This is a genomic window from Bradyrhizobium sp. BWC-3-1 (genome assembly GCF_032917965.1).
GTDB classification, from domain to species: Bacteria; Pseudomonadota; Alphaproteobacteria; order Rhizobiales; family Xanthobacteraceae; genus Bradyrhizobium; species Bradyrhizobium canariense_D.
Window position 1 is genome coordinate 6,479,176 of the sequence record NZ_CP136625.1, and the last position, 57,193, is coordinate 6,536,368.

A 57,193-nucleotide genomic window follows, 5' to 3' on the forward strand; every position below is an offset into this window, starting at 1 on the left:
CAGGAAGATCGTGCGCACGATGTGCAGCAGGTCCTTTTGCAGCACGAGGCTGCCCTGCCGGTAGATGTCCGGATTGGTGAGATCGACGGTCAGGGCTGAGTTGTCGTCGCGCAGGTTCGAGCCCAGCAGTAACGGCTGGAGATCGTCGAGCACGAGCTCGAGCCTCGCAAGGTAGCGCGTGTCGTGATGAAACAGGCCATCGGGCCCGCCGGCCGAAGCGCCGATGTCACCATGGCTGTCGAGCACGATAAAGGTGTCGTCGTGCTTGAGCGAACGCCGCGGCCGCGCTGACGGTCCCGTCATCGGAATATAGAAAGGCTGCTCCGCGACCTGGTCCACGGTCCGCGTCACGGAGACGAATTGGGTAACGGCTTCAGCCGACATCAGCAGCTCCCCTGCGCTTGTTTCGACACGCAACCGACTCGAACGCGACTATTGGTTTACGCGGCGGCTTGGGCGAGCCGGCTCATTTCCTGCGTGACCAGCTCACGATAGGGCCCGTGGCCCTGCATCAGACGCTCGGGCGACCCGTCCTCGATGATCTTACCACCCCTCAACACGACCACGCGATCGAAATTGCGCAGGGTCGCGAGGCGATGCGCGATCGCGATGACCGTCCGGCCGCGCATCAGCCGCGACAACGCCTCGCGGATCGCCTCCTCGGATTCGCTGTCGAGCGCGGCGGTCGCCTCGTCCAGCAGCAGGATCGGCGCGTCCTTCAGGAAGGCGCGCGCGATTGCGATGCGCTGGCGCTGGCCGCCGGACATCTTGACGCCGCGGTCGCCGACCATGGTGTCGAGACCACCAGGCAGACTCTCGACGAAATCGCAGCGCGCCGCAATGGCCGCACGCAGCACCTCGTCGTCGGTCGCGTTCGGGCGACCATAGCGGATATTCTCGCGAATCGAGCGGTGGAACAAGGAAATGTCCTGCGGCACGACCGAGATGGCCTCGCGCAGGCTCAGCTGCGTCACCTTGGAAATGTCCTGGCCGTCGATGGTGATACTTCCCTCGTCGGTATCGTAGAAGCGCTGGAGCAGCGTGAACAGCGTCGACTTGCCGCCGCCGGACTGGCCGACCAGGCCGACGCGCTGGCCGGGTTGCAGCCGCAGGCTGAAGCGCTCGAAGATCTTTTCGCCGCCGGGATAGCCGAAGGTGACATTGTTGAACGCGATCGCGGCGCCGCTCTTCACCAGCGGCTCGGCCTCGGGGTGGTCGCGCAATTCATGCGGCACCAGCAGTGTGGCGATCGCCTCGGTCAGCCGCGCAACGTGCTGGGTGACGTCGACCAGCGCCACCGCGAGATCGCGCGTCGCGTTCAGTATGGAGAGACCGAGGGTGCAGACCAGCACGACGTCGCCGGTCGTTGCCCTGCCGTCCTGCCAGAGCATGATCGCCCAGGCCATCAGGGCGATCGTGAGCACGACTGTGACGCCGGCATGGATAAGCCGCAGCTTCTCCAGATAGCGCAGGCTGCGGCCGCGCGCGGTGAGCTCCCGGTTCACGGTCGCGTCGAACCGCTCATGCTCGTGCCCGATGCCGCAGAAGGCGCGCACCAGCGGCATGTTGCTGATGACGTCGATCATCTCGCCGTCGACGACGGCGGCTTTGTCGGCGAAGTCGTCATGCAGAGGTTTCCCTGCGGCCGCAAGGCGGAACATCGCAAGCACCATGCCGCCGGCAATCACCATCAGGCCGAGTGCCATGTAAGGGCTGACGGTTCCAATCAGCGCGATGGCCGCAACTGTTGCGATGCACGGCGGCAACACATTCCAGACGAACATGTTTTCGACCGTGAACACCGCATTGGACGTCGCCGTGATGCGGCTCGTCAGCATGCCGGGCATCCGGTCGGAGAAGTAGCTCGGCGCGTGGCCGGTCAGATGACGAAATATGTCACGGCGTAAATCACCCGTGACACGGACGAAGGTGAAGCTGGCGGTCCAGCTCGCGATCCGCCAAAGGAAATTATCGGCGGCGATCAACGTCATGAGGAAAATGAATGCCAGCCATACGCTCCCACCATGCGAAGCGCCGGCCGACAAGCTGTCGACCAGGGATTTGACGCCATACTGAGTGCCTACTGAGCAGGCAACGGCCGCCACCACAGCGGTCAGGATCACGAGATGCGACGCGAGCCGACGCCGAAGATAGCGCAAAACAAAGGCAAACGGCCGGTGCGCATACCCAGAAAGATGATCCATGTGACTATTGACCCCGTCGTGATGATTCAAACTTTTGTTGTTAGCCGACTGAACATCGACCACTTCGCCTCGGTTCCCGGGCAACGCCATCACGACATGCGGATGCGGGCGTTCTGCGAAGATGTGATGGCAGCATCGCGACAGGCGTCCGACGTGTCGAAACAGGCGTCCGACGTGTCGAATAAGTAACGTTCGGAAGGAGGAACTTCGCAAGTGCGGGAACGTTCCCTTGTCTGGCGTGCCGGTGCTGAACAGGCGGGGGCTTTCTACAATCATGATCGCACAGAGGAGATGGTGAGATGCGCATCGCGCAGGTAGCTCCGTTGACGGAGGCTGTTCCACCCAAGCTGTATGGCGGCACCGAGCGGGTGGTGCATTGGTTGACGGAAGAGCTGGTGGCCCTTGGGCACGACGTAACGCTGTTCGCCAGCGGCGACTCGCAGACCTCGGCGAAGCTGGACGCGTTATGGCCCCGGGCGCTCCGCCTCGACGGTTCCGTGCGCGATCCCAATGCGCTGCACATGGTGATGCTGGAGCGGGTGCGGCAGAAATGTGACGACGAGGAGTTCGACTTCCTCCACTTCCATCTCGATTATTATCCGTGGTCGCTGTTCTACCGGCAGCCGACACCGTTCCTGACCACGCTGCACGGCCGGCTCGACCTGCCGGAGCATCAACCGGTCTTCAACACCTTCTCGAAGGTCCCCGTCATCTCGATCTCGAACGCGCAGCGCCGGCCGGTGCCGCAGGCGAACTGGGTGAGGACGATCCACCACGGCCTGCCGGAGAACCTGCTGACGCCGAAGCCGGCGAAACAAGAATACCTCGCCGTGCTTGGCCGCATCGCACCGGAAAAGGGCGTCGACCGCGCCATCAAGATCGCGACGCATTGTGGCATTCCGCTCAAGATCGCCGCCAAGGTTGATCGTGCCGACCAGGATTACTATGACGAGCTGATCCGGCCGATGATCGAGAACAATCCGCTGGTGGAATTCATCGGCGAGATCAGCGATCACGAGAAGTCGGACTTTTTGAGCGGCGCGCTGGGCTTATTGCTCCCGATCGACTGGCCGGAGCCGTTTGGCCTGGTGATGATCGAGGCCATGGCTTGCGGAACGCCGGTCATCGCCTTCAACCGCGGCTCAGTGCCGGAGATCATCGACGAGGGCCTCACCGGCTTCGTCGTCGAGGACGTCCTCAGCGCGGCCGGCGTCGTCGGCCGCCTGCAGCAACTCGACCGCTCCGTCATTCGCAAGCAGTTCGAGACGCGTTTCACGGCGCGTCGCATGGCGCTGGATTATCTCGCGGCCTATCGCAGCCTCGGCGAGGAACAGGCGCCGCGGATCAAGCTGGTGAGCAGCGCGGAGTAGCCACTGTCATGCCCCGCATAGGCGGGGCATCCAGTACCCCGCGGCAGCAGTTTGCTCACGCAACTCCCGCCGCGGAGTACTGGATCGTCCGGTCAAGCCGGACGATGACAGTAGGAACGCGGTGACGGCTGCCCTACCTCACCACGGCCCGCTTCGGCTCGACGATCTCGAACATGCGCGGGAATTCGTCCATCAGGCCCATCAGCTCGGCGAGGCGCATCGGGTTGCCGGCGAATTTGACCTTGCCGGCGGCCACGGCCTCCGGGAAGCTGGTCAGTTTTGCGATCACCTCGTCGAGCGTCGACCGCGCCAGCGTGAAGCTGGCATCGGCATTGTGCGCCTGCATGCCCTCTGTGTAAGTCAGCGCGCAGTTCTCCAGATTGAGCACGAAGGTCTCGCCGGTGTCGGAGAAGCTCCAGTTCAGCACGATGTGCTTTCCTTCCGCCTTTGGTCCGTTCAGGCGGATGCCGAGCACGTCCCAGAGCTGTGAGGTGCGCAGCGCCGCCAGCGTCTCGCGCGGCATCGGCGGGCGCGCCGGCACCTTCGGCATGCCCTGGCGCAATTCCTGCGCGCCGAACAGATAGGCATTGCGCCAGGTCGCGCTTTCAGCAGCGTAGCCGAGCTGCTCCAGCGTATCCGCCAGCAATGCACGCGCCGCCGCGTTGTCCGGCTGGGCAAAGACGAGATGGCCGAGCGCCTGCGCCACGAAGCGGAATTCGCCCTTGTCGAAATCGGCACGCGCCCGCGCGAGGATGGCGTCGGCGCCGCCCATGTACTCGACGTATTTCTTGCCCGACTCAACCGGGGGCAAGGGATCGAGATTGACCGGATTGGCGTCGTACCAGCCCAGATATTTTTGATAGATCGCCTTCACATTGTGCCGGATGTGGCCGTAATAGCCGCGGCCGTGCCAGGCGCCCTCCAGGCTCTTGGGCAGCTGGATCGTTTCAGCGATCTCGGCCGCGGTGAGGCCGTGGTTCATCAGGCGGATGGTCTGGTCATGCGCGAATTTGTAGAGGTCGCGCTGCTGCCGGATCATCGTGCCGATGCGTTCGTGTCCCCACACCGGCCAGTGATGCTGGCCGCACATCGCCTCCGCCTTGCCATCCCAGAGCTGCAAGGCCTCGCCCAGATATTTCGACCAGGCCAGCGCGTCGCGCACATCGGCGCCGCGGAACGGCAGCAGATTGTGGAAATTGTGGGTGCAGTTCTCGGCGAGGTTCAACAGCTTGTAGCGCGGGATGAAGAAATGCATCTCCGCCGGCGCTTCGCTGTTCGGCGCCATCTGGAATTCGAATTCAACGCCGTCGATTACGCGCCGGTCGCCGGTCGCCATGATCAGGTCAGTCGGTCGCAGCAGCGCCACCGAACCTGCCGCCATCGACTTGCCGAGGCCGCAATCGACCTGCCCGCGCGCGCCCTTGGCGAGGAGCGGCCCGAACTGGTACTGCGCCCGGCGCAGCATCGCAGGTCCCGCGATGATGTTCTCGGAGACGGCATGCTCCATGAACAAGTTCGGCGCGATGATCGGCACGCGGCCGCTCGCGAGTGCATCCTCCTCCAGCACGCCGCGCGCACCACCCCAATGGTCGGTGTGGGTATGGGTGAAGATCACGGCCGCGACCGGCCGCTGGCCACGATGCCTGTAGTAGAGATCGAGCGCGGCGCGCGCGCCCTCGATCGAGGTCAGGGTGTCGACGACGATGACGCCGCTGTGGCCTTCGATCAGCGTCATGTTGGCAATGTCGAGCCCCCGCACCTGGTACACGCCGGGCACGACCTCGAAAAGGCCGTGCTGCATGTTGAGCCGCGACTGCCGCCACAGGCTCGGATTGACCGTGGTCGGCGCCTGCTCGGCGGCAAGAAAGGCGTACGGCTCGAGGCTCCAGACCGTCCGCCCTTGCGGATTGGTGATCTCCGCGTTCTCGATCGTGCCGAGGAAGCCGCGCGCGGCGTCGTCGAAATCGCGCGTGTCGGAAAACGGCAGTGCATTCAGCATCGCCGTTTGCTGCGCGATGACGGACGGCGTTGCGCCCTTCGGCTCGTTGCTGGACGTGTCCGTCATCTCGATCTCCTCCCCGCCTGTTGCGCGGCATCTAACCGCATCCCGCGGCCGATTGCCATGACGGGAGGGCGCAGCAATGCGTAGCCCCGCGCCCACAGGTGGAGAGAAGCAGCGTGTTCGCGGGCTACATGCCCAACAGCCTCGGCAGCCACAGCGACAGGCCGGGCCAATAGGTCACGACCACCAGGAATCCCAACATCGTCAGCAGCCATGGCCACACCGCGACCGTGAGCTCGGTGATACCCATCTTGGCGATGCCTGAGGCCACGTAGAGATTGAGGCCGACCGGCGGATGGCACAGCCCGACCTCCATGTTGACCGTCATCAGGATGCCGAAATGGATCGGATCGATGCCGAGCTTGATCGCAACCGGAAACAGGATCGGCGCCATGATCAGGATGATCGAGGATGGCTCCATCACGTTGCCGGCTAATAGCAGCAGGAGATTGACGACGAGGAGGAAGCCGATCCAGCCGAGGCCCTGGTCGATCATCCATTGCGCGAGCGCTTGCGGCACGTTCTCGTAAGTCATCAGGAACGAGAACAAGACGGCGTTGGTGATGATGTAGAGCAGCATCGCTGAAAGATTTGCCGACGACAGCAGCACCCGCGGCACGTCTCGCAGCTTCAGATCCTTGTAGATGAACACTGCGACGATGAAGGCGTACACCGCGCTGACGGCGGCAGCTTCGGTCGGTGTGAACAGGCCGCTGTAGATGCCACCGATCACGATCACGATCAGCAGGATACCCCAGATCGACTTGCGGAACGCATCGAAGCGTTCGTAGAGGGTTGCTTTCGGCATCCTCGGATAGTCGTTACGCCAGGCCCGGTAGAACGTCGTGGCGCCAAGCAGCATGGCGAGCACCATTCCCGGCACGATGCCGGCGATGAACAGCTTGCCGACGGAGGTGTTGGTGGAGACGGCAAACAGCACCATTGGAATCGACGGTGGAATGAGAATTCCCAGCGAGCCGGAGGTCGTGATCACGCCCGCCCCGAACTTCTTGGGAAATCCCTGCGCGACCATCGCGGGCAGGATCACCGATCCGATCGCCACCACGGTGGCCGGCGACGAGCCGGAAATCGCGGCGAACAGCGCGCAGGCGACCACGCCCGAGAGCGCAAGGCCTCCGTACCAATGGCCGACCAGCGAAGTCGCGAACGTGATCATCCGGCGCGCCACGCCGCCATGGGTCAGGAAGTTGCCGGCAAGGATGAAGAACGGGATCGCCATGATCTCGAAGCTCTCGATGCCGGTAAACAGCTTCAGCGCCACCGATTCCGTCCGTACGTCGGTCAACGTGAACATGAAGCTGAGCACGGTCAGGCCGAGCGCGATGGAGATCGGCATGCCCGTGAGCATCAACGACAGCAGAAGGCCGAAAACCACGGCGACACGCAGGCCCTGCGGCATCGTGATCACGTGCGCCGAATGGGCGAAGCACACGGCGACGATCAGGACCGGCAACAACATCAGGACCCAGCCGAGCGGGCTGCGTTCGTCGCGGACGACCTGACTGCGCGTGACCGGGGCCGGATGGACCGGGTCTATTTCGACGCCCTCGACGCCTGCCATGTCGTGATGCGGCAGTTCGCCGGTGCGATAGAACGACCAGGCGACCTGCAGGAAGCGGAAGCACATCAGCCCGGAGCCGAGCGGGATGGTGAGATACACCAGCCACATCGGTGCTTCCAAGTCGTTGGATTGCTGGCCGGTCTGCCACATCTGGCCGACGAACGCGGCCCCGAAATAGCACACGATGGCAGTGAAAAGGGCGCCGCACATCAGGCCGAACGTGATGACGCGGCGGCGCGATCCGCCGGGAAGGACATTGACCAGGACGTCGACGCCTACATGGATGCCGGTGCGCACCCCGTAGGCCGCACCGAACTTCGCCATCCAGATGAACATGTAGATGCAGAGTTCCTGCGCCCAGGACAAGTCGAGAGCGGCAAGCCAGACGAACGCCGCTCGCGCGGGCGCGGCCAGCAAGGACAGGTTGCGCGCCTCCGCCCATTTGGCGATGTCGATCGACAGCCCGGCGCCATATCGGTGCAGCACGGCAACGAAGATGAGCAATGTCGCGGCCGCGATCATCGTCGCGATCAGCCATTCCTCGAGATGATCGAGCACACGATTCAATGCACGCAGCAACTTGGTCCCCTCAGCTTGGCTCATCATTCAAGAGCAACGGCCGGGAGTGCGATCACCCCCGACCGTTCATGGTTGTTCTTCCAGCGCGCCGGCGTCAGTTCATCTTGACGTCGAGTTCCTTGGCGAGGAGATCGAGCACCTCCTGCCCGACCCGCCCCTTTGCCCATTTGTAGGTCGGCTGCATCGCCTCCTGCCACGCCTTGCGATCGGCGTCAGTCAGATAATGCAGCGTGGTCTTGCCCGTCTTCTTGATCTCGGCCAGCGCATCCTCGTTTTCCTGACGCGCGATCGAATTGGTGTAGTCGGTCGCCTCGTTCATCGCCTTCTCGAGCTGGGCGCGGATATCGGGCGGCAGGCCGGACCAGAATTTCGAATTGACGATGACGGCATATTGCAGGTGCGCGTGATAGGACACCGTGATGTCCTTCTGCACCTCGTAGAACTTCTGAGTCAGGTAATTGGACGCGGTATTCTCGCAGCCGTCGACCACGCCCGTCTGCAAAGCCTGGTAGACTTCGGAAAACGCCATGATCTGAGGGATCGAACCCATGATACGGAGATATTGGTCGGCGACCTTCGATCCGGAGATGCGGAATTTGAGACCCTGGAAATCGGTCGGCTTTATCAGGGCACGGTTGGCGGAGAGCATGTGGAAGCCGTTGTCCCAATAAGCGAGCCCGGTGATGCCCTTGGTCTCGAGCTTATCGAACAGCCACTTGCCGATCGTGCCCTTCATCGCGTTGGAATAGGTTTGATCGTCCTTGAACAACCAAGGCAGGTCGAGCGCCTCGAACTCCTTGATACCGAGCGGTGCGAACTTCGCGGTCGAGGGGGCGAGCATGTGCACCGAGCCGAGCTGCAGCGCCTCGATCTCCTCCTTGTCCTTGTACAGCGTGGAGTTCGGGTAGATTTCGACCTTGACCTTGCCGTCGGTGTACTTCTCCGCAAGTTCCTTGAACTTCAGGGCGCCCTTGCCCTTGGGAGTATCGTTGGCGACGACGTGGCTGAATTTGATGACGATCGGGCTCTGGGCCTCGGCAACGGCGGGCCCCACGAGAACAGCTGCGGCGGCGACCGCAAGAAGCAGCTTGCGCATGAACGAACCTCCCAACAACCTCTAAAACCGGGTCTTTTTTGTTTTCCGATTTCAGTACTGACAGCAATCCGCCACCCGAACAACTAGACCTAAGCCCAATTTGCCGCAGCCAAGCAACCTTCAAGCTATCTTGGCCGCTGCTGAATGCGCAACCCGGCACCTGCTGCCGCTCCCGGAAACGAGCGCTTATGTCGCATTGCGGCAGTGCGATCAGCCGTTGCGCTGGGCGACCATGAACAGACGCCGGAACGGAAACAGCGTCTGTCCCGCGGCGTTCTTCGGATAGGCTTTCGCGACCCGCATCCCATAGGCGGCTTCGAACGCGGCCTTCTCGTCGCCCTGCAAGATGTCGAGATAGCGCGTCAGCCAGGTCCCCTTGGTCCACTCCTTCACGGGATTCTCGCCTTCCAGCACCTGCAGATATTCGGTCTCCCAGATGTCGATATTGGCCGACATCGGAGCAAGAAGACCGTGATAATAGGCCGGCGCTTCGACCGGCGGCGGCGTGACGAGATGCTCGACCTTGGACCGCCAGGGACCGTTCAGCGCGGTCTCGCCGATCAGCACATGCGAGGGCGCCAGAAAGTTGCGCGGCATCTGCACAGCGACCATTCCGCCGGGCGTCACCTTCTCCATGATCGACGGAAACAGGGCCGCATGATTGGGCAGCCAGTGCAGCGCGGCATTGGAGTAGACGACGTCATATTGCTTCGTCGGACGCCAGTGGCCGAGATCCTCGTGTGACCATTCCACGTCCGGCGCCGCCTTGCGGCCGGCGGCGACCATCTCGGCCGAACCCTCGACACCGGTCACCGTCGCGTCCGGCCAACGCTCCTTGATCAGCTTGGTGACGTTGCCGGCGCCGGCGCCGAGATCGGCAATCGCACGCGGACCAGAATCCGGGATCCGCATCAAGAGGTCGACGGCGGGCCGGAGCCGGTGGCCGGAGAATTTCAGATATTGCTGCGGATCCCAGACCATCGCTCGGCGCCTTTTCTTTTTCGTGTTCCCTTCAACGCGGCTCTTGGTTACCACTGCTCCTCCCGGTCGGGCAAATCAGGCTGACGGGGACAGGGCAGGAAAACGAACAGAAGAACGAACAGCCCAGCGACAAGCAGAAAAGCGAACAAGAGGGCGTGTCACCATGGATCTCGGGCTCAAATCGAAAACCGCCGTCGTCACCGGAGCGAGCGTCGGCATCGGCCGTGCCATCGCCAAGGGCTTGGCTGCCGAAGGCGTGCGCGTCGTCGGCGTGGCACGGCGCACCGACCTGCTCGCCGAGCTGGTAACGGAAGTCGGCTCCGGTCTGATCACGCCATTCGAGCAGGACGTGATGGCCAAGGACGCGGCCGAGAAGATTTCGGCGTTCGCGCTCAAAGAGCTCGGCCATGTCGACATCCTGATCAACAATGCCGGCGGAAGCCGCCCCCTCCCCGTCGATGCGCCTGACAGCCAATGGGACGAGGCGATCGCGCTGAATTTCACCAGCTACCGCCGCATCGCGCATGCGCTGCTGCCGCAGATGATCGAGCGCAAATGGGGCCGCATCGTCAACATCACCGGCAAGTCCGAGCCGGAAGGCCTCAACGCCGCGTTTGCCGCCAAAGCCGCCGTGCACGCCTGGGCCAAAGGCCTGTCGCGCGAGATCGGCGAGCACGGCATCACCATCAACTGCATCCCGCCCGGCCGCATCATGAGCGAACAGATCCGCCGCAACTACGCGCCTGATTATCGCGAGCGCTTCGCGGAAGAAGAGATCCCGGTCGGCTATTGGGGCGAGCCGGAAGACCTCGCCGCGCTCGCGGTGTTCCTGGCATCACCCGTGGCGCGCTACATCACGGGCACGGTGATCCCGGTGGATGGGGGGTTGCGGAGGTATCAGTTCTAGAACCGATTGGACTTCGTAGGATGGTTAGAGCGCAGCGAAACCCATCGACAGCATACGACGTGAACCTGATGGGTTTCGCAAGTGCTCTACCCATCCTACGGCCTACCGCCTTACTCATGCAGCAGCGTTTGCCAGTCCGGAGGCACCGCGCCGTCCGGTCCGGGCACCGGCTGATCCAACGGATGCGCGTGAGGACCTTGAAGCTTCGGGCCGGCGAAAGCCTCTCCCGTGCGATAGTCGTAAAACCATCGTTCGCCCGGCTCGAAGCTCGTGATGATCGGATGACCTGTCGCCGCGCTGTGTTTCGTTGCGTGCTGATTTGGTGACGCATCACAGCAGCCGATGTGACCGCATTCGACACATCTGCGAAGGTGAAACCACCACCCGCCCGCAGCCGAGCATTCCACGCACCCCGTTCCGCTTGGTTTGGCCGCGAGATTGATGCCACCCCTCTCAGACTTCATAGGTCAGCTCACTGAAATTGCCCGCAGCCACCACTGATGCATTCACGCCGCGATCTCCGCCACGATCGCATTTTGCCAGTGTTTTGCCCGACGGGTCAACGTCATGGCAGCGGCGAATGCCGCCGCTGCGCGGTTCGGAAATCCCTTATTAATCAAGGGGCCTTCTACTGTGCATGGGGTTGTTTTCGCGCTTTTTTGTTTTGAGCCCTTAAAAAAAACAAGGCCCCGCATAACCACTCACCCGGCCTGCAGGATTTCCGCAATCGCCGCCCCCGCGGCGATCGTGCCGAGCTTTCCGCCGACATCGCGCGTTGCCCTGCCCTCGCCGATCGCTTTTGCCACCGCCGCCTCGATCGCACGTGCGGCTTCCTCGTAGCGCACCGCGCCGCTATTCTCGCCGTGCCATCCGAGCAGCAGGGCCGTGGACAGGATCAGCGAGACTGGATTGGCAACATCCTGTCCGGCTATGTCAGGCGCCGAGCCATGCGCGGCCTGCGCCATGGCGAAGCTGTCGCCGACATTGAGCGAGCCGCCGAGACCGAGGCTGCCGGAGAGTTCGGCGGTGAGATCGGACAGGATGTCGCCAAACATGTTGGTGGCGACGATGACGTCGAAGCGGTCGGGGTTGCGCACCACATGCGCCATCATGGCGTCGACGAGGATGTCGTCGACCTCAAGGCCGGGATAGGCCTTCGCCGCCTCGCGGCAGATCTCGAGGAACATGCCGTCACCGAGCTTGAGCACATTGGCCTTGTGCACGATGGTGAGATGCTTGCGCCGCTTCATCGCCAGCCGGCACGCCGCATGCGCGATGCGCTCGCAGCACAGGCGCGTGATCCGGCGCAGCGAGATCACGACGTCCGATGTGACCAGCATCTCGCCGTTGCCCTGCTCCATGTTGCGGTCGGCGTAAAACCCTTCCGTATTTTCGCGCACCACGACGAGGTCGAAATCGCCGACCCGGCCGGACAGCCCCGCATAGGTGCGTGCCGGCCTGACATTGGCGTAGAGGTCGAGGTTCTTGCGAAAATATCGCGACGGGTTGATCTCGCCATGGGCCTCGTCCTTGAAGTCGAAGGTCGCGGTCGGCCCGAGGATCAGGCCGTCGGCGGCGCGGACGATGTCGAGCAGCTCGGGGCGCACCGTCGTGCCAAATTGTTTGAGGCTCGCATGCCCGACCGCGTGCTCCTCCAGCTGCAGATTGAGCTGGAAGCGTTCGGAGGCCGCGCGCAACACGCCTGATGTTGCGGCCGTGATCTCGGGCCCGATGCCGTCACCGGGCAAAACGACGATGTGCATGGCGGTCCCCTGACATTGCAGCAGTTCGCGCGATCATACGCCGGCGCGCAGGTTCATCGCCCAGCCTTCGCGCATACACAGCATGCAAGCATATGCCTGTGGAAGGCGGCCGCGCCGTAGTACATGCCGAGTCCCCTGGAGCCGGCCGCCGGAGCAACGCGCTAACGCAATGACAATCACGTTACCCGCCGGCGCGCGCGAGCCCGACCACACCATTTCCGACGGCCTTCCAGCCGCACAGCGGCGCTGGGCCATTGCCGCGATCTTCACCGCGCTGGCGATGGCGTCGCTCGACACCGCGATCGCCAACATCGCGCTGCCCGCCATTGCCGGCGACCTGCATGTGAGCCCGGAGCAATCGGTCTGGGTGGTCAACGTCTACCAGATCGCGCTGGTGGCGACGTTGCTGCCGTTGGGAGCACTCGGCGAGATCGTCGGGCACCAGCGCATCTATCTCGGCGGCCTGATCCTGTTCACCATCGCCTCGCTGTTCTGCGCGGTGGCCTGGTCGCTGGAGAGCCTGCTGGTTGCGCGCACGCTGCAAGGGTTAGGTGCGAGCGGCATCATGAGCGTCAACACGGCGCTGGTGCGCTTCGTCTATCCCGGCCGGATGCTCGGCCGCGGCTTCGGCCACAACGCGCTGGTGGTCGCGACCGCCTTCACCTTTGGTCCCTCGATCGCTTCCGCTATCCTCGCGCTCGGCCCGTGGCCATGGCTGTTCGCCGTCAACATCCCGTTCGGCCTGGTCGCGATCGGCATCGGCTTTGCGATGCTGCCGAAGACGCCGCGCGCCGATCACGGCTTCGATTTTCTCGGCGCGGCCCTGGCGTCGGCCTGTCTCGGGCTGTTCATCACGGGCATCGGCAGTGCCGCGCACAATCTCTCACCGATGGTCGTGGGCATCGAGCTGGTCACTGCCCTCGCGCTCGGCTTCATCCTGACGCGCCGCCACGCCGACCATCCGGCGCCGATGCTGCCGATCGACCTGTTCAGCCGGCCGATGTTCGCGCTGTCGGCGGCGACCGCGGTGTGCTCGTTCGCAGTGCAGGGCCTCGCCTTCGTCTCGCTGCCGTTCTATTTCGAGGACGTGCTGGGGCGTTCGCAGGTCGAGACCGGCTTCTTCATGACCCCATGGCCGCTGGTGGTCGGCATCATGGCGCCGATCGCCGGGCGCCTCTCCGACCGGCACGCGGTCGGACTGCTCGGCGGCATCGGGCTCGTGCTGCTCGGCCTCGGCACGGCGCTGCTGGCGATGCTGCCTGCCAATCCTGCGATTCCCGACATCATCTGGCGGATGGTGATCTGTGGCATGGGATTCGGCTTCTTCCAGGCGCCGAACATGAAAGCGGTGATGTCGAGCGCGCCGCCACATCGCAGCGGCAGCGCCTCCGGCATCGTCGCCACCGCGCGCCTGACAGGGCAAACGACAGGGGCGGCGCTGGCCGCGCTCTGCTTCTCGCTGGCCGGTCACGACGGCGCAGTCGTGGCATTGGCACTCGGCGCCGGCTTCGCCGTACTCGGCAGCGTGATGAGCTTTTTGCGGCTGGCGGTGGAGTAGACGGTCAAGCCAGATGTCGGGCCGCCGTCACCTCGACTGTCGCGGCCGGAATGACAGTCTCCTCGTCGAGCGCAGCGAGGCGCTCATCGATGGCAGCGATGACCTTGCGCGAGAACGGCCCGAGATGCGCATAGGCAGCGATCATCTGCACGGCGATCCGCGCCGATGTTGTGTCGCGCTTGGCGCAGTTCATGAAGGTCTGCCACAGCGGCCCGCGCGCCTCGGGAAGGGCTGTGACCACCTTGTGCACCGTTTCCATCGCGCCGATCCGGGCACGGATATCGCCTTCCGCGAGCTCCTGGCGCTGGCGAGAGCGGTCGAGCAGCGTCATCAGTCGGTCGATACGCCTTGCATAGGCGGCCGGGCTGTAGATGTGCTCCAGCACGCGCTTGTAGTCCGTCAGAATGTCGCGCAATGGACGCACCGGATCGAAGTTGATCCCGGCGGTGCACTGATCCGCGCCGATGGTCGGCGCCAGGTCGTGGCCCGGATGCAACCGGCCTTCGCGCTCCAGGCGGCGCGTCAGCTGCGTGTTCGGCAAGGCATAGAGCAGGCCGACCATGCTGACCGGGATCGCCGCCTCTTCGATGAAGTCGATCATGGCATCCGCCATCGAGAGCTTCTCATTGTCGAAGCCGACGATGAAACCCGCGGTGACGAGCATGCCCGCGGCGTAGATCTTGTGGATGCTCTCGGCGATGTTGCGCCGCGTGTTCTGCTTCTTCCGCATGGCGACCAGCGTCGCCGGATCCGGACTTTCGATACCGACGAAGATGGCGAAGAAATTCGCCTGGCCCATCAGGTTCAGGAGCTCGGGATCGTCGGCCAGATTGACCGAGGCCTCAGTCGACAATTCAAAGGGATAGCCGTGAGCACGTTGCCATTCGGCCAGCTGGGGCAGGAACAGCCGCAACGACTTCTTGTTGCCGATGAAATTGTCGTCGACGAAGTCGAGATGGCCGCGGTAGCCCATGGCATAGAGCCTGTCGAGCTCGACCAGCATTTGCTCGTTCGTCTTGGTTCGCGGCACCCGGCCATAGAGCTCGATGATATCGCAGAACTCGCAGGTGAACGGGCAGCCGCGGGAATACTGCACACCGAGATAAAGGTAGTCCTCGAACTTCAGCAGATCGAAGCGCGGAACCGGCGTCTTGGTGACGTCGGCCTGGAATTTCGGCGCAATGAAGACGCCGGAGCGTGCGCCACTGTCCCAGGCCGCGACGAATTCGTGGAGAACGCTTTCGGCCTCTCCGAGCACCTGGAAGTCGGCCCTCTCATAGATATGGGGGCTCGAGGTGGGATCGGGACCGCCCACGACCACCGGCTTGCCCGCGGCACGGCAAATTTCGATCAGGCGCAGCGTGTCGGCCTGCTGCGGCATCATTCCGCCGGTGAAGACGACGTCGGCCCAGGAAAGATCCTCGTCGCTGAAGGATTCCGTGTTGCAATCGATCAGCCGGACCGTCCAGCTCTCGGGCAGCATCGCGGCAACGGTGATCAGCCCCAAAGGGGCCGCGGGCCGCTTCACACCCAACACTTTGCAGGATTCGCCAAAGCTCCAGAAGGACTCTGCCGAGAACAGCGGATAGAGCATCAGGACTTTGCAAGGCTGCGGTACGTTCATGGAACCCCTTTTTGGCTGATTCCACTGTAGCAGAGCATTCTCGACTTGCACCCTGCCAAAAGGGACAAACTGTCGCTCACGGTTCCGGGGGCGTCGGCGCGGAAGCCAGTAGACGTCGCTCCAAGCCGTGCCGCGGGCGCCCGGGGAAGGAATCCCCGCCGGTTACCCCTCGGACTATTGATTTGAACGTTTCCAATTTGCCGGACACATTGCGCCGCTGAGTCCAGTCGGTGGATTGGGCCAATCAGGGGACTGCGATGGCAAACCTAACAATCAACGGAAAAACCTTCACGCTCGACGTCGAGCCGGATACGCCCCTGCTCTGGGCCATCCGCGAGAATGCCGGCCTCACCGGCACCAAATATGGCTGCGGCATTGCACAATGCGGCGCCTGCACCGTTCACATCGACGGCGTCGCCACCCGCTCCTGCGGGGTTTCGGTCGGCGAAGCCGCAGGCAAGAAGATCACGACCATCGAAGGGCTCGCCTCCGGCAACGCGCTGCACAAGGTGCAGGAAGCCTGGATTGCCCAGGACGTTCCGCAATGCGGCTATTGCCAGAGCGGCATGATCATGGCGGTGGCGGCGCTGCTGAGCGAGAAGCCGAAGCCGACCGACGCCGACATCGACGAGGCCATCACCAATATCTGCCGCTGCGGCACCTTCCAGCAGGTGCGCGAAGCGATCCACACGATCGCAAGCGCGTAAGGAGCCGCCACATGAACAAGCATGTCTCTCCCAGGATGAACCGCCGTGCCTTCGTCATCGGCACCGCCGCGGTCGGCGCAGGTCTCGCAATCGGCCTCGATATCCCCTTCGGCGGTCCCGCCGTGGTCCGCGCGGCCGACGGCTCCCCGGAGATCGGCGCCTGGGTCGTGGTCAGGCCCGACGACACCGTCGTCATCCGCATCGCCCGCTCCGAAATGGGCCAGGGCTCCCTCACCGGCCTTGCCCAGCTCGTCGCCGAGGAACTCGAATGCGACTGGTCGAAGGTCTCGACCGAATATCCGACACCGGGCCAGAGCGTCGCCCGCAAGCGCGTCTGGGGCGATTTCTCGACCGGCGGCAGCCGCGGCATCCGCTCTTCGCAAGACTATGTCCGCAAGGGCGGTGCCACCGCACGCGTGATGCTGATCCAGGCCGCCGCCGAGGCGTGGAAAGTGCCGGCGTCCGAATGCACGGCCGCCAACAGCGTCATTACCCACACGCCGTCCGGCAAGACCACGACCTACGGCAAGGTCGCCGAGGCCGCGGCCAAGCTGACGCCGCCGGCCGAGGTCAAGCTGAAGGACCCCAAGGACTGGAAGCTGATCGGCAAGGGCGTGAAGCGGCTGGACACCGCCGAGAAGACCACCGGCACCATGGTCTACGGCATCGATGTCAAGCTGCCGGGCATGCTGAACGCCGCGATCAAGGATTGCCCGGTGTTCGGCGGCAAGCTGAAAAGCTATGACGAAGCCAAGATCACCGGCATGAAAGGCGTCAAGAAGGTCGTCAAGGTCGGCGACACCGCGGTCGCCGTCGTTGCCGACACCTGGTGGCACGCCAAGACCGCACTGGAGGCGCTGCCGATCGTCTGGGACGAGGGCGACAACGCCAAGGTCTCGAGCGAGTCGATCGCGAAATGGCTGACCGAGGGCCTCGATAACGGGCAGCCGGCCTATGTCGGCAACAAGAACGGCGACGCGAAGGCGGCGATTGCCGGTGCCGCCAAAAAAATCGAGGCCGTCTACAGCTATCCCTACCAGAACCACGCCACCATGGAGCCAATGAACGCCACGGCGCTCTACACGGCGGACAAATGCGAGGTCTGGTGCGGCACGCAGAATGGCGAGGCAGCCTTCGCGGCCACGTTGGAAGCGTCGGGCCTGCCGGCGGAGAAGTGCGACGTGCACAAGGTGATGCCGGGCGGCGGCTTCGGCCGGCGCGGCCAGACCGACTATGTCCGCCAGGCCGTCTTGATCGCCAAGGAGATGCCGGGCACGCCGATCAAGCTGTTGTGGTCGCGCGAAGAGGACATGGCGCACGGCAGATATCACCCGATCACCCAGTGCAAGATGACCGGCGCGTTCGATGCCGACAACAATCTGGTCGCGCTGCACTACCGCCTGTCCGGGCAATCGATCCTGTTCTCGCTCCGCCCCGAAGCGCTGCAGAACGGCATGGATCCGGCCGCATTCCAGGGCGTCGCCCAGTCCGGCGAAGCCGCGTTCGGTTACTCCGTGCCGAACCTCCTGGTCGAGCATGCGATGCGCAACCCGCACGTTCCGCCGGGCTTCTGGCGCGGCGTCAACGTCAATCACAACGCGATCTACATGGAATGCTTCATGGACGAGCTGGCCCAGGCCGCAGGCCAGGACCCGCTCGAATTCCGCCGCAAGCTGATGGGCAATCACCCCAAGCATCTGGCGGTGCTCAATGCCGTGGCCGAGAAGATCGGCTGGAGCACTCCGGCGCCACAGGGCATCTATCGCGGCATCGCGCAGGTGATGGGCTATGGCAGCTATGTCGCCGGCGCTGCCGAAATCTCGGTGACCGACGGCAACAAGATCAAGGTGCATCGCATCGTCGCCTCCACCGATCCCGGCTACGTCGTCAATCCGGCCCAGGTGGAGCGGCAGATCGCGGGGTCCTTCGTCTATGGCCTCTCCGCGCTGTTCTACGGCGGCTGCACCGTCAAGGACGGCAAGATCGAGCAGACCAACTTCGACACCTACAATTCGATGCGCATCAACGAGATGCCGAAGGTGGAGTCGGTGATGGTGCCGAGCGGCGGGTTCTGGGGCGGTGTCGGCGAGCCGACCATCGGCGTCGCGGCGCCGGCGGTGCTCAATGCGTACTTCGCGGCGACGGGCAAACGCATCCGTTCGGTGCCGCTGCGCGACCAGAACATCACCTTCGCCTGAGAAACGCCGCGGCGGCCGCAATCGCCGCCGCGGCACACTTTCCGGACAAGACTCATGAATGCGCCGGTGACACGGCGGGATGCCGTCCTCGGCATCGCCGCTGCGGCCACATCATTCGCCGCCCCTACGATCCTGCGCGCGCAATCGGCGGGCCGCGTCGTCGTGGTCGGCGGCGGCTTCGGTGGTGCGGCGTGCGCCCGCGCGCTGAAGCGCGCGCAGGCAAACTTGCAAGTCATCCTGATCGAACCCAGTACCGTCTTCACTTCCTGCCCGTTCAGCAACGAGGTGATCGCGGGTCTGCGCGAGATCGACGTGCAGCAGTTTGGCTATGACAAGGTCGCCGCCGAAGGCGTCACGGTGATCAGCCAAGCCGTAACCACAATCGAGCCGCAGCTGCGCAGCGTCGTGACGGCCGATGGCGTTGCGCTGCCCTATGATCGTCTCGTCCTCTCTCCCGGCATCGACTTCCATTTCGAGGCTCTGCCCGGCTACGACGACGCCACATCAGAAAAGATGCCGCATGCCTGGAAGGCCGGTGCGCAGACGCTATTGCTGCGTGGGCAGCTGGAGGCCATGCCGGACGGCGGCACTGTCGCCATTGCCATCCCCGCCAATCCCTCGCGCTGTCCGCCGGCGCCTTACGAGCGAGCCAGCCTGATCGCGCATTACCTGAAAACGACGAAGCCGCGCTCAAAGGTCTTGATTCTCGATGCCAAGGACACTTTCTCCCAGCAGCGGCTGTTCGAGAAGGCGTGGAAGGAGCTTTACGGGGACATGATCGAACGCATCGCTCTGTCGCAAGGCGGCCGCGTGACCTCGGTCGATCCTGCGACCAGGACCATCGTCACCGAATTCGGCAATTACACCCCCGACGTCGCCAACGTCATCCCGCCGCAGCGTGCCGGACGCATCGCTGAGGTCGCGGGCGCGGCGGATGCCACCGGCTGGTGCCCGATCGATCCCGTTACCTTCGAATCGAAACTTGTCCCGAACATCCACGTCATCGGCGATGCCTGCCTCGGCGGGGGCATTCCCAAATCGGCATCCGCGGCAAGCGCACAGGGCAAGGCCTGCGCTTCCGCGATCGTGAACCTCCTTGCCGGCCGCGCACCAGAAACGCCGCGACTGACAGGCGTGTGCTACAACATTGTCGCACCCGGCTACGGCTTTTCACTCGCGGGCAATTACCAGCCCAGGGGCGACATCTTCGCCGAGGTCGAGGGCGGAGCGACCAGCCCGGCCGATGCGCCGCGCGAATTGCGCGCCCGCGAGGCGACTGAAGCCGAGCGCTGGTTTCGAGCCATCACGGCGGACACCTTTGGCTAGAACATCGGTCCATATCGCAGCGCTGATCGCCGCCAGTTGCGCCTTCGCCTGCCATGCAGGGGCCGAGGAGCTCCGGCACTACAACGTCGCCGGCGACGGCATCGCGGAATCGCTCACCGGCGCGCCCGGCGATGCCGCGCGCGGGCGCGCGCTGGTGCTCGCGCGCACGACGACCTGCATCCTGTGCCATTCCGGCCCCTTCCCGGAGACCCGGTTCCAGGGCGACCTCGCGCCTGACCTCTCGGGTGCGGGGAACCGCTGGACGGTGAGCCAGTTGCGGCTTCGACTGGTCGATGCGGCGCGCTTCAACCCGAAGACCATCATGCCGTCCTATTATCGCACCGATCACCTCGTGCGGGTCGGGCGAAACTTCGTCGGCAAACCGATCTTGTCCGCCGCCGAGATCGAGGACATCGTGGCTTTCCTTGCAACGCTTCGGGACTAGGACTGTTCATGCCGACCACGCGACGACAATTCCTGAACCTTGCTGGAAGCGTGACGGTCGCCGGGACGCTCCCGATCGTCACGCTGCGGCCGCTCGAGGCGACACCGGCGATGCTCACCGCCGCGATCCGCAACGTCGTCGGCGAAGCACCTGTACGCTCCGGCAAGGTGAAGCTCGACATTCCGCCGCTGGTCGAGAACGGCAACACGGTGCCGCTGACCGTGAGCGTCGCGAGCCCGATGACGGCGGACGACTACGTCAAGAGCATCCACGTCTTCAACGAGAAGAACCCGCAGCCGAACATCGGCAACTTCCATCTCGGCCCCTCCTCCGGCCGCGCCCAGATCTCGACCCGGATTCGGCTCGCGGATACCCAGAAGGTGGTGGCGATCGCGCGTCTTTCCGACGACACGTTCTGGCAGGTCACGACGGAAATCGTCGTGACGCTGGCCGCCTGCACCGAGGAGATGAACTGATGGCCGCGCTCATCAACGTTCCCGCGAAAGCCAGACGCGGCGAAATCGTCGAGATCCGCACGTTGACCTCGCACATCATGGAAACCGGCTTCCGCCATACGGCGGACGGCGCGCTGGTGCCGCGCGACATCATCACGAGCTTCACGTGCCGCTACAACGGTACCGAGATTTTTCGCGCCGATCTCTTCCCCGCGATCGCGGCCAATCCCTATCTGTCGTTCTTCACGGTCGCGAAGGAGAGCGGCAAGTTCGAGTTCGAATGGATCGGCGACAACGGCTATTTGTCCAGCGCATCGGCGTCGATCACGGTCGAATGAGTGTTTGGCGCGCGATATCGGCCGCGGCGTTCCTCGCCACGGCCCCTGCCCTGCTCGCCGGCGAGATTCCGCCGGACGCGCGCCGCTCCGGCTATTCGTTCATGGGGCCCGACACCCGCGCGATGCAGGATGACGACACCTCAAATCCCGGCATGCTGTTCGTGCTCGACGGCGAGGCGTTGTGGACGAAGAAGACCGGCAGCGCCGACAAGGCCTGTGCGGATTGCCATGGCGATGCACGCGGCAGCATGAAAGGCGTCGCGGCGCGCTATCCGGCCTTCGACAAGGCGCTGGCGCGGCCCGTCACGCTCGACCAGCGCATCAATCTGTGCCGCAGCAATCATCAACAAGCACCGGCGCTCCCCTACGAAAGCCGCGACCTGCTGGCCCTGTCCGCCTTCGTCGCGCATCAATCGCGCGGCATCACGATCACGGCCGGCGACGATCCGCAATTGAAGCCATTCGTCGAGCAGGGCCGCGACCTCTTCATGCAGCGCGAAGGGCAGCTCAACCTTGCCTGCACCAATTGCCACCACGACAATTTCAACAACCGGCTTGCCGGCGCGCCGATCACGCAGGGACAGCCGACCGGCTATCCGCTTTATCGGCTGGAATGGCAGACGCTGGGATCGCTGGAGCGCCGGCTACGCAGTTGCATGACGGGTGTCCGCGCCCAGGCCTATGATTTCGGCGCGCCCGAGTTGGTCGCGCTCGAACTCTATCTGATGTCGCGAGCGCATGGCTTGCCGATGGAAACGCCGGCCGTGCGGCCCTGAATTCCGCAGATTAGGACTAGGCAGAAGCAGAACGGCCGCTAGTATCCGCCCAAATTGAGTCACAGGGAGGGACCTCAAGTGGTCAACCACAAAATCTCGCGTCGTACGCTCTTGACGGGCACTGCCGCAGCTGGCGCGCTCAGCCTGACGGGATTGCCGGCGCGTGCCGAGGTGAACTGGAAGAAATACGCGGGGACCAAGCTCGAGGTGATCCTCGCCAAGGGCCCCCGCGGCGACAACCTGCAAAAATACGTGAAGGAGTTCACCGAACTCACCGGCATCCAGGTCGAAGCGGAGCAGATTCCCGAGCAGCAGCAGCGCCAAAAGGTGGTGATCGAGTTCACCTCGGGACGGCCGAGCTTCGACGTCGTCCATCTCAGCTACCATGTGCAGAAGCGGCAATTCGAGAAGGCCGGCTGGCTCGCCGACTTGACGCCCTTCATGAAGGACCCGGCGCTCACCGCGCCCGATCTCGTCGAGGGCGACTTCTCGGCAGCCGGCCTGCAATACGCCAGGAACGACAAGGGCCAGATGCTGTCGCTGCCGTGGTCGGTCGATTATTTCATCCTCTACTACAACAAGGAGCTGTTCGAGAAGAAGGGCGTCACCGTTCCCAAGACCCTCGACGAGATGGCTGCGGCGGCCGAGAAGCTCACCGATACCAAGGAAGGCATCTACGGCTTTGTTGGGCGCGGCTTGCGCAACGCCAACATGGCGATGTGGAGCAACTTCTTCCTCAACTATGGCGGAGAATTCCTCGACGCCAAGGGCAACATCCTGACCGACGGTCCGGAAGCCATTGCGGCGACCAAGCTGTATCAGACGCTCCTGACGAAATCGGCACCCCCAGGCGTCGCCGGCTTCAACTGGATGGAGTCGATGGCCTCGTTCACCCAAGGCCGATCCGCGATGTGGATCGACGGCGTCGGCTGGGCGCCGCCGCTGGAAGATCCGGCCGCCTCGCGCGTCGTCGGCAAGGTCGGCTACACCGTCGTGCCCGCCGGCCCCAAGGGACAATATTCCTCGACCTATGGCGACGGCATCGGCGTTGCCGCTGCGAGCAAGAACAAGGAAGCCGCCTATCTGCTCTGCCAATGGGTGGTCTCGAAAACCCAGGGCGCGCGGCTGCTGCAGGCCGGCGGCGGCGTGCCGTTCCGCAACTCGATCCTTGGCGATCCCGAGGTCCAGAAGGGCGTCAAGACCAAGGAGTGGCTGCAATCGGTGATCGATTCCGGCAAGATCAGCAAGCTGGGCCTGCCCGTCGTGATTCCGGTCGCCGAATTCCGCGACATCGTCGGCGCCGCGGTCACCGCGACCCTGTCCGGCGCCGATCCTGCCGCCGAGCTGAAGAAGGCCAACGATCAGTACCGGCCGATCCTGGAGCGTAGCGAGAAGGCGTGAGTGCGTTGACACAATCGACTCCGGGCGCGGCACAGTCTGATGCCGCGCCGGAGAAGGAGTTGCGGCCGCCGTCCTACTGGCCGTTCGTGGTCCCGGCGCTGGTCGTCGTGATCGCGATCATCATCTTTCCGTGGGTCTTCACGATCTGGATGAGCCTGAACGAATGGAAGGTCGGCTCGTCGACCACCTTCGTTGGCTTGTCCAATTATCTGCGGTTGACGAGCGATCCCCGCTTCATTGAGGCCATCGGACATACACTGGTCTACACCGCACTCTCCGTGCTGCTGCCGCTCGTGCTCGGCACGTTTGCGGCCGTAGTGTTTCACCAGAAATTCCCTGGCCGCGGCTTTCTGCGCGGCGTCTTCATCATGCCGATGATGGCGACGCCGGTGGCGATCGCGCTGGTCTGGACCATGATGTTCCACCCGCAGCTCGGCGTACTGAACTATCTGCTGTCACTGGTCGGAATCCCCGCGCAGCTCTGGGTATTCCATCCCGCGACCGTCATTCCCTCGCTGGTGCTGGTCGAGACCTGGCAATGGACGCCGCTGGTCATGCTGATCGTACTCGGCGGCCTGGCAGCGATCCCGACCGAGCCTTACGAAAGTGCACAGATCGACGGCGCCAGCATCTGGCAGGTGTTCCGCTTCATCACCCTGCCGCTGATCATGCCGTTCCTGTTCATCGCCGGCATGATCCGCATGATCGATGCCGTGAAGAGCTTCGACATCATTTTCGCGATCACGCAGGGCGGTCCGGGATCGGCGTCGGAGACGATCAACATCTATCTCTACAGCGTCGCCTTCTCCTATTACGACCTCGGCTACGGCTCGGCGATCGCGGTCGTGTTCTTCCTGCTGATCGTTCTGCTCGCGGCGGTGATGCTTTATGCACGCCAACGCATGCTGTGGACCGAGATCGCGAGCGGCACATGAGTCCAAGGCAAATCATCGGCAAGATCGGCCTGTGGTTCTCGGTGTTCCTCATCGTGTCGCCGGCGATCCTGTTCTTTCTCTGGATGCTGTCGCTGTCGCTCAAATTCGAGATCGACAACGCCGCCTACCCGCCGGTGTTCTTTCCCGAGCATGTCGCCTGGAAAAACTATGCCGACGTACTCGCCTCCAACCGCTTTCTGACCTATTTCATCAACAGCCTGATCGTCACCGGCAGTGCGACGCTGCTTGCCCTGCTCGTCGGCGTTCCCGCCGGCTACGGCATCGCACGCATGGCCGCGCATAAATCCGCGATCGTGATCCTGATCGCCCGCATCACGCCGGGCCTGTCCTATCTGATCCCGCTGTTTCTCATGTTCCAGTGGCTGGGACTGCTCGGCACGCTGGTGCCGCAGATCATCATCCACCTCGTGGTCACGGTGCCGATCGTGATCTGGATTATGATCGGCTATTTCGAGACGACGCCAATGGAGCTGGAAGAAGCAGCCCTCATCGACGGCGCCACGCGCTGGCAGGTCTTCCGCCATGTCGCGCTGCCGATCGCCAAGCCTGGCATCGCGGTCGCTTTCATTCTCGCCGTGATCTTCTCCTGGAACAACTTTGTCTTTGGCATCGTGCTGGCCGGACGCGAGACACGCACCTTGCCAGTCGCGGTCTACAACATGATCTCGTTCGACCAGTTGAGCTGGGGGCCGCTCGCGGCCGCCGCGCTGATCGTCACCCTTCCGGTGCTGCTGCTCACGGTGTTCGCCCAGCGACAGATCGTCGCCGGGCTCACCGCGGGTGCCGTCAAGGGCGGGTAGCTACTCCGCCGGTGCCGCGTGCATGTCCGCGTGCGGCATGTAGGACTCGCTCGCGCCGAGCCTGCTGGCCGCGAACAAACCGGCGGCCATCACGGCATAGGCGAACGCGACCGCGGGCGTGACGCCAAAGCCGCCGCCGATGCCGACGGCTTCGCCGTGCATGAAGCCGAAGTAGGTCAGGACCGCACCAACCAGCGCAAACGCCGAGGCCTTCTCGAAGTCGCGCTCGATGATGAAGACACCGATCGCACCCAGGATCAGGCCGCCGAGGATGGAGCCGCCGCCCATCACTTCGAGTCCGTGATAGAACACGCCCTGCTGAGGCAGTGCTGCGATCGCCGCAGCCTTGACCGCGTCGGCCTTGTCGGCGGCCATTCCGCCGACGGTCGCAGCCGCGTTCATGGTCGAGCCCAGCATGGTGTCGATCTGGAGCTTGGCCCAGGCGGCCAGATGCGGCGTCAGCGCCAGCACGATCGCGGGCGCGTGCTTGACCGGCGTGGTCTGGAACGCCTGCGCGCCGATCAGCATGCCGATATAGAGCAGGATGGGCGAGATCGCGACGACCGGGACCAGCGCCAGCAGCACCGAGATGATGCCGAACCAAGCCAGCACCACCACCATGATGCCGGTCGCAGCCGAGTAACCAATGCGGCCGCCCATCGCCTTCCAGCCGGGATGGCCGATATAGACGGCGTTGATGAAGGGATTGCCCATCAGGCAGCCAATCAGGCTGACGATTCCGTCGGCGGTGAGCACGCGCGTGGTCGGATATTCGTCGCCGGCGGCCTCCGCGCTCTCGACATTGTCCATGGCCTCGACGAGATCATAGATGCCGAACGGAATGGCGGTAACCAGAATGATTCCGAGGAATTCGAAACCGGAGAAGACGTAGCCTACCGCCGGGATCGGCACCGAGAAGCCGAAATTGGCAAAGGCATCACCGACGCCTTTGACGCTCAGTCCACCGAGACCGAGGCCGAACAGGTTCGAACCCCATGCGATGACCATGCCCACCGCGATCGCGACGAGACCGGCGGGAATGCCGCGCCAATATTTCACGCCACCGAACCAGCTCACCAGAATGATGGCGAAGCAGACCAGGCCGATCTGCGGCGTCATGTACATTTCGAGCGCCGGCCGCATCGAGATGAAGGTGACGGATACGCCGGCGAACGTACCGAGCAGCGCCGCGCGCGGCGTGATTTTTCGAATGAACGGCGCGATGAAGCCGCCGATCATCAGGATGAAGCTCTGGAAGAACACCCAGACCAGGCCCGCCGACCAGCCCTTGAGCGGATCGCCGGTCTTTATCGTGATCGGCAGCATGATCACGAAGGTGACGATGAACATGTGCGGTACGCTGACGCCTGACGGTAACGCACAGACGTCGTTGCGGCCGGTCTTCTGTGCCAGACGATAGGCGAGGAACGCGTAGTAGAAGGTGGAAAGGCACATCATCAACCCGAGTGCGGGAAGGATGCGGCCGAACACCAGTGAGTCGGGCATCTTCAGCACGAAGCGCAAGAGGCCTGTGAGCACCAGCATGTTGACGAGGATGTTGGTGCCGAAGCCGAAAAACGCGTTCCAGTCGCCCGGTGTCCATAGTGCTGGCTTGAACTCGGAGGTGCCGGCCGTCCCTGTCGTGCCTGTGCTCATCGTGATGCCCCTACGCTGATGTGGAAATCTTCATCGCCTCCAGAACCGCGGCTGAGCTTGCAACCCAGCCGAAGATGCCGCCCTGGGCCTTGATCATCTTCAGGCCCATCTCGTGAAATTCGGGAAAGTAGGATGCGCAGCCGTCCGAGATGACGACGCAGCGATAGCCGCGGTCGTTGGCCTCGCGCACGGTGGTGTTGACGCACACCTCGGTGGTGACGCCGCACACTAGCAGATTCTCGATGCCGTATTTCTCCAGCACGTCGGTGAGCTCGGTGGCGTAGAACGCGCCCTTGCCGGGCTTATCGATCACGATCTCGCTGTCGAGCGGATAGAGCTCCGGGATGATGTCGTGGCCCGCCTCGCCGCGAATGAGAATGCGTCCCATCGGACCAGGGTCGCCGATGCGAAGGGATGGCGCGCCGCGCTCGACCTTCGCCAGCGGCGCGTCGGAGAGATCGGGCAGATGGCCCTCGCGCGTGTGGATCACCAGCATGCCGGTCTCCCGCGCGGCCTTCAGCACCGCACCGATCGGCTTCACCGCGCGCGCGAGCTGGCTGACGTCGTTGCCGAGCGTCTCGCCGAAGCCGCCAGGCTCCATGAAGTCGCGCTGCATGTCGATGATGAGGAGCGCGGTAGCCGACCAGTCCAGCTTGACCGGCTCCGGTTCGGCGATGATGACACCCAATGTCGGCTTGGTTGAGTTCAACATGACTCAAGGCCCCCGCGAGAACTCTCGTTGCCCGGAGTTCTGCAAGCGCCGTGCCATTGTGTACAATGGCAATCGGGCGGACAGCGCGGGAAAATTTCCTGCGCCGTCAGAATGTTATGAGGAAAGCCGGGGTCTGCTTATTCGCTGTGCGGCGGCTTTTGCGACGTGCATTTGCCCAAAGGATGAGCGACAACGAAGCTCGCTTCTACCGGGCAGTATCTCCGTACAGCCGTCGATATTCTTCCTCATACGGCGCGTAAGAATCCTTCAGCGTCGCCATGTTCAGCAGCATGGTCGCCACCACCGAATTCGTCTTGTCGAACACGCGCGTCTTCACCCAGGCGCTCTCGGTGCGTCGGCTGCCGGAGAGCGCGACGACCTCGCGCTCGACTTCGTAGTCCTCGTCCACAAACAGCGGGCCCTTCACCAGCCTGATCTCCTGGTCGGCGAACAGGCCGACGGCCGGGCCCTTGGCCGGGAGAGGATCGTCCTTGGAGCGGTACTGGAACAGCACGCTCAGCATCTCCATCGGGATGATCGCCCTGCCCCACGGATTCGCAGAAGGATTGCCGGCGCCTGAATAATACGGCGAGGTCTCGGTGATGACGGCGAGCTTCTGCCGCAGCGAGAACGGATAGAGCTCGCCCATGATCTGGTCGAACGCCATCCGCACCGCCTGGCGCCGGCTCGTCTGCGCCACCTTCACGTCGCGCAGGATCACGGGATCAGTGAGCGGCTTGAGTTCGCCAAGACGCGCCTCCAGCGCGGTTGCGGCCTGCGGTTCTCCGACCGAGGCCGTGCCACGCAGCACCTCGGTGCCGTCACGTTTGACCATCTGGATCTGGCACTGGCTGGTGCCGGGCAGCGGCTTCGACAGGATCGCCTGCACCTCCTCGCCTTCGTAACAGACGCTGCGGTAATGCGCGGAGAGACAGCCGCTCTCGAACCAGACCTGTCCCCACAAACGCGCGCCGAGCGGAGCAAACTGGCTGAAATGGGTCGGGCCCTCGATGGTGCCGCCCTTGAAGCCGAGCTTCTGCGCGGTGGCGTCGTCGTGGATCGAGGCGTGCGCGTCGTAGGTTTGGGATTGCAGCATCTGACGCGGCTGACGCCACGGCCCGATCAGAGCGCCGTCGGTCTCCGTGATCTCGGTATCGAACACTTGTGCCGTCATGGTGTCCTCCGCAAGCAAGCCATGACTAGCAGGAGCGCCACGGATGCGGCCAGCGATATTGACTTCGCCTGTGCATGCCCTTGACTGTCACAATTCGCGTCGCGCAGCCGCTCCTCCCTCCCGCAGCGCAAACCCCAAGTCGAATAAGAGCCGACCAAGAGACGAGGACTTCCGAAATGACGCTGATGCAGGTCGAGCTGGACGACAAATACCGGCTCGAATCGAAGCGGATCTTCCTGTCCGGCACGCAGGCGCTGGTCCGGTTGCCCATGTTGCAGCGCGAACGCGATCGACTTCAGGGCCTCAACACCGGCGGCTTCATCTCGGGCTATCGGGGCTCCCCGCTCGGCATGTACGACCACGCGCTGTGGCGCGCGAAGTCATACCTCCAGCAGCACGACATTGCCTTCGTCCCCGGCCTTAATGAGGACCTAGCGGCGACCGCCGTCTGGGGCAGCCAGCAGGTCGGCCTGTTTCCCGGCGCCAAGGTCGATGGCGTGTTCGGCATCTGGTACGGCAAGGGGCCCGGCGTCGATCGCTCGGTTGACGCGCTCAAGCATGCGAATGCCGCCGGCACCTCGCTGAATGGCGGCGTACTCGCGCTTGCCGGCGACGACCATGGCTGCCAATCCTCGACACTGGCACACCAGAGCGAGCAGGTCTTCGCAGCGGCGCTGATCCCCGTGATCAACCCGGCGACGCTGCAGGATTATCTCGACCTCGGCCTTTACGGTTTTGCGCTGTCGCGCTTCTCCGGCTGCTGGGTCGGCTTCAAGGCGATCAGCGAAACCGTGGAGAGTTCGGCGTCGATCTACAGTGATCCCGAACGCATCCAGATTAAGCTCCCCGACGATTTCGAGATGCCGCCCGGCGGCCTCAACATCCGCTGGCCCGATCCGCCGCTGGACGCAGAGAGGCGCCTGTTCGGCCCGAAGATGGCGGCGGTGCAGGCCTTTGCGCGCGCCAACCAGCTCGACCGCATCGTGCTCGACTCCAGGCCGGCACGGCTCGGCATCGTCGCGACCGGTAAGGCTTATCTTGATCTGCGGCAGGCGCTGGCCGATCTGGGCATTTCCGACAAGGACGCGGAGGACCTTGGCCTGCGCATCTACAAGGTCGCGATGACCTGGCCGCTGGAAGAAAGCGGGGCCAAGCGCTTCGCCGAAGGGCTTCAGGACGTGCTGGTGGTCGAGGAGAAGCGCGGTTTCATCGAAGACCAGCTGATGCGCATCCTCTACAATATCGATGCGTCCAGGCGCCCAACCGTTACCGGGAAGCGCGACGAACGCGGCGCGCCGCTATTGCCGAGCGAGGGCGAGCTGACGCCGACCATCGTTGCATCCGCACTGGTGGCGCGGCTGCGCAAGCTCGGCCACCACAGCCCAGTGCTGGAGCAGCGCCTCGCCCGGCTCGAGGCCTTCGACACTCCTGTTCCGGCCTCCGGGCAAATCAAGCTCGCGCGCACGCCGTTCTTCTGCTCGGGTTGCCCGCACAACACCTCCACGCGCGTGCCCGAGGGAAGCCGAGCCATGGCCGGCATCGGTTGCCACGGCATGGCTCTGAGCATGCCGACGCGCCGCACCGATCTGATCTCGCATATGGGCGCCGAGGGCGTGAACTGGATAGGACAAGCGCCCTTCACGACCGAGCAGCACATTTTCCAGAATCTCGGCGACGGCACCTACACCCATTCCGGGCTGCTCGCCCTTCGCGCGGCATCGGCCGCCGGCATCAGCATCACCTACAAGATCCTCTACAACGACGCCGTCGCGATGACCGGCGGCCAGCCGGCCGAGGGCGGCTTCAACGTCGCCCAGATCGCGCATCAGGTCTGGGCCGAGGGCGTCAAGCGGCTCGCGATCGTCTCGGACGATCCGACCAAATACCCTGACACCAACTACTTCCCGCAAGGCGCGACCGTCCATCATCGCCGCGAGCTCGACGCCGTGCAGCGCGAGCTGCGCGACATCCAGGGTCTTACGGTCGTGATCTACGACCAGACCTGCGCCGCGGAAAAGCGCCGCCGCCGCAAGCGCGGGCTCTATCCGGATCCCGCCAAGCGCGCTTTCATCAACGAGCTCGTCTGCGAAGGTTGCGGCGATTGCTCGCAAGAGTCGAACTGCGTCTCGGTGCAGCCGCTGGAGACCGAGTTCGGCCGCAAGCGCCAGATCGACCAGTCGAACTGCAACAAGGACTTCTCCTGCGTCGAGGGTTTTTGCCCGAGCTTCGTCACCGTGCACGGCGGCACGCTCAAGCGGATCAAGACCTCGGCGGTGGATTCAGGCCAGTTGTTTGCCGACCTGCCGCTGCCACCCGCGCGTGAGCTGGACGCATCCTACAACATCCTCGTCACCGGCATCGGCGGCACCGGCGTCATCACCATCGGCGCGCTGCTCGGCATGGCCGCCCATGTCGACGGCCGCGGCTGCTCGGCGCTGGACTTCACCGGCCTGTCGCAGAAGAACGGCGCGGTGATGAGCCATGTGCGCATCGCCGCGAAGCCGGAAGACATCTCCGCGGTCCGGATCACGACGGGCGGCGCCGACGTCATCCTCGGCTGCGACATGATCGTCTCGGCCGGTCCCTCCGCGCTCAGTCGCGCCGAGCGCGGAACGACGAAAGCGTATATCAACGCCGACCTGCAGCCGACCGCGAGCTTCGTGCAAAACCCCGACCTCGATTTCGAGATGGGGACGATGCAGACCGTGCTGCGCGACGCCGTCGGCGACAAGAACCTCGACATCATCGATGCCACCGGCATTGCCTCGGCACTGATGGGCGATTCGATCGCGACAAATCCCTTCATGCTCGGCTTCGCCTTCCAGAAGGGCGCAATCCCGCTGTCGCTGGAAGCGCTGCTTCGCGCCATCGAGATCAACGGCGCCGCGATCGAAATGAACAAGCTCGCCTTCACCTGGGGACGCCTCGCCGCCCACGACATGTCGCGGGTGCGGAGCGTGCTGCAATTCAGGAGCCGAACCTCCGCGCCGACAAAGTCGCTCGACGACATCATCGCAACGCGCGCGGAGTTTTTGACCGGCTATCAGGACAGGGCCTACGCCGATCGCTACCTCGCCGCCGTCGCCAAGGTGCGCAAGGCGGAAGCAGCAACCTCGCCTGCTAGCACGGAGCTGACCGAGGCTGTCGCGAAAAACCTGTTCAAGCTGATGTCCTATAAGGACGAATACGAAGTCGCGCGGCTTTACACCGATGGCAGCTTCTCCAAGAAAGTCTCGGAGAAATTCGACGGCGACTTCAAGCTGAAGTTCTATCTGGCCCCGCCGATCTTCGCGCAGCGCGACAAGACGACGGGACACCTCCAGAAGAAGGAATTCGGCGGCTGGATGATTCACGCCTTCCGCCTCCTCGCCGGGCTGAAGTTCCTGCGTGGCGGCGCGTTCGACCCGTTCGGCCGCACCGAGGAGCGCCGCACCGAGCGGAAGCTGGTCGCGGATTATTTCGACATGATCGATCAGCGCATCGCCGGGCTGAAAGCGGAGCAGATCCCGCTGCTGACGAGGCTCGCGCGGCTGCCGGAGACGATCCGCGGCTTCGGGCATGTCAAGGAAGCCAACATCAAACTGGCGGCGGCGGAGAAGGCGCGGCTGGAAGCAGAACTGGAGAACAGCCGCTTTGCTGCGGCTGCGGAGTAGCGGAAGACTGGCGCTACATTCTCGGTGTCATCGCCCGCAAAGGCGGGCGATCCAGTACTCCGAGGCGGTTGTGATTAGTCCGATGGGCTGCGGCGTACTGGATGCCCCGCCTGCCGCCTACGCTAAAGCTTCGGCGCGCCCAGACTTCGACCTCGGCGAAGCCTTGGCGTAGCCGGGTCGCGGGGCATGACAGCGGTGGAAATGGCTAGACCAACGCTGTGGCCGCACTCGCCCCGGCCACACTCCCCTCCGCCAGATGCCTTCCTGCGATGTACCCGAACGTCAGTGCCGGTCCCAACGCGATCCCCGGCCCGGGACAATTGCCGTTCATGATCGAGCCCATGTCGTTGCCGCAGGCGTAGAGGCCCGCAACCGGCGTGCCGTCCTCGCGCAATACGCGCGCCTGGGCATCCACCTTCATGCCGATCGCCGTGCCGAGATCGGCCGGATAAATCCGCATCGCAAAGAACGGCGCGTAGAGGATGGGCGCGACGCAAGGGTTCGGCTTGTGGCTGATATCACCAAGGTGTCGCTGAGAGATGGTGCTGCCGCGACCGAACTCGGGATCGCGGCCGTCCTTCGCATCGGAATTGTAGTTTGCGATCGTCGCCGCGAGTATCGACGGCTTGATGCCGATCTTCGCTGCGACCTGCGCGATATCAGCGGCCTCGACCAACTCGCCGCTCGCCACATAGCGTCTGATATTGCGGGTGAACGGCTTGATGCGGCCTAGGCCGTAACTCCACAGGAACGGACGGTCGCAGATCAGATAGAACGGCCGGTCCGATTCGCCGTCACCGTCACGCAGCATCGCGAGCACGAACTCGTGGTAGGACAGCGCCTCGTTGGCGAAGCGCCGGCCGGCCGCATTGACCGCGATCACGCCGGGCTTGGCGCGGTCGGTCGCTGTATGCGGGAAAACACCACGGCTTCCATCGGCACGCCGGAACAGCGAGGCCGGCACCCAATAGGCCGGGCTCGTCGCATCCGTATTGAGCGCTGCGCCGGTTACAGTCGCGAGGCGGAGCCCGTCACCCGTGGCGGACGGGTGGGTCGCCGAGATGAATCCGGCAGCGGGTGGGAAGAAGCGCTTGCGCAAGGTTGCGTCGTGCGAAAAGCCGCCGGTCGCCAGCACCACACCGCGCCGCGCGGCGATCAGGCGATCGCGCGAGCCATGACGGATAATTACCCCGCCGACCCGCTCGCCCTGCGTGGACAGGCCTTCGACGTCCGCACTAAAGAGGATCTCAACCTGCCGGGCCAGCAGCGAGGCATACAGCCGTGCGGCGAGTGCGTTGCCAAGCTGCAGCGTCGTGCCGCGCGGGCCGCGCAGCCGCTGCCACGCATGCTCCGAAACCAGCCGCGCCGCGCGAAGAGTCGAGCGCAGCGATCTTCCGGCCCGGTGCAAATGCGGGATGTCGAGGCGGTTGACCATCATCCCGCCGAACAGCGTGAACTCCGGCACCGGCGCGCGCAGCCGCGCGAATGCGGCCCCCAGCCGCGTGCCGTCGAAGACGACCGGCTCGAGCACGCGCCCGCCCGGCGTCGCGCCCAATCGCTCCGGATAATAGTCCGGACACGCTTCCACCGGCTGGAGCCGCACTTGCGTGTTGGCTTCGAGATAGGTGACCGCCTCCGGTCCGCGCGCGAGGAAAGCGGCGCGGAGGCCCGCATTGGCGGGCTCCGGCACTGTGCTCGACAAATATTGCACGGCGTCCGTTACGCTATCGGAGAGCCCCGCCTCTTCCATCTTGGCATTGGCGGGAATCCAGACCGTGCCATCGGACCACGCGGTGGTGCCGCCGACGAAAGCGGTCTTCTCGATCACCAACACGCGCAGGCCTTCGGCGGCGGCGACGGCCGCGGCCGTCATGCCACCGGCACCGGCGCCGACGACGATGACATCGTAGGTCTCATGCGCCGGCATCATGCGGCGGGGTTCCCGAAGCGAGGCATGACACCGTCATACCCCGCTTAGGCGCCCACACGCTAGCGGGCCGGCTTGCGCTCGACCGGGTCGATATCGATCGCCCGCAGACGGCCGAGCCGCAGGACGTCCATGGCGAGCCGCCGGCCGATCCGGTCGCGGTCGAGCACACGGATCAGATCGTCGACGCCGTTGATCTCGACGCCGTCGAGGCCGATGACGACATCGCCGGACAACAGGCCCGCCTTCGCCGCCGGCCCGTCCGGCTCGATCTGCGCCAGCAGCGCGCCCATCTTGTTCTCGACACCCGCCAGCAACGCGTGCCGCCGCGGGATCGGCGCGGTCTGGCCGGCCACGCCGATATAGGCGCGACGGACATAGCCGTGGCGGATGATCTCCGACAGCACGAATTGCGCGGTGTTGCTGGCGACCGCGAAGCAGATGCCTTGCGCGCCGTTAATGATGGCGGTGTTGATGCCGATCACCTCGGCATTCGACGATACCAGCGGGCCACCGGAATTGCCGGGGTTGAGCGCAGCGTCGGTCTGGATCACGTCCTCGATGGTGCGGCCACTGACCGAGCGGATCGAACGCCCGAGCGCCGAGACCACGCCGGCGGTGACGGTCGATTCAAAGCCGAGCGGATTGCCGATCGCGATCACGAGCTGGCCCCGCCGCAAGGTCTTGGAGTTGCCGAGCGCCGCATAGGGCAAGTTCCTCACGCCATTGGCGCGAAGCAGCGCAAGATCAGTGTCGGGATCGACGCCGAGCACCCGGGCGTCGCCGACATGGCCCTCGACGTCGCGCAGCCGGATCTCCTTTGACGAGCCGACCACGTGGCTATTGGTGAGCACGAGCCCATCCGGCGAGATCACGATGCCCGAGCCGAGCCCGCCGCGCTCGCGGCCGTTCGGCACTTTTGGTCCGGTCTCGACGCGCACGACGGCCGGACCGACACGGTCGGTCACGTCGATCACGGCATTGGAATAGGCATCCAGCACGGCCCGGTCATCGACCGGGACAGATGCCGGCGTTCGCGATGACGATGCGTCAGAAGTAAAATCCAACATGATAGGAGTCCTTGGGGCTCACACAGATGGTGGCCTGCTCCGTGAGGCGCAAGGGACCCGTCCAAGGCGCAAGGCTGGACTGCCCAGGTGGCTAGGGCGCCCGTCGCAGCGTGCCGGCCCTTGCCTTGACCGGGTCGAGCAGCGACCAGTCGCCATCCGGCAGCACATGGCCCTTGGGAAAAGGTGCGCGCGGCTCGATCCCGAGCGAGCCCAGCACACGGTCGTCGCGGTAGTAGCATTGCAGCACCACACGGACGAGCGTCGCGGCAGCCGGGCCGCCATGCCTGCGAAACTCCTGCGCCACCGCATCGCGCCTGGCAGCATCGAGCTCGGCCAACGGTTGGCCAGCAAGCCGCGCCAGATGGTCGAGCGCCGCCACCACCAGTTTGCTGTCCCGTCCCAACGTCGCCAGCATGTCAGCCTGGATCGCGGGATCGTCGGCGCCAGGCACCTTGTACTCTTCGCTGGCGGGAACGATCATCGCGGCGATGGCTCGGAGGTCGTCGCGCTGGGCGCGTGTCAGTTGGTTGTCTGCGGACATGATGGCCTCAGTCGAAGAGATTGGCGAGGCGCTGCTTCATCTGGTCGGCGATGTAGAGCGCGAGGGCCTGGATGGTGGACGTTGGATTGACCCCGCCCGAGGTAACGAAGATGCTGCCGTCGACGATGAAGAGGTTTTTGACGTCGTGCGCGCGGCCCCATTCGTTGACTACGGAGCGTTCAGGGTCGGTGCCCATGCGTGCCGTGCCGAGCAGGTGCCAGCCGCCCCAGGGGATCGGCGAGTTGACGCAGATGTCGCTCGCCCCAGCGGTTTCGAGAATCTCCCGGCCCCGCGCCAGCGCATGCTCCATCATCTTCCGGCTGTTCTCGCTGATCGTGTAATTGATCTTCGGCGCGGGAATGCCGTGACCGTCCTTCAAGACCGGATCGAGCGTAACCTGGTTATGCTCCTCCGGGAGGTCCTCGCAAATCGCGGAAAAGCCGAGCCGGTGGCCGTTGAGCTTGCGGAAGACGTGGTGATGATCGGCGCCCCACGGCAAGATCCCCTTCTGCTCGCTCACGACAGCCTCGAACACCGGCCCGGCGCCGCGCACGAACTGGACGCCGTAACCGCGCACGAAGCCGCGCGACAGGTCCGTGTCATACCATTCCTTGCTCCACAGGCAGGTCGGCGGCGCGCGGTTGCTATCGGTCGGCTCCTTCACATACCCGTAGATCTGCGCATAGGGATGGAACATCAGGTTCTTGCCGACGAGGCCGGACGAATTGGCAAGCCCGTTCGGAAAGCGGTTCGATGCCGAATTCAGCAGCAGCCGCGGCGTGCCGACTCCGTTGCAGGCGATGATAACGACATGCGCCGGCTGAAACTGCTCGACGCCGTCCTTGTCGTAATAGACCACGCCGGTGGCCATGCCGCTCTCGTCGGTGGTAATCTCGCGCACACGGCAGTGAGTCCGCAGCTCGACGCCGGCGCGGACCGCGTGCGGCCAATAGGTGATGTCGGTCGAGGATTTGGCGCCTTGCGCGCAGGCCGGCGTGCAATGGCCGAGATTGATGCAGCGCGCGCGGCCCTCGTAGTCCATGGTCGCGACCGTCGTATCCGACGGCCACCAGTGCCAGCCAAGCTTGTTCATGGTCTTGCCGATGATCGCACCCGACAATCCCATCGGCTGTGGCGGCATCGGCGGATGCGTCAGCGGCGAGAGCGGGTCGCCCGACAGGCCGGACGTGCCCATCATCCGGTCGTTCTCTTCGAAGAACGGGGTCAGCGCCTCGTATTCGATCGGCCAGTCTTCGGCGACGCCGTCGAGCGTCCTCACCTTGAAATCGGAGGGATGCAACCGCGGCCAGTGCGCGGTGTACATCACCGTCGAGCCACCGACCGCATTGTAGTTGACGACCTTGATCGGCGAATTGTCGTCGTTGATCGGATAGTCCTCGGGCCGGCCGCGGACGTTGGGGCTTGACGACCACTCGCCGTAGAACTTGGCCTCCCAGTCCCGGCCCGTGCTGGGATATTCCGCCGGGTTCATCCAGCCGCCCTGCTCCAGGCAGAGAATATGCATTTTGGTCTCGGCCAGCGACCACGCCACCGCCGCGCCTGAAGCGCCGGCGCCGATGATCAGGACGTCCACGGGGTCATTCATCGCAAATTTTTCCTCCCTTCGCCGCTTCCCGGGCGATTCGGCCTCCGCTCCGCGAGGCCGGCGAACGATAGGATCAGAGCTGCGGCCGAGTAAAGCCGCGGGGCCGGAATGTCGCACTTCGCGGGGCGCAGACCATTGGTATCGCCACATCCGGATGCTAGGAACAAGGCGCACGAGCCATCGATAGCGAGACCTTATGTCCTTCCGAAAATCCTTTGCCAGCGCGCGCGCTTTTGCGTTCGTTTGCTTTCTCGCCCTGTCCGGATTTCTGGGCACCACCGGCCCCGGCTCCGCGTTGACGGCCACCGCGACGGTCCGCGACGGCAACGCCGTTCAGCTCGGCGACGTCACCTACCGCCTCGAGGGCATCGACGCACCCGAGCTGGACCAGGTCTGCATCGACGACCACGCCGATCCCTGGACCTGCGGCATCGAGGCCCGCGACCAGCTCGCCAAGCTGATTGGCAAGCGATCGGTGCGTTGCGACGATGTCGGACCGGAAAAGAGTTTTGGCAAGCGGCACCGCGCGATCTGCACGGCCGAAGGCGACAAGACCAGCTTGAACGAGCAGCTCGTCAAGCTGGGCTATGCCATCGCCCGCGAGCCGGTCAAGGCGAACGTCAAGTCGGCCGCGGCCGATGCGAAATCAACCTCGGCCGGAATTTGGAAGGGCTGCTTTGTTGCACCGCAAGAATTCCGCACCGGCAAGAAGGACGGCGCGCTCCTGGGCGCCGCCTGCCGCGCCGACCGCGACAAGGAGATTCGCGCGGTGTTGTTTCCCGAGGATCTGACGATGCCGCCGAGCTGTGGCATCAAGGGCAAGCTTGCGGTGCGCGCGCGCGTGACCGGCAATATCGGCATCTACCATTTACGGGGCTGCCCGAGCTACCCCGCGACCACCAAGCCGGACCGCTGGTTCTGCTCGGAGGACGACGCCCAGGCTGCGGGCTTCCGCAAGGCCTACAATTGCCGGCGGCCAAAATAGCGAAGCTCATCACGCAGCCGTGAGCGGCAGCCGGAGACAGTATTCATCCGGAATTGAACTCTATCGGGAGTTGCTGCATTTGTAAGCGTACGCGAGCGCTTTGCGCGAGCGTTTCCTTAGCGGCAATCCGGCTCCGGCCCGATTGCTTTGCTCGGGCGTTTCCTCCCTAGACTTGGGCCGCTTGTCACAACAAGCGGCTCTTCTTTTTTGCACAATGCGCTAGCGGCGCATCGGCATGATCTGATCCATGGCCGGCATGTTCGCGTTCAGATGCGCCATGATCCAGACGGTGCCACCGACCACCAGGAACACCACCAGCAGCCCGAAGGCGAGCGCCAGCACGTTGTTGGTATTATCGGGGCCGGTGGTGATGTGCAGGAAGAACACGAGATGCACGCCCATTTGCGCGATCGCCAGCACGATCAGCGCGACGGGAATCGAAGGCTGCCAGACCAGATCCGTGCCCGCGATGAAGAACGACGTCGCCGTCAGCAGCAACGCGAGAACAAGACCGACCACGTAGCCGAGGATGCGCGTCCCGACACTGTGTTGCTCCTCATCGCCCGGCGCAAGATCATGGCCGGCCGGCATATGCGTCTGATCGCTCATACGCCACTCCCAAGCAAATAGACGACGGAGAAAACTCCGACCCAGACGATGTCGAGCGCGTGCCAGAACAGCGCAAAGCACATCATCCGGCGCAGCACGTCGGCACGAAAACCTTTTGCGAAGACCTGGGCCATCATGGTGAGCAGCCACAATATGCCGGCGGAGACGTGGAGGCCATGGCAGCCGACGAGGGAGAAGAACGAGGTCAGGAAAGCGCTGCGCGATGGGCCATAGCCGCGGGCAACGAGATCAGCGAATTCGCGAAACTCAATGACCAGAAAGATGAGGCCGAGCAAACACGTCACGGCCATCCCGAGATAGAACCACAGCCGGTTGCGCACATCGGCCGCGATGCTCGCCATGCCACACGTGAAGCTTGACAGCAGCAGGCAGACCGTCTCGATCGCGACGTTTCGCGGCTCGAATATCTCCGAACCCTTCGGGCCGCCGGCGGTCTGGTCGGCCAGCACCGCGTAGGCCGCAAAGAAGCAGGAGAACATCACGATGTCGGAGAGCAGGAAGATCCAGAAGCCATAGGCGGTCACGATGCGCTTCGGCGCCGGCCCGGGATGCTCGATAACGAGGCCGATGTGATGGGGATCGGCGTGCGCTCGGCCGGCGGTCGCGGTCATTGACATCAGACTGTCCCCGCCATGCTGACGAGGCTGCGCCGCTCCTCGAGGTTGACGCGGTCTATCGCCGCGACCTCCTCGGCCGGAATGACGTATTCGTCATGGTCGCGCCAGGCGAACACGACGAATGTCGCGAACGCACCGATACCGCCCAAAATCACCATCCACCAGATGTGCCAGATCAGCGCAAAGCCCATGACGGTGGCGAAGAACGCGCAGACGAACCCGGTCGGCGAGTTCCTGGGCATCTCGATGTCATGATACTCGGGCGCATCATGATCGAGCGATTGCTGCTTGGCATGAGCCTTCATGTCCCAATAGGCATCCTCGCCGCGCACATCGGGATTGAAAGCGAAGTTGAAAACGGGTGGCGGCGACGACGTCGCCCATTCCAGCGAGCGGCCGTCCCAGGGATCGCCAGTGCGGTCGCGCAGGGCCTCGCGGTTGCGGATGCTGACCACGAGCTGCACGATCTGGCAGATCACGCCGATCGTCAGCACGGCCATGCCGACCGCTGCAACCAGCATCCATGGCCGCCACGCCGCGACGTCATAGTGCTGCATGCGCCGCGTCATGCCCAGCATGCCGGCGACGTAGAGCGGGATGAAGGTGACGTAGAAGCCGAGGAAAGTGAACCAGAATGCGAGCTTGCCCCAGCGGTCGTTGAGGCGAAAGCCGAACGCCTTCGGGAACCAGTACTCGAAGCCGGCGAAGGCGCCGAACAGCACGCCGCCGATGATGACGTTGTGGAAGTGCGCGACCAGAAACATGCTGTTGTGGAGAATGAAATCGGCCGGCGGCACCGCGACCAGCACGCCCGTCAATCCGCCGATGATGAAGGTGACCATGAAGCCTATCGACCACAGCATCGGCGTCTCGAAGCGGATGCGTCCGCCATACATCGTGAACAGCCAGTTGTAGATCTTCACTCCCGTCGGTATCGCGATGATCATGCTGGCAATGCCGAAGATAGCGTTGACGTCGGGACCCGCTCCCATCGTGAAGAAGTGATGCAGCCAGACCATGAAGGAGATGACGCAGATCGCCATGGTCGCCAGCACCATCGAGCGATAGCCAAACAGCGCCTTGCCGGAGAAGGTCGAGACCACCTCGGAGAAGATGCCGAAGGCCGGCAGAACTAGGATGTAGACCTCGGGATGCCCCCAGGCCCAGATCAGGTTCATGAACATCATGACATTCCCGCCGGCCTCATTGGTAAAGAAGTGGAAGCCGAGATAGCGGTCGAGCAGCAGCATCGCGAGGGTGGCGGTCAAAATCGGGAAAGCCGCGACGATCAGGAGGTTCGAGGCCAGTGTGGTCCAGCAGAACATCGGCATGCGCAGATAGTTCATGCCTTTGGTGCGCAGCTTCAGCACCGTCGTCACGAGATTGATGCCGGCCACCAACGTGCCGACGCCGGAGATCTGCAGCGACCATGCGTAATAATCGACGCCGACGCCCGGCGAGTAGGACAGTTCCGACAGCGGCGGAAAGGCGAGCCAGCCGGTGCGGGCGAACTCGCCGATCACGAGCGAGAGATTGACCAGCAGCGCACCGGTCGCGGTCAGCCAGAAGCCGACCGAATTGAGCGTCGGGAAAGCGACATCTCGTACGCCAAGCTGGAGCGGCACGATGAGATTCATCAGTCCGATCACGAACGGCATCGCCACGAAAAAGATCATGATGGTGCCGTGCGCGGAGAATATCTGGTTGTAGTGCTCCGGCGGCAGATAGCCTTGCGACTGGTAGGCGACCGCCTGCTGAATCCGCATCATGATGGCGTCGCTGCCGCCGCGCAGCAGCATCACCGAGGCCAGCAGGATGTACATCACGCCGATCCGCTTGTGGTCGACGCTGGTGATCCACTCGTGCCAGAGATAGGGCAGATGCCCCTTCACCACGACCCAGGCCAGCACGCCGAGAATCCCGACCAACACCACGGCGCCTGCGATCAGCGGTATCGGCTGATCGAACGGAATGGCCGACCAATCGAGCTTACCGAGCATCATGGCCTCCACTGTGCGACCGGCCTGCTTCGGATGCGAGCTCCGGACCGGGTCCTGGCGGAATGTGCTGGGTCGCGATCAGGTCGAACAGTCGGGGATCGTCGAGCCTGTAGCTTGGCCTGCCTTTTTCGATGCCCTGCTGCATCAACTTCTTGTAGCTGTCCTCATTGAGGACGGCATCGCTCTTCGCCGTGGTCGCGACCCAGTCCGGAAAGGCGAGCGGCGAGACCACGTTGACGTCGAACATCATGTCCGGAAATCCGTCGCCGGAAAAATGCGCCGACAGTCCCTGCAGCTTGCCTTCGTTGTCGGCGCGTAGGTTCAGCTTCGTCACCATGCCGTTCATGGTGTAGATCATGCTGCCGAGCTGCGGGATGAAGAAGGTGTTCATCACGCTCGAGGACGTCAGCTGGAAATTCAGCTCGGCGCCTGCCGGCACCGTCAGCGTATTGACGGTGGCGATGCGCTGGTCCGGATAGATGAAGAGCCATTTCCAATCGAGCGAGACGGCCTGGATGCGAACCGGGCTGCCGGTGCCGGGCACGGGTGCCGCGGGATCGAGCTGGTGCGAGCCGATCCAGGCGACGCCGCCGAGCAGGATCACGGTGAGCGCGGGGATCGCCCACACCACCATCTCGACGCGCCCGGAATAGACGAAGTCGGGCTGAAACTTTGCTTTGGGATTCGAGGCGCGAAACCAGAACGCAAAGGCCAAAATCGCGAAAATGGTCGGCACCACGATCGCGAGCATGATGAAGACGGAATCGACCAGGATGGTGCTGTTGGCCGCAGCCACAGGCCCTTGTGGATCGAGCAGATTCATCGGCAAGCCACTGGCGTTTGGGAAGCCCCGGGACAGAGCCTAGCGCGGGAAAGGCTCCGCAACAAACGCGATTGCGTGAGGTCGGTTCCTAACGGCGCGGGTCGATCGTTCGCCCTTCTCGCGCGGCGGCATGCAATTCCATGCGATGTCAATGACATGAAAGCGGGAGCCGGCCCTTCTCGCCGCTCCGCGCGATTGCTAGACTGCACGAAAATATTTGGGATGAAACGACATGCAGGGGCCCGAGGACGATCCCGGTCTCGCCGGCAAGGTGGCGCTGGTCAGCGGCGGGGGCGCTGCGGGCGACGGCATAGGCAACGGCCGCGCCGCCGCAATTCTACTGGCTCGCGCCGGCGCCAAAGTGCTGGTGGCCGATCGCGATCTCAAGCTCGCCGAACGCACCGTGGAGATGATCGCAGCCGAAGGCGGCACGGCCGCGGCGCATGGCGGTGACGTCACCAGGGAGAGCGATTGCAAGACACTGGTCGAAGCCGCGCTCGACCGCTGGGGCCGGCTCGATTTCCTCGACAACAATGTCGGCATCGGGAGCCGCGGCAGCGTGGTCGACGAAGCGCCCGAGCAATATCGCCGCGTCATGCAGGTCAATGTCGAGAGCATGTTCCTGCTCTCCAAGCACGCGATCCCTGCGATGATCCGGACCGCGCAGGGCGGTGCGATCGTCAACATCTCCTCGATCTCGGCGCTGCGGCCACGCGGGCTCACGAGCTATACGACCTCGAAGGCCGCCATCATCGGTCTCACCCGCGCGATGGCGGTCGATCACGGCCGCGAGAACATCCGCGTCAACTGCATCTGTCCCGGGCCGATGTACACGCCGATGGTCTATGCCCGCGGCATGAGTGAGCAGGCTCGCGTCCAGCGGGAAAAGGCATCCTTGCTGAAAACGGAAGGCACCGGCTGGGACGTCGGCCATGCCGTCAAATTCCTGCTCAGCAATTTTGCGCGCTACATCACCGGCCAGGTGCTGGTGGTCGACGGCGGCGTGACGCTACAAGCCCCCGAACGTGAATCACAAGAACACTGAAAGGAACATCAGGGATGGCTCGCCTGCCCTATCTCGAGGCCGACCAGGTCGCGCCCGAATATCGCGACATGCTCAAGCGCAACACCAATCTGCACAAGCTGCTGATCAATTCGCCGGATATGGCGCGCGCCTTCAACGGCATCGGCGGCTACATCCGCTTCAAGAGCAAGCTCGATCCGCGCCTGCGGGAGCTTGCGATCCTCCAGGTCGGCTGGATGGAGAAGTCGGAATACGAGTTCACTCATCACGTGAAGATCGGCAGGGAGTTCGGCGTCACCGATGATGACATCGCCGGCCTGATGGCTGAGACCGAGAGCAAGCCCTCGACGCTCGAGCCACAGGCCAAGGCGATCCTGAAAGGTGCCCGCGAGATGGTACGCGAACTCGCGATCTCGGACGGGACCTTTGCAGAGATCAAGCAGCACCTCTCGGACGAACATATGGTCGACCTCGTGCTGACCATCGCCTTCTATTGCGGCGTGGTGCGCGTGCTCGCCACCATGAAGATCGACAACGAGCCATATTACAAAGAGGTACTCCAGCAGTACCCGATTCCGGGAGTGAACTAACATGCGCTTGAAGGACAAGGTTGCGGTCGTTGTGGGCGCCGGGCAGAGCCCGGGCGAAGGCATGGGCAACGGCCGCGCCACGGCGCTGACCTTCGCGCGCGAGGGCGCCAAGGTGTTGTGCGTCGATCATCATCTGGAATCAGCGCAGGAAACCGCCGCCATGATCGCCGCGCAGCATGGCACGGCAGCGGCGTTCAGGGCCGACGTCACAAAGTCTGCCGACATCAAGGCAATGGTCGCGGAGGCACAGGCGCGCTGGGGCCGGATCGACGTGCTGCACAACAATGTGGGCGTCAGCCTGTCCGGCGGCGACGCCGAGCTGCTGCAAATCACCGAGGAGGCGTTCGACCGCGTCGTCGCGATCAATCTGAAGAGCTGCATTCTGGCGGCGAAAGAGGTGATCCCGATCATGCGCGCGCAAGGAAGCGGCGTGATCATCAACATCTCCTCGATGGCGGCGATCACCACCTACCCTTACGTCGCCTACAAGGCGACGAAATCGGCGATGATCGCCTTCACCGAACAGCTCGCCTACCAGAATGCGGAATACGGCATCCGCGCCAACGTCATCCTGCCGGGCCTGATGAACACGCCGATGGCCGTCGACACCCGGGCCCGCGAATGGCACAAGACCCGCGCCGAAGTCGAAGCCGAGCGCGACAGCAAGGTGCCGCTGCGCAAGAAGATGGGCACGGGGTGGGACGTCGCGAATGCCGCGCTGTTCCTGGCCTCGGACGAGGCGAATTTCATCACCGGTGTGACGTTGCCGGTGGATGGCGGAGCGAGTGTGAGACGGGGGTAGACATCCTAAGCACGCTGCTCTTCCTTCTCCCCTTGCGGGAGAAGGTGGCGCGAGGCGCCGGATGAGGGGTTTCTCTCCGCACACGCAGAGGAGTTCGCCGATAGAACCTCACTCGTCCCGCCGCTGCGCGGCGAGCCACCCTCTCCCGCAAGGGGCGAGGGTACACCTTCATCGCGGCACGCTTGTCACCCGCCAGATCGTCCCGTTGCCGTCCTCCGACACCAGCAGCGATCCGTCCTTCGCCACGGCAACTCCGACCGGCCGCCCCCACACCTCGGTATCGCTCACCACAAACCCCGTGACGAAATCTTCGTACTCGCCGGTCGGCTTGCCGTCCTTCATCCGGATGCGGATCACCTTGTAGCCGGTGCGCTTCGACCGGTTCCAGGAGCCGTGCTCGGCCGCGAAAGCATCGCCCTGGTATTCGGACGGAAACTGCGCGCCCTGATAGAAGGTCATGCCGAGCGAGGCCGAGTGCGGCTGCACCAGCACATCGGGTACCGTCACCTTGTCCTTGAGGTCCGGCCGCGCTCCGGCGTGACGCGGGTCTTCGTTGCCGCCGATATAGAACCACGGCCAGCCGTAGAACGCGCCCTCCTTCACGCTCGTCACATAGTCAGGCACGAGATCGTCGCCAAGCCCGTCGCGCTCGTTGGTCGAGCACCAGGGCAGCCCGGTCTGCGGCTGGATCGCAAGACCGACACAGTTGCGGATGCCGGTGGCGTAGATCTTCCGCTCCTTGCCCTCGGGGGTAAAGGCGAGCACGGTCGCGCGCTCGGTTTCGCTCGCCCAGGCTGCGCCGAGCGGTTGCGCCTTCGACCAGGCTTCCAGGCCACCTGGCGGCGTGCCCATGCCCTCGGCGACGTTGCTGAGCGAGCCGACCGACACCAGCATGCGCTTGTTGTCGGGCGTAAAGACGATGTCGCGGGTGGAATGACCGCCGTCATGGGGCAGGCTTGCCACGATCGTCTCCGCCTTGCCGCGCGCCTTGAGATCGCCGGCCTGATAGGGAAAGCGGACGACGCTGTCGGTGTTGGCGACGTAGACCCATTGCGGATTGTCGCCGTTCGGGAAGAAGGCGATGCCGAACGGCTGCCTCATTCCGGCAGCGAAGACCTCGTTGGTCGCGGCCTTGCCGCCATCGCCGGCGCGCAACACGCGGATGTTGCCCGCGCGCGTCTCGGCGACGAAGACATCGCCGTTCGGCGCCACGCGCACGATGCGCGGGGCGCGCAGGCCCTCGGCGAACAGCTCGATCTTGAAGCCGGCCGGTACCTGAAGCGCCCCCTCCGACGGGCGCGGCACCACGCGCGACGAACTCGCAACCGACCGCGTGGCGCCGGGCCTGACCAGATCCTGCGGCCGGATCAACCTGACCGTGCCGGGCTTGTCGGCCTGCCAATCGCCGTAGGCGTCCTTGCCTTGCAGCACCGCCTCAGCCTGTGCGCAGGTCGCGACCGCGGCCAGCCATCCCGCGGACATCGCCGCGAATGAAATCCTGTTCTTCAAATCGTTTCCTCCCGGCCTTCACGTATTGCGCATCAACGCCGATCGACGCGCAAACGTTCTGCGACAGGTCAAATGCCTGCCGAATCCCACGTCAGCTCATGCCCGCACGATGTGCATCAGCCGCAGCCCATCGTACTGGAAAATGCGGCTGATCGGTGCGACACATTGTAAGGGCGGCACCGCCGGTAGCGGTCATGAAGCTGCGGCATTGGAGTCGCATCCGTTGGGGTGATCATGTGGGGATCCATCATATCGGAATGGGCGAGCCTGCTGCTCCGCTGGCTGCACGTGGTCGCCGCGATTGCCTGGATCGGCAGTTCCTTCTATTTCATCGCCCTCGACCTCAGCCTCAGGCCTGACAGCAAGCTGCCGGAGGGCGTCCAGGGCGAGGCCTGGCAGGTCCATGGCGGCGGCTTCTACCGGATCATGAAATATCTGGTCGCGCCCGCGCAGATGCCGGACGAGCTGACCTGGTTCAAATGGGAGGCCTACACCACTTGGCTGTCCGGCTTCGCGCTGATGGTGGTGGTGTATTATCTCGAGGCCGATTTGTTCCTGGTCGACAAGTCGATCCTCGATCTCACGCCATTCCAGGCCGGCCTGTTCAGCCTCTGCAGCCTCGCGCTGGCGTGGCTGCTCTATGAAGGCGCCTGCCGTACCGGGCTGGCGCAGCGCGAGCTGCCCTTCGCGATCGGCGGCTATCTGTTCCTGGTCGCGTTGACCTATGCTTTCACCCACGTGCTGAGCGGGCGCGGTGCCTTCAACCAGATCGGGGCGATCATCGGCACCATCATGGTTGCCAACGTCTTCGCGCTGATCATCCCGAACCAGAAGAAGATCGTAGCCGCCCTTCTCGCAGGGCAGGCGCCCGATCCGAAGCTCGGCAAGACCAGCAAGGAGCGCTCGGTCCACAACAACTATCTGACGCTGCCTGTCGTCGTGTTGATGATCAGCAACCACTATCCCCTGCTCTATGCCACCCGCTTCAACTGGATCATCGTCGCAATCATCCTGGCGCTCGGCCCCGTGATCCGCCATTTCTTCAACGAGCGGCACGCCGGGCGCAAATCGCCGTGGTGGGTGTGGGGCGTCGCAGCGGTCGGCGTGATCGCGATCCTGTTCCTCTCGGCGGCCGGCCCGCGCGAGGTCAAGACAAGCGCGCTGTCGGCGCAGCCGACGCTTGCCAATGTCGAGGAGATCGTGATGTCCCGCTGCAGCATGTGCCACGCCGCCGAACCGGTCTGGGCCGGCATCGTCACCGCGCCGAAGGGCATATTGCTGGACGCGCCCGAGCACATCCATCGCAACATCCGCCTGATCGGCCGCGTCGCCGCCTGGTCCAATGCAATGCCGCCGGGCAACATCACCGAAATGACCAGCGAGGAGCGCGCCATCCTCGCCGCCTATATCGAGCAGGCGCGCTGACGCCATCAAGTGTCAGATATCGCGCTTCACGGAATGAAATTTCCGCATGTCCCACCGATTTGAAAATGACTTGACCGCCTATCCGGCGTAGACAGGATTTGCGGCCGCCGACGGCGGTCCAGTCAGTTTGCACTCGGGGAAAGAACAGTGGCCCTCAAGAACGTCATCGGTATCGACCACGCCGTGGTCATGGTGCAGGACCTCGACAAAGCCGCCGAAAACTACCGGCAGCTCGGCTTCACCATCTCGCCGCGCGGCACCCACAGCGCACATATGGGCACCGGCAACTACACGATCATGTTCGACCCGGATTATATGGAGCTGCTCGGCGTGCTCGCGGCGACCGAGCACAACGCGCCGGCGCGTGCCTTCCTCGACCAGCGCGGCGAAGGCATCGAGCGCATCGCCTTCACAGCGGTCGATTCCACCGCCGGCGCGGAGGAAATCCGCGCGCGTGGCCTGGAGCCGATCGGCCCGACCGATTTCGAACGGCCCGTGACGCTGCCTGATGGCACGATCTCGGCGGCGAAATTCCGCACCTTCATGTGGCCGACCGCAGAAGCGCCCGGCGGCGTGCGCATTTTTGCCTGCCAGCACAAGACGCCAGAGACGGTGTGGATTCCCGAGCTGATGAAGCACGCCAATGCGGCCAAGCGGATCAAGCAGACATTGATCGCGACGCCCGAGCCCGCGAAGGAAGCCGCGGATCTGGGACAGCTGATCGACCGCGAGCCGAAGGCTGAAGCCGACGGCGCAGTGACCGTGCCCTCCGGTGGCGATCGTGCCGATTTCGTTTACTTGACGCTGGAGCAGCTCGGCAAACGTTATCCCGGCGTGCCGCTCGCGGGTCTTTCCGAACGCGGTGGCGCTGCCCTGGTGCTTGTCAGCGGCGATCTCGCTGCCACCGACAAGGCGCTTGGTTCGGCAGCCGTGCGCAGCGGACCTGCGATCTGCGTGCCGCCGGCCAAGGCGAACGGCACCCTGCTCGCCTTTGTTGCCGGCTGATTTGAACTAATTCTTCAACGAGCGTCTACAGGGCGGCCCCAGGCTTCGGGGCTACCCGCGCCTTCAGGGCCAAGCGCATGTTCAAAGAGATATCGCCGGTCGCCTATGACGCGCCGGCCGAACTGAAGAAGTGACCGTCGCTGAAGGGCCAGAGGCAAAAGGATCGAGGTCCGCCCTATCCCGTCTACAACGGCACGCTCGCCGACTGCGTCCGCGAGCTCATGGGCAAGCCATCAAGGGCATCTCGCTCTACGATATCATGACGAGGGCAAGCAGCGTTCGACCAGACCGTGCTGTCGCCCGGTGATGCCGCCGAAATCGCGATGCGCAAGGACTTTCCCAAAGACTAGTTCGAGGCGCGCCTACCGCCGGACTTCCGCCGCTGCTCGGACGAGGAGTCCGTCGGCGCATCCAGAAAGACCACCGGTGTGCCGCGCTTGACGTGCTCGCCCAGCGCGCGCACGTCCCAATTGGTCAACCTGACGCAGCCATGCGACGCGGACTTGCTGACCCTGTCGGGCTCCGCCGTTCCGTGGATGCCGTACCCCTGTGCGGACAAGCCGATCCAGTATGCTCCCACCGGATTGTTCGGGCCCGGCTGAACATCGAACGGCTGTTTCGATTTGACGCTTCTGAACTTGTAGTCAGGGTTGTAGTGATAAACCGGATTCTCGTGGGTGCTGGTGACCTTGAGCGTACCGCTCGGCGTCGGACGATCCGGACTTCCGATTGACGCGGGATAGAACGCGATCAGGGTGGCGCCCTGGTCGAATGCTTTCAGCGTCCCGTTCCTTTTGTCGACGTCGAGCCGCGCGATGTTCGGAAGCTCTCGCCGCGCCGGAACGTTTGCAACGACGATGGTCGCTCCCACCTTGTCGAAGGCCTTGTCCGGGTTGAGCGCCTTGAGCAGATCGGCGCTCATGTGGAATTTCTCGGCAAGCCCTTCGAGCGGGCTGGTGTAGCTCAGCGCCTTCAGCGGCTTCATGTCATCAAGCTTGCCGGGCAGCTCCTTCAGAAACGGGCCCTTCACATCCGCGTCCGTGATCTTGTATTCGACGAGGACGGCGCCTTCGCTCGCGGCGTTCAACTTGTCCCAAAGCTCGGGCGCGATCGTTTTATCCGATGCAACGCCGTTCTGCTCGGCGAATGCTTTCAGTGCCTTCTGCGCGTTCTCTCCGAGCTTGCCGTCGATCTCCCCGGGCGAGAACCGCGCACGGTCGAGCAGAATCTGAAGCTTCACGATCGCGGCGTTGAGCTTGTCGCTAGCAGGTTGCTTTGCGGGACGCGCAGCATCGTTTACCGCTGCCGCATCGAGATTGCCCGCAAGCGCCGAAGAGATCGCCGCCAGCGAAATCACCGCGCCAAGCATCCACCGCATCATCTCGCTCGTCCCAATTCGCCCACCCCGCAAAATCGCGGAGAAGAGAGTTTCCCGCGGAACACCGTAGTAACACCGTGGGAACCGACGAGACCGCAGCTTTGCCGCAATCGCTCGGTTAATAACTCCTTATCGCCGGCGCATCGCTGGCCGTTCACCCACAGTTCGAGGTTGCTCCAGCAATGCGATTTGTCGTCGCGGCGTGCGCCGCGTTCATGATTCTGATGTGCGACTTCGATCCGTCGGCGTCCCGCCAACCATCAGCTTTCGATCACGCCGTTCTTCAAAACACTCAGGCCTCGTCACTTGTTCCGGTGGTCGAGCTGTTCCTTGCAAGCGTGCAGGCCCTCGAGCTCGCCAATGCGCGTGCGGCCTATGAGGAGACCCCCGAGCCGCCGGATACGGTCGAAACCGTCGCGCAGGCGCCGGTTTCGCCGACGGAACGCTTCTGCCACGCGCTTCGCGGAGCTGCCGAAGCCAGCGGCATTCCCGTGCCGTTCTTCGCGCGTTTGATCTGGCAGGAGAGCCGCTTCAAGTCCAACGAGGTCAGCCAGGCCGGCGCGCAGGGCGTCGCGCAGTTCATGCCGGAAACGGCAGCGGAGGTCGGGCTAGATGATCCGTTCGATGCGATGAAGGCGCTGCCGGCATCGGCCAAGTTCCTGCGCAAGCTGCGCGACGATTTCGGCAATCTCGGCCTTGCCGCAGCCGCCTACAACGCAGGTCCCGGCCGAATCCAGAAATGGCTCGCCAAAGAGAGCGAGCTGCCGCGTGAGACACGCGACTATGTCCGCATCATCACCGGCACCAGGGCCGAGGACTGGACCGAACGCGCGGAAGCCCTCGCGATCCGGATCGACCTGCCGCGCGAAGCACCCTGCGAGGGCATCGGCAGCCTGTCCAAGACGAAGGACGTCGCCTGGGTTCCGGTGAACCTGACGCCCTCGGTCGCCACCATCATTCGCAAGGCCGAGCAACTGGCGGCGCGATTGACCGCCAGCCACGCACGCAAGCGGCTCGCGTCTCTGATCCGGAAGAACACCCACGGCAAGGCACGCAGCATGATCGCCGCGCGTGCGGCGGGAAAGAGCGCGAAGGCCCGCGCCATCCGTTTTGCAGCGCGCGAACGATCTTCGGGCTGATGCGCAAATCCGGAAGCCGCTCGATGGAGCGGCTTCCAGTGGCCGCGAACTAGTCGATCTCCTCGATGATGCGGCGTTCGCGGGGCTCGACGACATAGGTCCGCGTATCGCGGTGGATGTAGCGGTACTCGCGCAGGTCGGGCGCGTCCCGATAGACGGTGCTCGGGAATTCCTCGACCTCGACACTCTCGGGAACGCGGTCACCAACATGGATCTCGGACCGCGCGGTGCTGCCGGTGGTCTGTCGTTCGCTCCGTCCCTCGGTGCGGGTCTTCGCATGCTTGCGGATCACTTCGCGATCGCGATCCGAAAACTTGCTGGCGCTGCGCTCACGCGTGGTCGTCGTTGTCGCGGTGGATTGTCCCGAGTACGGCAGCACGGTTACGATCTTGTATGTCGCCGGATCGACCACGACGATTTCATCCTTCACCAGCGCAAAGCTGTAGCCGCGATATTGCGGCACGATCTCGACCACATCGGGTGGCAGCGTCGATAGCTGGACATCGCGCGGCACCACCGTGCCGACGTTGAGCGAGAAATTGACGCTGGTCAGCGGCCGCACGTTGAGATGCGAGATGGACGCGCTGATCTTGGTCTCCTGCTGCTTGTTGAGGTTGACGTCAGTGCGGGCGGCGGCCTGTGAATTGGCACCGGTCCGCTGGTCTTGCGCCTGATTGCTGCTCGGCGTGTTTGGCGATTGCTGGGCCTGGTTGGTACCAGATGAACCAGGCGCCTGCTGCGCCTGATTGGTATTGTTCGACGGAGGGTTGGAGCGATCCTGCGTCTGGTTCGAGTTCGCCGCCGGCGGATTGGCGCTCTGCTGCGAGGCGGGCTGGTTACCGGCCGCGTTGGAGTTTGCCGTACCACTGGGCGGCCGCGAGGACGTGTCCGCGCTGTTGGTGGCGTTGGTCCCGGAGCCGGAATTGGCCGATCCGGAAGACGGAGTGGTCGCCTGGGTATTCTGTGTCGACGCTCCGGGCGTTGATGATTGCTGCGGCTGCGATCGCGACTGCTGTGTTTGTGCCGCGCCAGACGGCGACGTGTTGGACGGAGCTGCGGAATTGGACTGGGATTGCGGCGTTTGCTCAGACTTGGTGTTGCTGCTTGGCGATTGCGCAAAGGCGGCGTTCGCCAGCACCAGCCCTAAGGCGGTCGTTGCCAACAGGCGGATCATGGTTCACTCCCTTGTTCGGTCAAAGCGTTGGCTATTAACCTGCGCTAAAAGCGTCTGTTCCACTTTTTCCCGGCCGAATGCGCCGCCTGAACGGAACCTGCGATGCCATCGAAAAGCGCCGGGATCATTGCCTATCGCAAACGTGGGGAGCTCGAGGTTCTGCTCGTTCATCCCGGAGGACCGTTCTGGCGCAACAAGGACCTCGGGGCATGGTCGATTCCGAAGGGCGAGTACGCAGACGAAGACGCAGAAACCGCCGCGCGACGGGAGTTTGCCGAGGAGCTTGGGCTTGAGCTGTCCACGCCGCTGACTTCGCTTGGCCAGGTCAGGCAGCGCGGCGGCAAGATCGTCACCGCGTTCGCGGCCGAGTTCGACGTCGATTTGCGCAGCATTCGCAGCAACACATTCGAGATGGAATGGCCGCCACGCAGCGGCAAACGTCAGACCTTCCCGGAGGTCGATCGTGCCGAATGGTTCACGCTCGCAGCAGCGCACGAGAAGATCAACGCAGGACAGCGCCCGCTGCTCGAGCGGCTGGCTCAGGTGGCCGGCAGCACGCCAAGCAGACGCCCTACTCCGCCTTGATGTTCGCCGCCGCCACCACTTCGGCGAGTTCCTTGATCTCCTTCGCGATCTTGGCGGCGTAGTCGGCCGAACTCAGCACGCTGACGACGCCCTGCGTCTCCAGCCGCTCCCGTAACAGCGGATCGTTGGCTGCGGCGACGATCTCCCGGTGCAGCATCTCGAGCGTCGGCGCGGGGGTTGCCTTCGGCATGAAGAAGCCGACCCAGAACGAGATGTCGAAGCCGGGATAGCCGGCTTCCGCGACGGTCGGCACATCAGGCAACGCCGGCAGCCGCTCGGCGGAGGACACCGCGAGCGCGCGCAGCTTGCCGGCCTTCACCAGCGGCACGGCGGATAAGGGATCGAACACTGCCAGGACCTCCTGCGCGAGGATACCGACCTCGGACGCAGCACCACCGCGATAGGGCACGTGGATCATCTTGACGCCGGCCCTCTCGCTGAGCAGCTCCATGGCGAGATGGGCAAGGTTGCCGTTGCCGCCCGAGCCGTAGGCAAGCGCGCCGGGCGCAGCCTTTGCCGCGGCGACGAGATCGGCGACGGTGTTGATGTTGGCCGTCTTGGAATTCTCCGGATTGACCACCAGCACGAGCGGCGCCGACACGACGGTGGTGAGCGGCGCGAAGTCCTTTTCGGGGTCGTAGCGGATATCCTTGAACAGCGTCTTGTTGAGCGTGATGGTGGAGGAGTTGCAGGCCAGCATCGTGTAGCCGTCGCCTTCCGCACGCGCGACGCCTTCGGCCGCGATCATGCCGTTGGCGCCGGCGCGGTTCTCGACCACGAAAGCTTGTCCGAGCTTGTTGCTCAGCCGATCGGCGACGATGCGCGCGACGACGTCGACCGGGCCGCCCGCGCTGAAGCCGACCATGATCTTGACCGGCCGCACCGGATATTTTTGCGCGAAGGCCTCCGTCGTCACGCACAATCCGGCGACGATCGCCAGCAGGCGAAGCGTTCGTTGCATTCGTTCTCTCCCCAGAAGTTCTCGCCGCTTTTGCAGGTCGCGGCGCATTCGCGGATCATGATGAGCGGCCGCGCCGGATTTCGCAATCGCGTTTGCAGGCCGGCATTCCGTCGCGCGGCAGGTCGGAGCCGGTTCGAAACAAAAAACGCAAAAACAACCCCATGCACAGTAGCCGACGCTTGCGAGATCAAGGACTTGCACGAACGACGATTTGCACGAACGAGGATTGCGCGCTTCGCAATCTTCGTTTGACACGTCGGGCAAAACACCGGCAGAATGCCATCATCGCAACAATCGTCAGCGTCCACGCCGCCCGACCACGGGGCGTCGCGCTGCGATTGCACGTAAGCCCTTCATCAACATCCCGAAAATCCCACAGGCGCGCAAGCCGAGCGATCGATGTCGCGCGCAATGAGCCCGCGCGGGCAAAGGACACAGCACATGACGACATCTGCCAAACGCCACGGCACGCTGCCGGTTGCGGCAAACGATCGCAGCGGCCCCGACGCGAGCCCGCGGATCAAGCTCTACAAGCGGGGAATTGCGATCCTCCACGCGGACCCGCAAGCCGGCGAACGGCTGCTGGCCGAGGCGCTCGGTGCCGCCGACCGCGACGCGCTGCATGGTCTCCTCAAGCAATTGGTGAAGGCCAGCGTGACCGGACGGAAGCCCGATGAAGCCAATCTTGCCTTCATGATCTCGCTGGTGAAGAGCATCGCGCCGAAGGACTCGATCGAGGCCATGCTCGCAGTGCAGATGGTGTCCGTTCACGCCGCAACGATGCGTTCTGCCTGCCGCCTCGCCCTCACCGACGACATTCCGCAACAGGAGAGCCTCACACGCGCGCTGACCCGGCTGGCCCGCACCTTCGCAAGCCAGATCGAGGCACTCAGCCGCCACCGCAACAACGGCGAGCGCGCGATCACTGTCCGGAACTTGTCGGTGCAGGACGGCGGCAGGGCGATCGTGGGCAACGTGACCCAGCACGCCAGCATGATCGTCGCGGAGCCGCACGCTGCGGCAGCCGCAGGACTGGTCCCGCCGCGTGAGGCCGGCGAATACGAACGGGCCGAATCCAGACAGGGCAGCAATGCATGAGCGGCGATCACATCCGCAACACCGGCGCGATGTGGACGAGCCCGCGCTGCGGCGCCGGGACGCGCAGCGGCCTCGCCTGCCGCGCGCCTGCAGTGCACGGCAAGTCTCGCTGCCGCATGCACGGCGGCGCACGGAGATCAGGCGCGCCGAAGGGAAATCAGAATGCGCGGACGCATGGCGAATTCACGGGTGATGCGGCCGCTGAACGAGCGCAGGATCGGGCCGTGCTGAATGATGCGTTGAAGCTCCTTGCGGAGCTGTCGCGAGTTGCCGAATAGGCCATAAAGGCGACGCACCGTAGATCGCAATCGTCGTTGACGAACGCGGTTGTGGAGATCCGCAACAGATGCCGTGCAGACTCATGCACCGTGGGTCATTTCCTTAAGTCTGTGAGGGCTTTGGTCGGCTACGCCGTCATGAGCGGACAAGCTCGGCGCCAGCCCAGAGGTCGGCTAAGGGCAGGCTAGGCCAAAGAAGCAGCTGCACTGACCTTTAGTTGAAGCGTTGTCGTATTTGAACCTTCGCTCGAATTTCCGGACTCACCTCAGTGGGGATGGGAATGAACTGTCCCATCACAGCATCGAGCGATCGTCAGCGGAAGTTGCAACGGATTTAGTTTCCGGGTTGCCAGCCTAAGCCGCACCAAGCCAGCGGATCGGCCGGCGAATATCGCGGAGGCAAACAGATGTTTCCAGCGAAACTTGCGGCATCGTTGCTGGGTTCAGCGTTGCTACTGACGCCGGTCCTTGCACGCGACGATGGCCGATACGACCACTCTGCGCTGAAGTCTTGGTTTGAAAGCTTGCAGAGCGAATTTGGAAAGTGCTGTACTGATGCCGACGGATACATAGTGTCCGATGCCGATTGGGAGTCCAGTCGGGGCCGTTACCGCGTCCTCATCGACGGCGAATGGGTGCTCGTACCTGACGGTGCGGTTGTCACAGAACCAAACCGCTTCGGCCGTACAATGGTCTGGAGGCATTACATAGACGGCCATCCGCGCGTCCGATGCTTCATGCCCGGATTCATGACTTGACCTCACTTTCAAGGTGCTCCGCTTCGGGTCATTCGCACCGATTTGCCCGCGTATTCTCGATGTCCGCTATGGCCCTAGCTGCCGGCGTGCCGGATATTTCGCCTTCAGGCCCACAAGCAGACCAACGACGATAGCGGCGGCGGGGTTAAAGCTCGAAACAGGCCCTAAGGCCGTCAAAAAGCCAGGAGCCGCATGAAAGGCCGTGCACGCTCATCCGAGTTTCCGACGACGCTTTTTTTGCTAGGCCACTAAGCCGCACGACGTCGGGAACTTGCGGTTGGTCGCTTTGATCCAAATCAACGGATTCCTGCCTCCGAGACCTAGCGTCAGACCCAGACCAGATCGTCGGAGAAAGAAGATGCTGAAGCACTTGCTGGCCATTCTTCTTTTGCTGGCTTTCCCCTCGGCAGTCCATTCCCCAGCCGCGGCAGATGACCGAACTGCGGGACAAGTAATCCAAGAGGAAATTTGGGCGCTGCCGTTTCCGCTGCCGGTGCTTGCCTTCCTGGTACGGCCGGTCGGAGATGGTCCGTTTCCGCTAGTGGTTATGAACCATGGAATTTCGCTGGAAGCCAACCAGCGGACGATGTTTCCGGCGATCGAGTATCGGGACGCGGCACGTTGGTTTGCACGTCGCGGTTATGTGGTCATCTCGCCCGTCAGGTACGGGGCCAGCAGTCTCGATGATAAAGATCAGGGTCTCTACGGAGCCGTCTTTGCCCACGTCGGTAGCTGCGACAACCCAAACTTCCGTGGTCCCGGGCTCGCCATCGCCACTCTGAACGAGTGGGTCATCGACTACATGAGCAAGAAGAAGATGATCCAGCCGGGTAAGGTCATCGTCGTTGGCCAGTCGGGCGGCGGATGGGGCTCGATTGCTCTTGGGAGCCTAAACCCGTCATCAGTTCAGGCCATCATTACCTTTGCAGCGGGACGCGGAGGCCG

The 57,193-nt window shown here is 63.9% G+C and carries 51 protein-coding genes and 1 pseudogene (2 of these 52 running past the window's edge); 27 read left to right on the top strand and 25 right to left on the bottom strand.

Annotated features, from left to right (window positions below; translation table 11 throughout):
- Positions 1–384, bottom strand: partial view of an amylo-alpha-1,6-glucosidase gene (locus tag RX329_RS31300; RefSeq protein ID WP_247300300.1) — the beginning only. The gene continues 1,821 nt to the left of window position 1, outside the view; the window shows 384 of its 2,205 coding nt (coding positions 1–384); the start codon lies at positions 382–384; its stop codon lies off the left edge, out of view.
- Between the two features lie 56 nt (positions 385–440).
- Entirely contained in the window at positions 441–2,204 is a 1,764-nt protein-coding gene (locus RX329_RS31305; RefSeq protein WP_026233312.1) for an ABC transporter ATP-binding protein, read from the bottom strand.
- Here RX329_RS31305 and RX329_RS31310 point away from each other — a divergent pair.
- Together RX329_RS31310 and RX329_RS31315 are read left to right on the top strand one after the other, a co-directional pair.
- Complete coding sequence (locus RX329_RS31310) at positions 2,127–2,393, top strand: hypothetical protein (protein WP_247300332.1); 267 nt, start codon at positions 2,127–2,129, stop codon at positions 2,391–2,393. The genes RX329_RS31305 and RX329_RS31310 overlap by 78 nt on opposite strands.
- Before the next feature lie 110 nt (positions 2,394–2,503).
- A complete protein-coding gene (locus RX329_RS31315) occupies positions 2,504–3,574 on the top strand; it encodes a glycosyltransferase family 4 protein (RefSeq protein WP_018457145.1) in 1,071 nt (356 codons plus the stop codon).
- A gap of 133 nt (positions 3,575–3,707) precedes the next feature.
- Here the strand turns inward: RX329_RS31315 and RX329_RS31320 are convergent, their stop codons facing one another.
- The 5 genes and pseudogenes from RX329_RS31320 to RX329_RS31340 all read right to left on the bottom strand — a co-directional run bounded on the left by RX329_RS31320 (position 3,708) and on the right by RX329_RS31340 (position 9,874).
- Entirely contained in the window at positions 3,708–5,639 is a 1,932-nt protein-coding gene (locus RX329_RS31320) for an alkyl/aryl-sulfatase (RefSeq protein WP_204510562.1), read from the bottom strand.
- 124 nt (positions 5,640–5,763) lie between these two features.
- Positions 5,764–7,056, bottom strand: a complete 1,293-nt coding sequence (locus tag RX329_RS31325; protein WP_039799985.1) for a TRAP transporter large permease — start codon at positions 7,054–7,056, stop codon at positions 5,764–5,766.
- Between the two features lie 255 nt (positions 7,057–7,311).
- Positions 7,312–7,824, bottom strand: a pseudogene (locus tag RX329_RS31330) (TRAP transporter small permease); the annotation flags it as partial.
- Positions 7,825–7,891: 67 nt separating this feature from the next.
- Entirely contained in the window at positions 7,892–8,893 is a 1,002-nt protein-coding gene (locus RX329_RS31335) for a DctP family TRAP transporter solute-binding subunit (protein WP_018457148.1), read from the bottom strand.
- 210 nt (positions 8,894–9,103) lie between these two features.
- Positions 9,104–9,874 carry a methyltransferase domain-containing protein gene (locus RX329_RS31340; RefSeq protein ID WP_317244792.1) on the bottom strand — a complete coding sequence of 257 codons (771 nt, stop codon included), beginning with the start codon at positions 9,872–9,874 and terminating at the stop codon, positions 9,104–9,106.
- A 163-nt stretch (positions 9,875–10,037) separates the two neighbouring features.
- On the opposite strand from RX329_RS31340, the gene RX329_RS31345 reads away from it, so the two are divergent.
- Complete coding sequence (locus tag RX329_RS31345) at positions 10,038–10,781, top strand: SDR family NAD(P)-dependent oxidoreductase (RefSeq protein ID WP_085352088.1); 744 nt, start codon at positions 10,038–10,040, stop codon at positions 10,779–10,781.
- Positions 10,782–10,891: 110 nt separating this feature from the next.
- Here RX329_RS31345 and RX329_RS31350 read toward each other — a convergent pair whose 3' ends face one another.
- Positions 10,892–11,245 carry a UBP-type zinc finger domain-containing protein gene (locus RX329_RS31350; RefSeq protein ID WP_081747934.1) on the bottom strand — a complete coding sequence of 118 codons (354 nt, stop codon included), beginning with the start codon at positions 11,243–11,245 and terminating at the stop codon, positions 10,892–10,894.
- Between the two features lie 237 nt (positions 11,246–11,482).
- Entirely contained in the window at positions 11,483–12,544 is a 1,062-nt protein-coding gene (locus RX329_RS31355) for an isocitrate/isopropylmalate dehydrogenase family protein (protein WP_247300302.1), read from the bottom strand.
- Between the two features lie 169 nt (positions 12,545–12,713).
- On the opposite strand from RX329_RS31355, the gene RX329_RS31360 reads away from it, so the two are divergent.
- Positions 12,714–14,102 (top strand): MFS transporter, encoded by a 1,389-nt coding sequence (locus tag RX329_RS31360; RefSeq protein WP_018457152.1) that lies wholly within the window; start codon positions 12,714–12,716, stop codon positions 14,100–14,102.
- 4 nt (positions 14,103–14,106) lie between these two features.
- Here the strand turns inward: RX329_RS31360 and RX329_RS31365 are convergent, their stop codons facing one another.
- Positions 14,107–15,726 carry a B12-binding domain-containing radical SAM protein gene (locus RX329_RS31365; RefSeq protein WP_018457153.1) on the bottom strand — a complete coding sequence of 540 codons (1,620 nt, stop codon included), beginning with the start codon at positions 15,724–15,726 and terminating at the stop codon, positions 14,107–14,109.
- A 257-nt stretch (positions 15,727–15,983) separates the two neighbouring features.
- Here RX329_RS31365 and RX329_RS31370 point away from each other — a divergent pair, with 257 nt between their 5' ends.
- From RX329_RS31370 to RX329_RS31415, 10 genes are all read left to right on the top strand, one after another.
- Positions 15,984–16,433 (top strand): (2Fe-2S)-binding protein, encoded by a 450-nt coding sequence (locus tag RX329_RS31370; protein WP_007594050.1) that lies wholly within the window; start codon positions 15,984–15,986, stop codon positions 16,431–16,433.
- Positions 16,434–16,444: 11 nt separating this feature from the next.
- Positions 16,445–18,631: a xanthine dehydrogenase family protein molybdopterin-binding subunit gene (locus RX329_RS31375; RefSeq protein WP_085352085.1), complete on the top strand. Its 2,187-nt coding sequence runs from the start codon at positions 16,445–16,447 to the stop codon at positions 18,629–18,631.
- Between the two features lie 54 nt (positions 18,632–18,685).
- A complete protein-coding gene (locus RX329_RS31380) occupies positions 18,686–19,957 on the top strand; it encodes an NAD(P)/FAD-dependent oxidoreductase (protein WP_018457155.1) in 1,272 nt (423 codons plus the stop codon).
- Positions 19,950–20,402, top strand: coding sequence for a sulfur oxidation c-type cytochrome SoxX (gene soxX, locus RX329_RS31385; RefSeq protein ID WP_085362234.1), 453 nt, complete (start codon positions 19,950–19,952; stop codon positions 20,400–20,402). The genes RX329_RS31380 and soxX overlap by 8 nt, the downstream gene beginning before the upstream one ends.
- A gap of 8 nt (positions 20,403–20,410) precedes the next feature.
- On the top strand, positions 20,411–20,878 hold the full coding sequence (locus RX329_RS31390) for a SoxY-related AACIE arm protein (RefSeq protein WP_026233314.1): 468 nt from the start codon (positions 20,411–20,413) through the stop codon (positions 20,876–20,878).
- Positions 20,878–21,195, top strand: a complete 318-nt coding sequence (gene soxZ / locus RX329_RS31395) for a thiosulfate oxidation carrier complex protein SoxZ (RefSeq protein WP_018457158.1) — start codon at positions 20,878–20,880, stop codon at positions 21,193–21,195. Before RX329_RS31390 ends, soxZ begins: the two co-directional genes overlap by 1 nt.
- Positions 21,192–21,971, top strand: a complete 780-nt coding sequence (soxA, locus tag RX329_RS31400; protein WP_317244793.1) for a sulfur oxidation c-type cytochrome SoxA — start codon at positions 21,192–21,194, stop codon at positions 21,969–21,971. Before soxZ ends, soxA begins: the two co-directional genes overlap by 4 nt.
- Positions 21,972–22,049: 78 nt before the next feature.
- On the top strand, positions 22,050–23,372 hold the full coding sequence (locus RX329_RS31405; protein ID WP_247296350.1) for an ABC transporter substrate-binding protein: 1,323 nt from the start codon (positions 22,050–22,052) through the stop codon (positions 23,370–23,372).
- Entirely contained in the window at positions 23,369–24,307 is a 939-nt protein-coding gene (locus RX329_RS31410; protein ID WP_018457161.1) for a carbohydrate ABC transporter permease, read from the top strand. The genes RX329_RS31405 and RX329_RS31410 overlap by 4 nt, the downstream gene beginning before the upstream one ends.
- A complete protein-coding gene (locus tag RX329_RS31415) occupies positions 24,304–25,128 on the top strand; it encodes a carbohydrate ABC transporter permease (RefSeq protein WP_204510551.1) in 825 nt (274 codons plus the stop codon). The genes RX329_RS31410 and RX329_RS31415 overlap by 4 nt, the downstream gene beginning before the upstream one ends.
- On the opposite strand, the gene RX329_RS31420 is transcribed toward RX329_RS31415, so the two are convergent.
- The 3 genes from RX329_RS31420 to RX329_RS31430 form a co-directional block, all read right to left on the bottom strand.
- Positions 25,129–26,784, bottom strand: coding sequence for a regulator (locus RX329_RS31420; protein WP_317244794.1), 1,656 nt, complete (start codon positions 26,782–26,784; stop codon positions 25,129–25,131). It abuts the gene before it with no gap.
- A 10-nt stretch (positions 26,785–26,794) separates the two neighbouring features.
- Entirely contained in the window at positions 26,795–27,496 is a 702-nt protein-coding gene (locus RX329_RS31425; protein WP_247296342.1) for a cysteine hydrolase family protein, read from the bottom strand.
- A gap of 205 nt (positions 27,497–27,701) precedes the next feature.
- Complete coding sequence (locus tag RX329_RS31430) at positions 27,702–28,670, bottom strand: hypothetical protein (protein ID WP_247296339.1); 969 nt, start codon at positions 28,668–28,670, stop codon at positions 27,702–27,704.
- A gap of 176 nt (positions 28,671–28,846) precedes the next feature.
- Here RX329_RS31430 and RX329_RS31435 point away from each other — a divergent pair, with 176 nt between their 5' ends.
- Positions 28,847–32,323, top strand: coding sequence for an indolepyruvate ferredoxin oxidoreductase family protein (locus RX329_RS31435; protein WP_247296336.1), 3,477 nt, complete (start codon positions 28,847–28,849; stop codon positions 32,321–32,323).
- Between the two features lie 205 nt (positions 32,324–32,528).
- On the opposite strand, the gene RX329_RS31440 is transcribed toward RX329_RS31435, so the two are convergent.
- The 4 genes from RX329_RS31440 to RX329_RS31455 all read right to left on the bottom strand — a co-directional run bounded on the left by RX329_RS31440 (position 32,529) and on the right by RX329_RS31455 (position 37,467).
- A complete protein-coding gene (locus RX329_RS31440) occupies positions 32,529–34,253 on the bottom strand; it encodes an FAD-dependent oxidoreductase (protein WP_085362228.1) in 1,725 nt (574 codons plus the stop codon).
- A 59-nt stretch (positions 34,254–34,312) separates the two neighbouring features.
- On the bottom strand, positions 34,313–35,320 hold the full coding sequence (locus RX329_RS31445; protein ID WP_247296333.1) for a S1C family serine protease: 1,008 nt from the start codon (positions 35,318–35,320) through the stop codon (positions 34,313–34,315).
- Positions 35,321–35,411: 91 nt separating this feature from the next.
- Complete coding sequence (locus RX329_RS31450) at positions 35,412–35,861, bottom strand: hypothetical protein (RefSeq protein ID WP_018457169.1); 450 nt, start codon at positions 35,859–35,861, stop codon at positions 35,412–35,414.
- Positions 35,862–35,868: 7 nt separating this feature from the next.
- Entirely contained in the window at positions 35,869–37,467 is a 1,599-nt protein-coding gene (locus RX329_RS31455) for a GMC family oxidoreductase (RefSeq protein ID WP_247296330.1), read from the bottom strand.
- 196 nt (positions 37,468–37,663) lie between these two features.
- On the opposite strand from RX329_RS31455, the gene RX329_RS31460 reads away from it, so the two are divergent.
- Positions 37,664–38,452 carry a thermonuclease family protein gene (locus RX329_RS31460; protein WP_247410246.1) on the top strand — a complete coding sequence of 263 codons (789 nt, stop codon included), beginning with the start codon at positions 37,664–37,666 and terminating at the stop codon, positions 38,450–38,452.
- 219 nt (positions 38,453–38,671) lie between these two features.
- Here the strand turns inward: RX329_RS31460 and cyoD are convergent, their stop codons facing one another.
- From cyoD to RX329_RS31480, 4 genes are read right to left on the bottom strand one after another with little or no spacing between them, the layout of a single operon-like run.
- Positions 38,672–39,061 (bottom strand): cytochrome o ubiquinol oxidase subunit IV, encoded by a 390-nt coding sequence (cyoD, locus tag RX329_RS31465; RefSeq protein ID WP_018457172.1) that lies wholly within the window; start codon positions 39,059–39,061, stop codon positions 38,672–38,674.
- Positions 39,058–39,699 carry a cytochrome (ubi)quinol oxidase subunit III gene (locus RX329_RS31470; protein WP_018457173.1) on the bottom strand — a complete coding sequence of 214 codons (642 nt, stop codon included), beginning with the start codon at positions 39,697–39,699 and terminating at the stop codon, positions 39,058–39,060. Before RX329_RS31470 ends, cyoD begins: the two co-directional genes overlap by 4 nt.
- On the bottom strand, positions 39,699–41,699 hold the full coding sequence (cyoB, locus tag RX329_RS31475) for a cytochrome o ubiquinol oxidase subunit I (protein WP_085362444.1): 2,001 nt from the start codon (positions 41,697–41,699) through the stop codon (positions 39,699–39,701). Before cyoB ends, RX329_RS31470 begins: the two co-directional genes overlap by 1 nt.
- The gene (locus RX329_RS31480) at positions 41,689–42,522 is read right to left on the bottom strand and encodes a cytochrome ubiquinol oxidase subunit II (RefSeq protein ID WP_247296325.1); all 834 of its coding nucleotides are present in this window, start codon (positions 42,520–42,522) and stop codon (positions 41,689–41,691) included. Before RX329_RS31480 ends, cyoB begins: the two co-directional genes overlap by 11 nt.
- A 232-nt stretch (positions 42,523–42,754) precedes the next feature.
- On the opposite strand from RX329_RS31480, the gene RX329_RS31485 reads away from it, so the two are divergent.
- Genes RX329_RS31485 through RX329_RS31495 form a run of 3 tightly spaced genes read left to right on the top strand, consistent with a single transcriptional unit; the run spans position 42,755 to position 44,938 of the window.
- A complete protein-coding gene (locus tag RX329_RS31485; protein ID WP_085352071.1) occupies positions 42,755–43,567 on the top strand; it encodes an SDR family NAD(P)-dependent oxidoreductase in 813 nt (270 codons plus the stop codon).
- 14 nt (positions 43,568–43,581) lie between these two features.
- Positions 43,582–44,136 (top strand): carboxymuconolactone decarboxylase family protein, encoded by a 555-nt coding sequence (locus tag RX329_RS31490; protein ID WP_085352070.1) that lies wholly within the window; start codon positions 43,582–43,584, stop codon positions 44,134–44,136.
- Between the two features lies 1 nt (position 44,137).
- Positions 44,138–44,938, top strand: coding sequence for an SDR family NAD(P)-dependent oxidoreductase (locus RX329_RS31495; protein WP_085352069.1), 801 nt, complete (start codon positions 44,138–44,140; stop codon positions 44,936–44,938).
- Positions 44,939–45,106: 168 nt separating this feature from the next.
- Here RX329_RS31495 and RX329_RS31500 read toward each other — a convergent pair whose 3' ends face one another.
- Positions 45,107–46,447 (bottom strand): PQQ-dependent sugar dehydrogenase, encoded by a 1,341-nt coding sequence (locus tag RX329_RS31500; protein WP_247296324.1) that lies wholly within the window; start codon positions 46,445–46,447, stop codon positions 45,107–45,109.
- Between the two features lie 234 nt (positions 46,448–46,681).
- On the opposite strand from RX329_RS31500, the gene RX329_RS31505 reads away from it, so the two are divergent.
- Together RX329_RS31505 and RX329_RS31510 are read left to right on the top strand one after the other, a co-directional pair.
- Positions 46,682–47,872, top strand: coding sequence for a urate hydroxylase PuuD (locus tag RX329_RS31505; protein WP_085362224.1), 1,191 nt, complete (start codon positions 46,682–46,684; stop codon positions 47,870–47,872).
- Between the two features lie 147 nt (positions 47,873–48,019).
- Positions 48,020–48,877, top strand: a complete 858-nt coding sequence (locus RX329_RS31510; RefSeq protein WP_018457181.1) for a VOC family protein — start codon at positions 48,020–48,022, stop codon at positions 48,875–48,877.
- Between the two features lie 346 nt (positions 48,878–49,223).
- Here the strand turns inward: RX329_RS31510 and RX329_RS31515 are convergent, their stop codons facing one another.
- Positions 49,224–50,258 carry a L,D-transpeptidase gene (locus tag RX329_RS31515; protein ID WP_026233320.1) on the bottom strand — a complete coding sequence of 345 codons (1,035 nt, stop codon included), beginning with the start codon at positions 50,256–50,258 and terminating at the stop codon, positions 49,224–49,226.
- Between the two features lie 179 nt (positions 50,259–50,437).
- On the opposite strand from RX329_RS31515, the gene RX329_RS31520 reads away from it, so the two are divergent.
- A complete protein-coding gene (locus RX329_RS31520; RefSeq protein WP_317244795.1) occupies positions 50,438–51,394 on the top strand; it encodes a lytic transglycosylase domain-containing protein in 957 nt (318 codons plus the stop codon).
- 49 nt (positions 51,395–51,443) lie between these two features.
- On the opposite strand, the gene RX329_RS31525 is transcribed toward RX329_RS31520, so the two are convergent.
- On the bottom strand, positions 51,444–52,568 hold the full coding sequence (locus tag RX329_RS31525; RefSeq protein ID WP_018457184.1) for a DUF1236 domain-containing protein: 1,125 nt from the start codon (positions 52,566–52,568) through the stop codon (positions 51,444–51,446).
- A gap of 102 nt (positions 52,569–52,670) precedes the next feature.
- On the opposite strand from RX329_RS31525, the gene RX329_RS31530 reads away from it, so the two are divergent.
- Positions 52,671–53,153, top strand: coding sequence for an NUDIX domain-containing protein (locus RX329_RS31530; protein WP_085352065.1), 483 nt, complete (start codon positions 52,671–52,673; stop codon positions 53,151–53,153).
- Here RX329_RS31530 and RX329_RS31535 read toward each other — a convergent pair.
- Complete coding sequence (locus tag RX329_RS31535) at positions 53,140–54,114, bottom strand: Bug family tripartite tricarboxylate transporter substrate binding protein (protein WP_026233321.1); 975 nt, start codon at positions 54,112–54,114, stop codon at positions 53,140–53,142. The genes RX329_RS31530 and RX329_RS31535 overlap by 14 nt on opposite strands.
- A 441-nt stretch (positions 54,115–54,555) precedes the next feature.
- Here RX329_RS31535 and RX329_RS31540 point away from each other — a divergent pair, with 441 nt between their 5' ends.
- The 4 genes from RX329_RS31540 to RX329_RS31555 form a co-directional block, all read left to right on the top strand.
- Positions 54,556–55,212 carry a hypothetical protein gene (locus tag RX329_RS31540; RefSeq protein ID WP_317244796.1) on the top strand — a complete coding sequence of 219 codons (657 nt, stop codon included), beginning with the start codon at positions 54,556–54,558 and terminating at the stop codon, positions 55,210–55,212.
- Positions 55,209–55,490 carry an HGGxSTG domain-containing protein gene (locus RX329_RS31545; RefSeq protein ID WP_204510536.1) on the top strand — a complete coding sequence of 94 codons (282 nt, stop codon included), beginning with the start codon at positions 55,209–55,211 and terminating at the stop codon, positions 55,488–55,490. The genes RX329_RS31540 and RX329_RS31545 overlap by 4 nt, the downstream gene beginning before the upstream one ends.
- A gap of 407 nt (positions 55,491–55,897) precedes the next feature.
- Positions 55,898–56,248, top strand: coding sequence for a hypothetical protein (locus RX329_RS31550; protein WP_231188750.1), 351 nt, complete (start codon positions 55,898–55,900; stop codon positions 56,246–56,248).
- A 358-nt stretch (positions 56,249–56,606) separates the two neighbouring features.
- On the top strand, positions 56,607–57,193 hold the beginning of the coding sequence (locus tag RX329_RS31555) for an invasion associated locus B family protein (protein ID WP_204510535.1). 820 nt of this gene lie beyond the right edge of the window; the window shows 587 of its 1,407 coding nt (coding positions 1–587); the start codon lies at positions 56,607–56,609; its stop codon lies off the right edge, out of view.

Bases quoted from the DNA above. Each gene is read 5' to 3' on its own strand.
- RX329_RS31525 (WP_018457184.1), bottom strand. From the start codon at position 52,568: ATGATCCGCCTGTTGGCAACGACCGCCTTAGGGCTGGTGCTGGCGAAC.
- RX329_RS31425 (WP_247296342.1), bottom strand. From the start codon at position 27,496: ATGTTGAACTCAACCAAGCCGACATTGGGTGTCATCATCGCCGAACCG.
- RX329_RS31430 (WP_247296339.1), bottom strand. From the start codon at position 28,670: ATGACGGCACAAGTGTTCGATACCGAGATCACGGAGACCGACGGCGCT.
- RX329_RS31505 (WP_085362224.1), top strand. From the start codon at position 46,682: ATGTGGGGATCCATCATATCGGAATGGGCGAGCCTGCTGCTCCGCTGG.
- RX329_RS31470 (WP_018457173.1), bottom strand. From the start codon at position 39,699: ATGTCAATGACCGCGACCGCCGGCCGAGCGCACGCCGATCCCCATCAC.
- RX329_RS31305 (WP_026233312.1), bottom strand. From the start codon at position 2,204: ATGGATCATCTTTCTGGGTATGCGCACCGGCCGTTTGCCTTTGTTTTG.
- RX329_RS31455 (WP_247296330.1), bottom strand. From the start codon at position 37,467: ATGAATGACCCCGTGGACGTCCTGATCATCGGCGCCGGCGCTTCAGGC.
- soxZ (WP_018457158.1), top strand. From the start codon at position 20,878: ATGGCCGCGCTCATCAACGTTCCCGCGAAAGCCAGACGCGGCGAAATC.
- RX329_RS31550 (WP_231188750.1), top strand. From the start codon at position 55,898: ATGTTTCCAGCGAAACTTGCGGCATCGTTGCTGGGTTCAGCGTTGCTA.
- RX329_RS31520 (WP_317244795.1), top strand. From the start codon at position 50,438: ATGCGATTTGTCGTCGCGGCGTGCGCCGCGTTCATGATTCTGATGTGC.
- RX329_RS31530 (WP_085352065.1), top strand. From the start codon at position 52,671: ATGCCATCGAAAAGCGCCGGGATCATTGCCTATCGCAAACGTGGGGAG.
- RX329_RS31445 (WP_247296333.1), bottom strand. From the start codon at position 35,320: ATGTTGGATTTTACTTCTGACGCATCGTCATCGCGAACGCCGGCATCT.
- RX329_RS31370 (WP_007594050.1), top strand. From the start codon at position 15,984: ATGGCAAACCTAACAATCAACGGAAAAACCTTCACGCTCGACGTCGAG.
- RX329_RS31365 (WP_018457153.1), bottom strand. From the start codon at position 15,726: ATGAACGTACCGCAGCCTTGCAAAGTCCTGATGCTCTATCCGCTGTTC.
- RX329_RS31325 (WP_039799985.1), bottom strand. From the start codon at position 7,056: ATGCCGCAGGGCCTGCGTGTCGCCGTGGTTTTCGGCCTTCTGCTGTCG.
- RX329_RS31340 (WP_317244792.1), bottom strand. From the start codon at position 9,874: ATGGTCTGGGATCCGCAGCAATATCTGAAATTCTCCGGCCACCGGCTC.
- RX329_RS31515 (WP_026233320.1), bottom strand. From the start codon at position 50,258: ATGATGCGGTGGATGCTTGGCGCGGTGATTTCGCTGGCGGCGATCTCT.
- cyoD (WP_018457172.1), bottom strand. From the start codon at position 39,061: ATGAGCGATCAGACGCATATGCCGGCCGGCCATGATCTTGCGCCGGGC.
- RX329_RS31420 (WP_317244794.1), bottom strand. From the start codon at position 26,784: ATGAGCACAGGCACGACAGGGACGGCCGGCACCTCCGAGTTCAAGCCA.
- RX329_RS31545 (WP_204510536.1), top strand. From the start codon at position 55,209: ATGAGCGGCGATCACATCCGCAACACCGGCGCGATGTGGACGAGCCCG.
- RX329_RS31540 (WP_317244796.1), top strand. From the start codon at position 54,556: ATGACGACATCTGCCAAACGCCACGGCACGCTGCCGGTTGCGGCAAAC.
- RX329_RS31490 (WP_085352070.1), top strand. From the start codon at position 43,582: ATGGCTCGCCTGCCCTATCTCGAGGCCGACCAGGTCGCGCCCGAATAT.
- RX329_RS31375 (WP_085352085.1), top strand. From the start codon at position 16,445: ATGAACAAGCATGTCTCTCCCAGGATGAACCGCCGTGCCTTCGTCATC.
- RX329_RS31460 (WP_247410246.1), top strand. From the start codon at position 37,664: ATGTCCTTCCGAAAATCCTTTGCCAGCGCGCGCGCTTTTGCGTTCGTT.
- RX329_RS31450 (WP_018457169.1), bottom strand. From the start codon at position 35,861: ATGTCCGCAGACAACCAACTGACACGCGCCCAGCGCGACGACCTCCGA.
- RX329_RS31495 (WP_085352069.1), top strand. From the start codon at position 44,138: ATGCGCTTGAAGGACAAGGTTGCGGTCGTTGTGGGCGCCGGGCAGAGC.
- RX329_RS31320 (WP_204510562.1), bottom strand. From the start codon at position 5,639: ATGACGGACACGTCCAGCAACGAGCCGAAGGGCGCAACGCCGTCCGTC.
- RX329_RS31310 (WP_247300332.1), top strand. From the start codon at position 2,127: ATGCGACGCGAGCCGACGCCGAAGATAGCGCAAAACAAAGGCAAACGG.
- soxA (WP_317244793.1), top strand. From the start codon at position 21,192: ATGAGTGTTTGGCGCGCGATATCGGCCGCGGCGTTCCTCGCCACGGCC.
- RX329_RS31360 (WP_018457152.1), top strand. From the start codon at position 12,714: ATGACAATCACGTTACCCGCCGGCGCGCGCGAGCCCGACCACACCATT.
- RX329_RS31415 (WP_204510551.1), top strand. From the start codon at position 24,304: ATGAGTCCAAGGCAAATCATCGGCAAGATCGGCCTGTGGTTCTCGGTG.
- cyoB (WP_085362444.1), bottom strand. From the start codon at position 41,699: ATGCTCGGTAAGCTCGATTGGTCGGCCATTCCGTTCGATCAGCCGATA.
- RX329_RS31480 (WP_247296325.1), bottom strand. From the start codon at position 42,522: ATGAATCTGCTCGATCCACAAGGGCCTGTGGCTGCGGCCAACAGCACC.
- RX329_RS31350 (WP_081747934.1), bottom strand. From the start codon at position 11,245: ATGAAGTCTGAGAGGGGTGGCATCAATCTCGCGGCCAAACCAAGCGGA.
- RX329_RS31535 (WP_026233321.1), bottom strand. From the start codon at position 54,114: ATGCAACGAACGCTTCGCCTGCTGGCGATCGTCGCCGGATTGTGCGTG.
- RX329_RS31335 (WP_018457148.1), bottom strand. From the start codon at position 8,893: ATGCGCAAGCTGCTTCTTGCGGTCGCCGCCGCAGCTGTTCTCGTGGGG.
- RX329_RS31345 (WP_085352088.1), top strand. From the start codon at position 10,038: ATGGATCTCGGGCTCAAATCGAAAACCGCCGTCGTCACCGGAGCGAGC.
- RX329_RS31485 (WP_085352071.1), top strand. From the start codon at position 42,755: ATGCAGGGGCCCGAGGACGATCCCGGTCTCGCCGGCAAGGTGGCGCTG.
- RX329_RS31435 (WP_247296336.1), top strand. From the start codon at position 28,847: ATGACGCTGATGCAGGTCGAGCTGGACGACAAATACCGGCTCGAATCG.
- RX329_RS31315 (WP_018457145.1), top strand. From the start codon at position 2,504: ATGCGCATCGCGCAGGTAGCTCCGTTGACGGAGGCTGTTCCACCCAAG.
- RX329_RS31380 (WP_018457155.1), top strand. From the start codon at position 18,686: ATGAATGCGCCGGTGACACGGCGGGATGCCGTCCTCGGCATCGCCGCT.
- RX329_RS31440 (WP_085362228.1), bottom strand. From the start codon at position 34,253: ATGATGCCGGCGCATGAGACCTACGATGTCATCGTCGTCGGCGCCGGT.
- RX329_RS31390 (WP_026233314.1), top strand. From the start codon at position 20,411: ATGCCGACCACGCGACGACAATTCCTGAACCTTGCTGGAAGCGTGACG.
- RX329_RS31355 (WP_247300302.1), bottom strand. From the start codon at position 12,544: ATGCACATCGTCGTTTTGCCCGGTGACGGCATCGGGCCCGAGATCACG.